Genomic DNA, 57,047 nt, shown 5'->3' with positions numbered 1-57,047 from the left:
TGGACAATTGACGCAGCTCTTGTTGCAGAATATGCGAACTTAGCAGCAGCTACTATCGTAGTACTACTTTTCATTTTATTAGTCATGAATTCCATTGCAGTAATTATTCGAAATAAATTCCAAAGAAGATTTTAATCCTAGGAGGAATCATCTATGCAAATTACGGTGCCTGAACGTGAAACGAAGAACAATTCTTCTAAAACAATAACTCCAAAAGACAAAAGCATTGTGTACCATACAAAAGATTTGAACTTATGGTACGGCGAAAATTTAGCTTTGAAAAACATCAACTTGCCGATCTATGAAAACGAGGTTACGGCAATCATCGGACCTTCCGGTTGCGGAAAGTCCACTTATATTAAGACATTGAACCGTATGGTTGAATTAGTCCCAAGTGTTAAAGTTTCTGGTGATATTCTTTATCGTGAAAAGAATATTTTAAGTAAGTCTTATAAAGTGGAAGAACTAAGAACAAATGTAGGAATGGTATTCCAAAAACCTAATCCGTTCCCAAAATCCATTTATGACAATATTGCTTATGGACCAAGAATTCATGGAATCCGTAATAAAAAAGTCCTTGATGAAATTGTGGAAAAAAGCTTACGTGGAGCTGCAATCTGGGATGAAGTCAAAGACCGTCTAAAAGAAAATGCTTACGGTCTATCTGGTGGACAACAGCAGCGTTTATGTATTGCTCGTTGTTTGGCTATTGAGCCGGACGTTATCTTAATGGATGAACCAACATCTGCTCTTGACCCTATCTCTACTCTTAAAGTGGAAGAACTCGTTCAAGAACTAAAGAAAGACTACAGTATCGTCATTGTTACGCATAATATGCAACAAGCTGCACGTATATCGGACAGAACAGCTTTCTTCTTAAATGGGGAAGTGGTAGAATATTCTGAAACAGATAAATTGTTCTCCAATCCGTCAGATAAGCGTACAGAAGACTATATTACTGGTCGTTTCGGATAATAAAGGTTGAGAAAGGAAGAGGTAGATGGTATTGCGTCAATTTCATGTGGATTTAGAAACGTTAAGAGATAAATTATTGGAACTTGGTAGTTTGGCTGAAATTGCAATGGGAAAATCCATTGACGCCTTAACAAACCAAAACGTGGACCTTGCGCTTCAGATTATTGAAGAAGATAACAAGGCAGACCGTTTAGATGAAGAGATTAATGACTTTGCCATTCTTCTAATTGCCAAACAGCAACCAGTGGCAATTGATTTACGTAGAATTTTCGTAGCAATTAAAATCTCCACGGATGTAGAACGTATCGCAGATTTTGCTGTAAATATTGCAAAATCTACGATAAGAATCGGGAAAAACACTCAACCAATCATTCAGCTTGAGAAGATTGAGAAAATGCATAGCATTGCGACTGAAATGTTATCACTTGCATTGAAAGCTTATTATGATGAGGATGTAGTCTTGGCGAAGAAGGTAGCGGACATGGATGATCAAGTGGACGAGCTATACGGTCAAAACATCCGTGAGCTACTTCAGTTGACCAAAGACCACCCGGATTTGATACCTGAAATTACCCAATTGAGCTTCATCTGCCGATATATTGAGCGTATGGCCGATCATACCACCAATATATCAGAAAATATATTCTACCTTGTAAAGGGTAGCCATTACGAATTGAATGACTAAAAAGGAGAGCTTTGTTCTTAATGAACAGAGCTTTCTTTATTGTTCCATTGTCTATATTTTTACAGATATACAAAAACGATAGATAAATAGAGGAAACGGAAGAAATGAAGAGATAAACTCGCATGTTCCCGTTTTCATACTGATTTTCAGCGCAGAAAATATGTGGTATGATTCTTTCTGTTGCAAACGGACCCGACTTTCTTGAGAGTAGAAAGTCACAAAACTAAATAATATAGAAAGAGGTGTGCTATGAACGTAGCAAACTTAAAACAAGAATGGTTTGGCAACGTGCGTGGTGACGTACTTGCCGGTATGACCGTAGCATTAGCCCTCATTCCTGAAGCAATTGCATTTTCAATCATCGCGGGTGTTGACCCGATGGTAGGTCTTTATGCATCCTTCTGTATTGCCGTGGTTATTGCCTTCACTGGTGGACGACCAGGGATGATTTCAGCTGCAACTGGGGCCATGGCATTATTGATGATTACATTGGTTTCAGATCATGGAATCGAGTATCTATTCGCAGCTACTGTGTTAACAGGTATAATACAAATCATAATGGGTGTATTTAAGCTTGGGAAGTTTATTTCTTTTCTCCCTCAGGCAGTAATTATTGGATTTGTTAATGCTTTAGCAATCTTAATTTTCACCGCACAATTAGTGCATTTTACTCCTGAAAAAGGTGGATCCTGGATAATGGTTGGCTTTGTCATTGCGACACTTGCTATCATATACTTGCTTCCGAGAGTCACCAAAGCATTACCATCTGCCTTAGTTGCAATTGTTGTTATTACAGCGATCACCCTATTTGGTGGAGGGTTTGGTCTAAGTACAGTTGGAGATCAAGGTGAGATTTCTAGAACCTTACCTTTCTTCCATATCCCAATGGTGGATTTGTCTTGGGAAACATTTATGATTATTCTACCGTATGCATTCACACTTGCTATTGTAGGTAACTTAGAATCCCTTTTAACAGCGACAATTGTGGACGAAATGACAGATACAAAGAGTAATAAAAACCGAGAAATGAAGGGACAAGGTATTGCAAACGTCGTAACTGGTTTCTTCGGTGGTATGGCTGGTTGTGCCATGATTGGACAATCTGTAATTAATGTTAAATCAGGTGGACGGGGAAGGCTTTCTGCATTAGTAGCAGGTACATTCCTTTTATTCCTGATCATGGTCCTTGGAGATGTTGTCGTTCAAATTCCAATGGCTGCCCTTGTTGGAGTAATGATTATGGTTTCCATCGGGACATTTGATTGGCAGTCGATTCGAGAACTTCATAAGATACCTCGTGCAGATGCAGTAGTAATGGTTGTAACGGTTGCTATTGTTGTTTACACACATGACCTTGCAAAAGGTGTAGGAGCAGGGGTTGTGTTAAGTGCATTAATTTTCGGCTGGAAGATGGCGAAGATAAAAGCTACTATGACGTTAAAAGAAGACGTCATGCATTATCAAATCTCTGGACAAATGTTCTTTGGAACGATGAGTCATTTTGTGGATTTATTCGATTATAATAATGATCCCAAAGAGATTGTCATTGATTTTAGTAACACGCACATTTGGGATCAATCTGCTGTTACCGCAATCTCAAAAACGGTGCAAAAATATCAAAGATTAGGTAAGAACGTTAAAATTATAGGCCTCAATGATGAAAGTAAAACACTAATTGACAGAGTAGGTTTATCTGCTACTTCAGGTCATTAATATATAGTTAATTAACGGGACAATTCATTTTGTCCCGTTTTCTTTGTAAAAAAAGACATAATAAAAAGGAGCATGTAAGCTCCTTATGATGTGTGATGAAAAAAGGAAAAGAACGAGGCTATGGAAGCCAACATTGATTTCGATTTTCTAATTTTTTGTTTTAGATCCATTTTTGCTTCTTCTTGTTCCACATGTAGGTTTTGAAAAGCTCGTCGTCTGTACTGATAGTCCATCATAACACAGCATCACCTTTCCCACTCATATGTTTTTTGGAAGCGCTTTCTTAAATATATTATACCAATTAACTGATAGTTCTACAATTTTTCTTCACAATTTCTTTACAAAAGAAAGGTTGAAACAAACATATAAGTATTTTATTATATAAGAGGATTGTTATATAAGTGTTTGATTATATTACTTATTTTTACCAAAGGCAGGTGTACGTATGCAACAAGTATTGAAGATGGAAGAAGCGGCTGTCACGCTGAAGATTTTAGGCGATAAAACGAGGCTTTCCATGTTGGCTCTTCTACAAGATCACGATTGCTGTGTATGTGAGTTTGTCGAGATTTTTCAAATGAGTCAACCTTCGATCAGCCAACATGTGAAGAAGCTTAAAGAGGTAGGTCTTGTAAAAGAATCAAGGAAGGGCCAGTGGATTATGTATTCGATTAATACAGAACATCCACACTATGCATTAATTACTTCCATATTAGTGTATGTTCCTTCACTAGAAGAAAAGCTAAAAGAACTCGAAGAAAAAGGACTTAGAATTACTTGTTGTTAAGGGAGGGAATATATTGCTGGATATAATTTTGGCATCTGTGATTTTTTTACTTACATTAGTTTTTGTTATCTGGCAACCTAGGGGATTATCCATAGGCTGGTCAGCTTGCGGGGGAGCGCTTCTTGCATTACTCTTCGGTGTTGTTACCTTTACCGATGTGATCGATGTAACAAGCATTGTTTGGAATGCAACATTGACGTTTGTGGCTTTAATCATCATCTCCCTCATTTTAGATGAAGTAGGATTCTTTGAATGGTCGGCTTTGCACATGGCTCGATTCGCAAAAGGAAGCGGCGTAAGGATGTTCATCTACATTACATTGCTTGGGGCAGTGGTAGCGGCATTCTTCGCGAATGACGGAGCGGCACTTATCTTGACCCCAATTGTTTTGGCAATGGTAAGAAATCTGAAGTTTAAAGAGAAAATGATATTGCCGTTTATTATGGCAAGCGGATTTATTGCAGATACTACCTCACTACCATTAGTTGTAAGTAACTTGGTAAACATCGTATCAGCTGATTTCTTTGAAATAGGATTTGTGGAATATGCATCAAGAATGATTGTTCCAAACTTCTTTGCACTTGGGGCAAGTATCGTGGTGCTTTACTTGTTCTTCCGTAAAAGTATCCCAGAAAATTATGATATGTCCGTATTGAAGGCACCAAGAGAAGCGATTAAAGACATGAAGCTTTTCAACTTGTCATGGATTGTACTTGCGGTACTTCTTATAGGTTACTTTGCTAGTGAATTTGCCGGTATTCCTGTTTCGTTCGTTGCAGCTACCGTTGCTATCATCTTTCTTTTAATAAGCAGAAACAGCCAGGTAATTCACACGAAACAGATTTTGAAAAGCGCACCATGGGCGATCGTATTCTTTTCCATTGGGATGTATGTTGTGGTATATGGTTTAAGAAATGTAGGATTGACAAACCTTCTGACAGATGTGATTCAAATGGCAGCGGATGAAGGACTATTCGTTGCAACCATCTCCATGGGGTTCATTGCAGCTATCCTTTCATCCTTCATGAATAACATGCCTACTGTCATGATTGATGCATTAGCAATCAAAGACACAGCCACAACCGGAACAATTAGGGAAGCGTTAATCTATGCCAATGTTATCGGATCTGATCTTGGTCCGAAAATCACACCAATCGGTTCTTTGGCAACATTACTATGGCTACACGTTTTAAGCCTTAAAGGAGTAAAGATAAGTTGGGGATACTACTTCAAAGTAGGTATCATCCTAACCATCCCAACCCTGTTCATCACGCTATTAGGTTTATATTTCTGGCTACTCATTATTGGTTAAGACACATCCTGTTAATTGTAGTGCAGGGTATGAGACTCCAGCGAAGCCATTTGCGGAAATCAACAGCGGTGTATAACCAAAACATAAAATCAAATTACAAAAAAGGAGTTTTTCATCATGACTAAAAAAACAATCTATTTCCTATGCACAGGTAACTCTTGCCGCAGCCAAATGGCAGAAGGCTGGGGGAAAAAATATCTTAGTGACGAGTGGGACGTATACTCTGCAGGAATCGAAGCACACGGTGTAAACCCAAACGCAGTAAAAGCAATGAAAGAAGTGGATGTTGATATCACGAACCAAACTTCCGATACAATCGACCCTGAAATCTTGAAAAAAGCAGACCTAGTCGTAACACTTTGTGGTCATGCAGCAGATGTTTGCCCAGCAACACCACCAAACAAAGAGAGAGTACACTGGGGCTTTGATGATCCTGCCAAAGCAGAAGGAACGGACGAAGAAAAATGGCAGTTCTTCCAACGCGTACGTGACGAAATCGGCGACAGAATCAAAACGTTTGCTGAGACTGGAAAATAATAAAAATGGCCGAGCGAAATATCTCGGCTATTTTTTCTATATTTGAAAGGGGAAATGAGAAATGGCTAAAATTGAAATTTTTGATCCTGCAATGTGCTGTGCAACTGGCGTATGTGGACCTAGTGTGGACCCGGAACTAACAAGAGTGGCAAGTGCTATATTTTCCTTGCAGCAAAAAGGAATCGAAATCACTCGCTTCAATTTAGGATCAGAGCCTGAACCGTTTGTAACAAACCAAAAGGTGAATGAATTGCTAATGGAAAATGGACCGGAATGTCTTCCAGTTACTCTAGTAGATGGCGAAGTTGCAAAGGTGGCAGATTACCCTACAAACGTGGAATTTGCTGAATGGACCGGTGTGAAAGTAGAGGAACTTGTTCACGAAAGACCCAAAAAGAAACTCAATATTACTCTAAACTCAATCAACTAGGAGGGCGGCTATATGCTCCCAACATTCCAACCCAAAACAATGGTACAAGCACCATACTTATTTTTCACCGGTAAAGGCGGTGTTGGTAAAACGTCCACAGCATGTGCTACATCCATCGCGCTTGCCGAAGAAGGAAAGAGGGTATTGATTGTCAGTACCGATCCAGCCTCCAACCTGCAGGATGTTTTTCAAACGGAATTGACCAATGGCATTTCTCAAGTGCCAGGTGTGGAAGGTCTTTTTGCCTGTAATCTTGATCCTGAGGAAGCGGCGAGAGATTACCGGGAAAGTGTGATTGGTCCTTATAAAGGAAAACTCCCGGAATCAGTATTGGCTACCATGGAAGAGCAGTTATCAGGAGCATGTACGGTTGAGATTGCAGCCTTTGACCAATTCTCCACGTTATTAACACAAAAAGAGGTAACAGGGCAATATGATGTGATTGTGTTTGATACTGCTCCAACAGGCCATACACTTAGGCTGCTTTCCCTGCCGACTGCGTGGAACAATTTTCTGGAGGAGAGTACGCACGGAGCTTCCTGTTTAGGACCACTTTCCGGGCTTGGGGCCAAAAAGGAACTGTATGAACAAACGGTGCAGGCATTGTCAGATCCCTCCCAAACTCAGTTGCTTTTGGTAACAAGGCCTGATGAATCGCCAATCATGGAAGCTGCGCGTGCCTCTGAGGAGTTGCGTGAAATTGGCCTTCATAATCAGCAGCTAATAATAAATGGATTAATGGAAAAGCCAGTCATAGACGATGAGGTGTCCTTGGTATTTTTCAATAAGCAACAGAAAGCCATGGAAAATGCCATGAGTACATTTGATGATATTCCAATGACGTACCTTCCTTATATTTCGTATTCATTAACTGGTATCCACTCGTTAAAAGTTTGGTTAAATGGGGAAACGATACAAATGGAGGAAACTGGTCAGGTGAATCCTGAAATACTTACAGAACTTGCTGATTTTGATCAAGTGGTAGGAGATGTTATAAACCATAACTATCGTGTAGTATTTACGATGGGGAAGGGTGGCGTTGGTAAAACGACACTTGCAGCCAAACTAGCAATTAAGCTTGTAGAAAAAGATGTGAAAGTCCATCTCACGACAACGGATCCTGCTGCGCATTTGGAGCATGCGTTAAAAAATAAAACAAGGAAAGAGCATTTAACAATCAGTAAAGTTGACCCTAAGGCAGAAGTAGAATCATATAAAAAGCATGTTCTGGAACAAGCGGGAGAGGAGCTGAGCGAGGAGCAACTTGCATACCTTGAGGAAGATCTAAACTCACCTTGTACCGAAGAGATAGCGGTATTCCAGAAGTTTGCCAAGATAGTTGGTCAGGCGGATAAAGAAGTGGTCATCATTGATACTGCACCAACAGGTCATACATTGCTACTGCTTGAAGCAGCCCAATCGTATCAAAAGGAATTGTTGCGTTCAACGGGTGAGGTGCCAAAAGAAGTGCTAAACCTGCTTCCACGCCTTCGTAATGCCGAAGAAACAGCAGTACTTATCGTTACCTTGCCGGAAGCAACCCCTGTACTGGAGGCTGAAAGATTACATGCTGACCTTGAGCGTGCTTCCATAACACCGCGTTGGTGGATCATCAATCAAAGTTTTGCTAATACAGATACAACAGACCAATTACTATCAGGCAGAGGGAAACATGAATTACCCTGGATACAAAGAGTAAAGTCCACAAAAGAAAAATGCGCCATCCTGCCATGGGAAAAAGAGAATCTGTTGTAAGGAGTGAATGAATATGACAAACGAAAAAAACTATCAATCATTAATGGAAAATGTCTTTATTGGAGGTGCAGATCAAGCGAGAGAAGCACATTCAAACGAAGGACTGGATGTTATCATAGACTTGCGGGCGGAAACGGATAACTTGGGAGACAACCTTCCTCGAATCCATATGCCAATCGTAGATGATGCAGCCAAACAGGATGAATCGGTGAAAGCAGCTATTGAATATGTCGTACAAGCTCAACAAGAAGGAAAGAAAGTGTACTTCCATTGCTCCGGAGGCCGTAATAGAACAGGAACGGTTGCCATGGGTACCCTTCTTCACTTGGGGAAAGCTAGTACAGTTGAAGAAGCGGAAAGGCTTGCAACTTCCATACGTCCTGTTATAAATGTGAAGCCGGAGTTAAAAGAAGTGCTTCAAAACATGTACGAAAAAACTAAGAATTAAACGAGCGTTTAGTAAAAATAATAAGAAGGCAGGTGACTGGCCGTGAAGGTTTCAAACGAAGCAAAAGACGTACTCACTGATATCCTGCGTGAAAACGGGGCAAGCAACATACGTGTTTACTTTGCAGGCTGGGGCTGAGGAAGCCCACAATTAGGATTGTCTCTGGATGAGGCAAAAGCAGAAGATAAAGTGGAAACATTAAATACAATAAAAGTGGCAATCGATCCGAAAATTGAAAGCATGACAACCGACCTTGTCCTGGATGTCCAGGAAACACCACAAGGCAAAGGGCTTGTGTTGTTGGGTATGAAAGATAGTGATTGTTGTTAAGTTAATAGGAAGAGTAAGCGTGAAATTGAGCTTGCTCTTTTTTCGTAAATAAAAAAATAGGTTAATACTATAAATGAAGATAAATGAAAATGAAAGGTGTTGTCTATATGAAGTCGGTCCAAGTAACCGGATATGGAGATGTTGATATGTTGGAATTAGTAGACATACCAATACCTAATCCAAAAGAAAATGAAGTGCTTGTAAAGGTGAAAGCCTGTGCGATAAATAATACGGAAATCTGGATGAGAGAAGGTGCATACAGTACTGGTTCTAAGTCAGGTTGGAAACCAGAGGGAGTACAATTCCCACGTACACCTGGTTCTGACATAACGGGTACAATAGTGAAAATCGGTAATCAGGTAGAAGAGTCTATGATTGGAAGAGATGTTGTTTTATTCCCTTTTACGTCTAGTGGGGAAGAAGGTAAGGAACATATTTCAGAAGATATGTCCTTTATAGGATCTGAATACGACGGTGGTTATGCGGAATACGTGGTGTGGCCTGCTGACCTATGTTTCGATATGCCCCTGCCTAGCTATTCGGATAGTGCTGTATTTACAGTAAGTGGATTAACAGCTTGGCATATGGTCCAACAGATTCAAATTCAACCTGGGCAAACGGTCATGGTAACAGGCGCTAATGGCGGGGTGGGGTCACTAAATGTTCAAATTGCCTCTAAAGTCTTTGGTGCAAAGGTAATTGCAATTGTAGGGGACCTAAACGGTAAAGAAAGACTGAAGGAATTAGGGGCGGATCATGTTTTATCTTACAAGTCCGAAAATCTATCTCAAGAAATCCTAAATGTGAATGATGGGCCGATAGACTCGGTGTTAGATGTAGTAGGAGATGCTTTATTTTCCATATCTCTTCAAGTCTTAAAGAACGGAGGAAAGTTTTGTATATCAGGATCAGCTGGTGGGCAGAAGACAAATCTGGATTTTAGAACGTTGTATCTTAAACACATTACAATGTATGGATCCGTCTTGGGGACGAGAGAAGAGTTTAAAGATATGCTTCAGGCAATAGCGGATGGTAAAATAAAGCCTGTCATTGATAGAACATTTCCTTTAGACAAAGCGAGGGAAGCCCAGACTTACTTTAAGGAGAAAGGGAAGTTAGGGAAAATATTGTTGTTGCCAGAATGAAAGTAACCGTTTCTGTCAGCGTTAATTTTAGACAATTGGCGCTGATAAGGAAATTTAATTTAGAAATTAGTTGCAAAATGCAAATATTAAACTATAATAAAAATAAGAGGTGAAAATAATGGAAGACGTTAGAGCGATTCTTCAAATTACGATGCGAAGGTTTGGTATGTTGAACAAAAATTGCTGCTCGGTAGAAGATTTTGAAATTTCCCAAGTGCAAAGCCATATTTTATATGAACTGGCAAGATCGAAAGGACCTTCCATGCAACAGGTAGCGGAAACAATCGGCATGGATATCACCACATTTAGCAGACAAATTCAAACACTTGTGAGACTGGAGCTGGTGGAAAAAAGACAATCAGCTGAAGACAAAAGAATGTATCACTTATACCTAACTGATAAAGGGGAAGAATTGGAAAGTGCTATCAATCAACAGATGCTTCATTATTTAGGGAATGTTTTTTCTAATTTAAGTGAAAAAGAGAGCGCTGATGTAGTAGAATCTTTAACAATATTGAATGCAGCGATGAGCAAAAGTAACATGTGCTGTAAGCCGTTTTATTAAGCAAGTTATGATACTTGCTTTTTTACAAAGTTAATACTTGCAAAATGCAAATAAAATAAAGGAGTGTTTTTTATGTGGAAAGAAGTAATTACAAGTTTTTTGTACATCGCTTTGGAATTAACGGTCCTGTTTGTTCTCATTACGTTTTTGGTTTCCATCATTCAATCTTTTGTACCATTTCAAAAAATGGAGAAGTGGCTAAATGCCGGTAATATTCTCCTAAGCTCTCTATTCGCTGTCTTGTTCGCATTTATTACCCCATTTTGTTCCTGTTCCACCATACCAATGGTGGTCACATTATTAAGAAGAAAGGTACCTTTTGGGATTGTGATGGTATTCCTTTTTGCTTCACCTGTTTTGGATCCGACCATCCTGACTATTATGACAGCATTGCTAGGCTGGAAGGTAGCTTTAATATATACCCTAACCACAACGACTCTTTCTATAATGATTGGACTACTATTGGGTAGATTAGGTTTTGAAAAGCAATTAAAAAATGTGTTGTTGAAGAACTATCAACCGAAAACCAAACGGTTCGACATCAAACGTTCTTGGAAAGAAACACTTACACTAATGAAAACTGTTTATCCGTTTTTATTGATTGGCGCAGCCATTGGAGCCTTCATTCATGGCGCTGTTCCAACTTCAATGATTACACAATATCTTGGAGGAGAAAATTGGTGGCTTGTTCCGATTGCGGCAATAATAGGTATACCTCTATATATCCGACTTTCTACAATGATTCCCATATCGCAGATAATGATAGCTAAAGGAATGGCCTTGGGACCTGTCATGGCTTTGCTGATCAGTTCAGCTGGTGCGAGTCTGCCTGAAGTCGCGTTATTAAATAGCATCTTTAAGAAAAAACTAGTGGTAGCGTTTGTCATTTCTGTCATAACTATGTCTACGATTTCAGGGTTCTTGTTTTACCTCATTTGATTTTAGGTGATTGTATTGACTATTTTAGCTATGTTGGCATATACTAATATTCAAATGAATGTTTGAATATAGAGGGGGACTTTTTATGTCAACAAAGTCTAGTTCAGAAGTTTTGACAACACCGCAGTGTCAAGAAGAATGTGCAAATGAAACAAAAGTAAAAAATGTGAAGAAACAAATAGATGAAACAATAACAAATGATGTGGCAAAAATATACCGGGCTTTATCTGATCCAACCAGGTTAAAAATAGCGCAGGCACTCAATTTAGCAGAAGAACTCTGTGTGCATGATGTTGCAACGATTACTGAGTCTACAGTCGCAACAGCATCTCATCACCTGAGGCTACTAAGAGATCTCGGATTGGCAAAGTTCAGGAAGGAAGGAAAGCTCGTATATTACTCCTTGGATGATAATCATGTTAGACAATTAATTGATATCGCCTTTACCCATCAAAAAGAGGTGAAGACACGTGAAAAATAACGAAGAGCAAATATATAGAATTCAAGGATTATCATGTGCAAACTGCGCCCGAAAGTTCGAGAGTAATGTTAAAAAGATAGAAGGAGTCACGGATGCAAAGGTAAATTTCGGTGCATCCAAGGTTTCTGTAACTGGTGCTGCAAGTTTAAGTGAGATTGAGAAAGCCGGTGCGTTTGACAAACTAAAAGTGTCTCCTGAACAAGAGGAAATGCCGGAAGACCCTGCTGTACCGTTTTACAAAAAGCATGCTACCGTCCTCCTCTCATTTCTTTTTCTTGTTACGGGCTGGGTGGCATTTTTTCAGCAGGGCGAAGGTCACCTTTCTACAACTATTCTTTTTGCTGCATCCATCTTAATAGGTGGATACAGATTGTTTTTTACAGGATTAAATAATTTGGTTAGGCTTCAATTTGACATGAAGACATTAATGACCATTGCCATCATAGGTGCTGCGATTATCGGTGAATGGGGAGAGGGTGCCACAGTCGTCATTCTTTTTGCCATAAGTGAAGCTTTGGAATCTTATTCGATGGAAAAGGCACGAGCTTCGATAAGATCGCTTATGAATGTTTCTCCTAAACAGGCGACTATATTAATAGAAGGAACTGAAAAACAGGTATCTGTAAAAGATATTAAGATTGGCGACCGGATGCTCGTAAAGCCTGGTCAAAAAATTGCAATGGATGGCGTCATTGTGAAAGGAGGAGCATCCATCAGTGAAGCTGCGATTACAGGGGAGAGTATTCCTGTATCTAAAGGCGTGAATGATGAGGTATTTGCTGGAACCTTTAATGAAGATGGGCTTTTAGAAGTGGAGGTTACAAAAAGAGTAGAGGACACCACGATTGCTAAAATCATTCATCTTGTAGAGGAAGCCCAGGCAGAAAGAGCGCCTTCTCAGGCATTTGTGGATAAGTTTGCGAAATACTATACACCACTTATTATCGTGATTGCTTTCCTAGTAGCAATAGTTCCACCATTGTTCCTAGGGGCTGATTGGAACACTTGGATATATCAAGGGCTTGCGGTTCTTGTGGTTGGATGTCCATGTGCCCTCGTTATATCTACCCCTATTGCTATTGTGACAGCTATTGGGAATGCTGCGAAAAATGGAGTCCTTATTAAGGGTGGGGTTTTCCTTGAAGAAGTGGGTCGAATAAAGGCAATTGCTTTTGATAAGACGGGGACGCTTACCCGAGGGGCACCAGAAGTGACAGATGTTCAGGCCTTTCATATAACAGAGGAAGAGCTGCTAAGAATTATTGCGACACTAGAAAGTGGTTCGACCCATCCTTTAGCTTCAGCTATCCTCCAGAAGGCGGAAGAGATTGGAGTAGCTGATACGGATCATACTATGGAGAATTTTGAATCTGTTGCGGGTAAAGGGATAAAGGGGTCCATTAACGGTGTCCTTTATCAAGCAGGAAGTCCGAATTGGTTCTTGGGTCAAAAGCATCCCGAAGTGGAGGGGCTTGCAGAAAATATCCATCTATTACAAAATGCAGGAAAAACAGTAATAGTAGTCGGGACTTCTGACAAGATCTTTGGTGTTCTTGGGATCCGAGATGAGATAAGAGGAAGTAGTGCTTCCAGTGTGAAAAATTTGAAGGAAATAGGTATTCCTCACTTATACATGCTGACAGGTGATAACAATAGGACTGCCGAAGCAATTGGACACGAGGTGGAGATAGACCATGTTAAATCAGGTCTGCTTCCGGAAGATAAGCTTCGTTATATCAAAGAATTGAGAGAAAAGCACGGTAGCATGATGATGGTGGGGGACGGAATTAACGATGCACCTGCGCTTGCAGCTTCGTCAGTGGGAGTGGCAATGGGAGGAGCGGGAACTGATACCGCGCTGGAAACAGCAGATGTAGCATTGATGGGTGATGACCTCAGTAAGCTTCCATTCACCATCAGACTGAGCCGGAAAGCATTAACCATTATAAAGCAGAACATTTCGTTTTCATTAGGATTAAAGGTTTTAGCGTTATTGTTGGTGATTCCAGGCTGGCTTACCTTGTGGATTGCAATCTTTGCCGATATGGGAGCAACACTGCTTGTTACGTTAAATAGCTTGAGGCTTCTGAAGGTAAAAGATAAAGGTTAATGAAGAATTTTGGAGATAGTAGCAGTTTTCTTTAACCGATGGACATCGGGCATGGGAGACTGCTACTTTTATTATTGGAGTTAGTTTCAGTGGGCCTAGAAAAATTTTGAAAAAGTCCGTTTATATGGAATCGCCCGATTTTATAAATTATCGCCCGTAAAGTCGGATATTTCGCCCGTAAATCTGAATAATCGCCCGTAACTTTCTATTATCGCCCGATTCCTAAAAAAATCGCCCGTATTTTCATATTATCGCCCGATTCGATTCAGGGGCTCAATTTTAGTTAACAGTTTGTTCGTCTGATGGAGCGGTCCTACCGTTATCCTGCCAGAAGCTGTAGGCAAACTTCCCTTAGTTTCATACAAAAAGCACCTCCTATGTCAGCGAGGTGCCTCTTCATGAATAAGACTATTTAATTAAAACGTCTGCAGCTTCTTCATAGCTCATGCCCTTTTTCATGGTGAACGTTCCAGAACGTACCTTGGTAGCAATGTTTTTGTCTTCGAGGTAAGTGTCAAACTTCTTGTCATCCTCGATGATTCCTTCGCGTGCTAATAACGCGGTGATCTCGTAAGTTGCCATGCCGTCTGGTATCACGATTTCGAAAGGTTCATTCTCTTCTTCTTTTTCTTCAACTTCTTCTTTCTCTTCTTCTGTTGCAGCTTGGCTGCTGTTACTCTCTTTTTTCACTTCTTCTTTTTGTTCCGTTTTTGTTTCTTTTACCGGTTCCACTTCAGGCAATAACTCGTCGTACTCTTCTTTTGATAGCACGTGAAGGTCGTTTTCAGCGGCATACGCCTGAATACTTTTTTCATTTAATGTGGTTGCCCCTGCACTTACAATAGAATAAGCAACTCCCATTACTCCTGTTGCGAAGAGGATGCCAATTGCGAATGCTCTAAGATTAGTTCTCATTGGCTACGTTTCCTTTTAGGTTGGCAGATTGAAGGATCTGTTCCACTTTGTCCATGGAAGTGGAAGTGAATTGAGAAATTTGAGAAGGAGTGTATCCTTTTTGGTAAAGAGAAATAGCAACATCTTCTTCACTTACATTTTGGTGGCTTGCTTGTCTTTTTGTTTTTACCTTATGTATAGGAGTAGTTCCACCCAATAGTTCTTCTTCTAATACTTTCATTTTTCTTTCCAACTTATATTTGTCCTGAACAACATCAAAGGATAACTGTTCCATTTCTTTTTCCAGATCAGCAAATTTGTCATCCACAAAGAAGGAAATTACAATCACAGCGACTGCAATAATGATTAAACTTATGCTTGCAATTAACATTTTTTCACCTCAGATAAAAGTTTCTCTCTTTTTTATATCATAGGAGTAGAGATGGAAAAATAGTCTTTCGACAAATTCCTCAGAAACATATGACGGTTTTGTGAACGTTTTTTGTCAACGGACATAAAAAATTTACGTTATAACACAAAAGACGACAAAAACCGGCTGTTGTGGAAAAGAAAATTCACGTGATAAGATGATAGAAAAGATAGATTCGTGGGGGAAGAGGTTTGGACCATGAGCTACATTAGATCGGATAAGGAATTTATTAAGTTGATGTTGAATGATGCTGGAGAACCAAAAGCTGAATGGACCGTGGATCAATGGAGGACAGATTTTGTTAAGGCCTATCAGTCATTAGGGGAGGAAGGTTTGGTTATCAGGCTGATTGGTTGGAAAGGAAGCTCACAGGTTAGTAGAACTAATGTCTTCTTTTTAGATATACTAACCAAAATGAATAGTGGAAGTATAACTCTTCCAGAAATCAACGAATTCCATTTCATTCGAGCGGAAATTGGGGTAGGAAAAGCGGACGGATTTTTCCCTTTTTTTCAAAGCGACAAGTTAAAAATGGAGAGCAGCATTAAGGCGCCTTTAGAAAACGCAGCTATATGGACACCTTTAAATATGATTGATAAAAGAAAATGGCAACAGTTGAATGCTGCATATACTTTTTATGAAAAACCCTCATTTGAACTTCAAAAAGCACGTCAGTTAAATTCTGGAACATTTCAAGAAACTGTTACTTCTGAAGTATTCTATTCTGTTCACTCATCACATAATCATTTGTTACAAGAAGAAATAAAAAATACCTATCATATTGTCATGTTATCCTGGGAGTTTCCCCCTGCTATGTTAGGAGGACTTGGGCAGCATGTTTGGCAATTGTCCAGACAGCTGGTTAAAGCAGGCCATCGTGTGTCGCTTGTGACCCCACATTGCCTTGGAGCACCCAAGGCGGAGTCAGTGGAGGGGATAAAAGTTTATAGGGCAAAAGAAGTGGAATGTTCTTATGATAATTTTCATCTTTTTGTCGCGCAAACTAATATGAATCTAGTTGAACAGGTGCAGAACGTAGCTAGTCAGCAACAAATTACTATCATTCATGCCCATGATTGGCTTGTGGGATTTGCTGCAAGGGCACTGAAAGAAAGTATGAGACTTCCTATAGTGTCAACCATTCATGCACTTGAAGAAGGTAGAAGCAATCTTGATACTAAAATGCAGCAGCAAACTGCTAAATGGGAAAAGTTATTGATTCTACATTCTGAAACATTGATTGTTTGTAGCGAATATATGAAGAAAAAAGTGGAGAAATACATTAACGGGAAAAGGGAAATTTATGTTATCCCTAATGGTGTTGCCCTTTCCGTTGAGGGAAGTGACAGCGTCCAGGAATTTATAAACCGAAGATCATTTTCACACCTAATTCTCTTTTTGGGCAGAATGGTGCCTGAAAAAGGAATAATGACTTTAATAGATGCTGCAAAAAAAATAAATGAATCTTATCCTGAATGTCTTTTTATACTGGCTGGCAAAGGGCCATATCTGTCGGATTATAAAGCATTAGTTAGGCAGGCTGGGTTGGAGAAACACGTGCTGTTCATTGGATATGTAAATGAATATGAAAAAGCTACCTTGCTAGAGCGATGCGACATGCTTATTGTACCAAGCGTTTATGAGCCGTTTGGGATAGTGGCTATAGAAGGAATGGCAGCTGGTAAACCTGTTATAGCGGCTAAGACTGGAGGACTTACTTCTATCATTAAAGATGGAGAAAACGGTCTGTTGTTTGAGCCTGGTAATGGCATAGATCTTTGTGGAAAAATATATTCTTTAATCGAGAACCCAACGTTATGTTCAAAACTCCGTGAAAAAGCATTTAACGAAGTGAACCAAAAATACAACTGGGAAGATGTAAGAGATCAGACAGAGGCGGTTTATGAGACAACAGTTACTACTTCTTCCGTCCAGTAGGAGGGATTTAGCATATGAAAGCAGTCATATTGGCTGGGGGAAAGGGTACCCGGCTGTTGCCGTTAACACAAAAGCTCCCAAAACCATTGGTGCCACTACTGAATAAACCTGTCATGGAATACAGCATTGAACTCTTAAAAGAGCATGGAATTACAGATATCATCATCACCCTTCAATATTTAAGCGATAAAATTAGAAATTACTTTGGGGATGGATCGCAATGGGGCGTAAAAATAACCTATCTCCAGGAAACGGTTCCTTTAGGTACTGCTGGAAGCGTGAAAAATGCCGAGCACCTTCTTGATGAACCTTTTCTAGTTATAAGCGGGGATGCTTTAACCGATTTTAACTTAATGGCAGGGGTGCACTATCATGTGCAAAAACATTCTTTACTTACTATTTTTACAAAGGAAGTCAAAAAGCCGAATAAGTTCGGTGTTGTTGATACCGATGAAGAAGGTCATATCAGGAGGTTTGTGGAAAAACCACTGAAAGACGAGGAATTCAGTAAAATTGTAAATACCGGTATTTATGTGGTAGATCCGTTTGTATTATGTATGATGGAAAAGGGAAAAGCGTATGATTTCAGCAAGGACATTTTCCCAAGGCTTATTAAAAACGGCATGAGCTTATATGGTTACCATGCAAATGGATATTGGAAGGATATTGGTAGTCATGAGGATTACCGGCAGGCCCAATACGATATGCTGGATAAAAAAGTCCGAGTCAATATAGCTGCTGAAGAGGTATTGCCAAACCTATGGGTGGGATCTAATGTAAAAATGGAAGACAATGTGACCATTAATCGGCCGGCATATATCGGCAACGACTCTTATTTGGGAGACCATGTGGTTATTGGTAAATACACCATCATTGGTAAAAGCTCCAAAATAACAAAGGATTGTGAGTTGAGCAGGAGTATTGTCTGGGATGATGTAACCATTGAGCACACCTCTCCATCATCCATAAGGAATGTAACAATTGCTCCAAGGTACCAGATTAGCGAGGGATATAAAGCGGGTACTTCTGTGAAGGTTAAAAATAAAAAGAATATTAGCCCTGTAGAAGCAGGTTAATGGGCAAAAAAAATAAGCAGACAGGAAAATCCTGCTGCTTATTTTGTTTCACGGTGTACAGTTACTTTTTTCAATCTTGGGCTGTATTTTTTAAGCTCAAGACGATCTGGGTTGTTACGTTTATTTTTAGTAGTGATATAGTTACGATCACCAGTTTCAGTACAAGCTAAAGTTACGTTTACGCGCATCGTTATCCCTCCAAACATATAGTGCATTCAATTCAGACCTTACTATAATATCATTATTTTTTTTATAATGCCAGTTTTTTTTCGGGATGGGGAAAATAAAGTTCGGTGGAGTTATAATGACGCCCTGTTTCCTTTCGTTATGGGGGTTCGCTTTCTGCGGGGCGTGTGCTTGAGCCTCCTCGCAACGCTTCAGGGGTCTCAAGCTACCGCTACCTCCCGCAGGAGTCTCACCCCCTCCACTTCAGTCAACAGGGAAGATTAGCTTGGACATACTAGATTGCTTTAACGCTCTGTTTCTTTCGTTATGGGTGTAGGTTTAAATAAATTTTGGTATGGTAAGAGTAAGAGTGTTTTAGGAGGCAAGGTATGAAAGAGAAAAATGTGTTAAGGGAAGAGATGAAGAAAATACTAGGGAACATGGAACGTTTAAGCCATGCAGCAAAAAGCAAGGCAATTCACGAAAAGCTGTTTGCTACAAAAGAATGGCAGTATGCACAAACAATTGCTGTGACCATTTCACGTTTTCCTGAAGTGGATACAGAAGCCATTATCATGCGCGCGTGGGAAGAAGGAAAGAAAGTGGCCGTTCCGAAGTGCTTTCCAAAGAATAAAAGCATGGAGTTTTATTTTCTAGAAAACTTCAATCAACTGGAAACCGTCTACTTTGGATTAAAAGAGCCCATTGTCACAGAAGTGGAAATATGCCATAAAGACAAGCTCCATTTCATTCTGGTTCCTGGTCTGATTTTTGATGAGGAAGGATATAGAATAGGCTTCGGCGGTGGATATTACGACCGCTACCTGGTTGATTACACGGGATCTAAAGTATCATTGGCATTTACTGAACAGTTGGTTAAAAAAGTTCCAACAGATCAATTCGATATACCCGTACATAAAATTGTAACAAATGAGGGCGTGTATGACTGCACTATTAGAAAATGAGATTTTATTGTTAATAGGTATTGCTGCGTTAGTTTTTGGAGGATATAAGCTAAAGGCATTAGCTGCTTCCGGAGCGGTTGGAACCTTACTAGTAGGGATTTTAATTGCACTAGGTTTTAAAGGGTATGGTCTCCTGTTGATTGGACTGTTCTTTGTTACTTCTAGTTACTGGAGTAAATATAATCGTAAGCAGAAGGAAAGCATTACAGATATGCACGAAAAAGGTTCGCAACGTGATATTATGCAAGTTTTCGCTAATGGCGGAGTGCCTGCGCTATTAGGGGTGTTGGCATATCTGTTTCCTGCTGATTATTGGATTTACGGCTTTGTAGCTGCCATTGCCGTCGCAAACTCAGATACTTGGGCATCGGAAATAGGTTCACTGAGTAAGAAACGACCGTTCTCCATCATACAGATGAAAACAGTGGATCCAGGAACGTCCGGGGCAATCTCTTTACTAGGAACACTAGCGTCAGTTGCAGGTTCTGCTTTAATAAGTGTCGTTTCCTACTTTTTCTGGAGTGAAATTAATCTCACGATAACCCTTCTGCTTACCGCAATGGGGGTGATGGGCTGTTTTATTGATACATTTTTAGGAGCGACTGTGCAATCAGCCTACAGATGTAAAGTGTGCGGAAAACTAGTGGAAAAAACAGAACACTGTCTTCAGCCTACTCAATTAGTAAAAGGCAATTCGTGGGTGAACAATGATGTGGTCAATATCTCCTCCATTTTAATAGCAAGTGTCATCACTATCCTGATATTAATGTAACGAAATAGTTATATTTTGCTCAGTATTTCACAATCTTTTTTGATATAATATATTTGTAAAGTAACCTAGGTGAAAAGAGGAGATACCATGAGAAACGGAATTAGTCGTGTTGCTTTAATAGGAACTGGGTTCGTCGGTTCAAGTTATGCATTTGCCTTATTGAATCAAGGCGTGACAGAAGAGCTTGTATTGATTGATCTGAACAAGGAGAAATCAGAAGGCGATGCAATGGACTTAAATCATGGAATAGCATTTGCGCCAACACCAACGAAAATCTGGTATGGTGATTATAAGGATTGTCAGGATGCAGACATTGTGGTGATATGTGCCGGTGCCAATCAGAAACCAGGTGAAACGAGATTAGATCTTGTCGAAAAGAATACGAAAATATTTAAAAGTATCGTGGATGAAGTAATGGGAAATGGATTTGATGGCATCTTCCTCGTTGCAACAAATCCAGTTGATATTTTAACTTACGCTACTTGGAAGTTTTCAGGCCTGCCAAAAGAGAGGGTGATCGGCTCTGGAACCATTCTGGATACTGCTAGGTTCCGCTATGTTCTCGGTGATTATTTTCAAGTAGATGCCCGCAATGTGCATGCTTATATCATTGGTGAACATGGAGATACGGAACTGCCGGTATGGAGTAAAGCTGATATTGGTGGAAAACCAATCTTAGAGCTGATGGCAAAACAAGAAAAGTACAAAGAAGAAGATCTGAATAATCTGTTTGTCAGTGTAAGAGATGCAGCCTATCAAATTATAGAGAGAAAGGGTGCAACCTATTATGGAATTGCCATGGGGCTTGTCAGGCTGACAAAGGCAATCCTTCAAAATGAGAATTCCATATTGACCGTTTCAGCCTATTTGGATGGAGAGTATGAAAGTGAGGACATTTACATTGGAGTTCCCGCTATCGTCAACAGAAACGGAATTAGAGAAATTCTTCAACTTGACTTAAGTGAAAAAGAGACAGAGCAATTTCAGCACTCTGTTCAAGTACTTTCAGAAATAAAAGATAAAGTATTCTAAAACATGCCTATTCTTGGGCATGTTTTTTTCATTTTTAAGCAAGATATAGATAGGAGGGATGACAATGGGATTCTTACTAAGAATTTTTCTAATAGGCGTGGGTACATATGCCATTTACCAAAGTCGTTATAAAATCCTAAATTATATTTTGGGAATCGGTAGCATCAGGAGATTTGTTGTTGCATTCGGAATGGATATTCCTTTTGTACGCGACCGCTTTTTACAAACCGTATTTCGAGGATAAACTGCCAGTAGTTGCTGGTGGTTTTTCTTTTGTTATGGCTCTTTTAAAGCATACTGTTGATTTTTGCAGCAACCTAGCTGTTGATTGGAGCAAATGGCGAAGACTCTTGCGGTGGAGTAGCGACAATGTTGAGACCCCGCAGGGCGCAGCCCGAGGAGGCTCAAGGTCGCCACGCAAAAAGCGAAGCCATTTGAGGAAATCAACAGCGGTGTTTAAGAGAGCCTTTGTTATAAAAATTACATAAAATTAACATTATATTAATATTCTTCCTCTATAATTTATTTTATTAGACGAATAGGAGTTACAGGGGGATCAACTGGATGAAACAACTAGTAAAATATAAAAAGAGAACGGAAGAGAAATTTCAACATTACATTGGAAAAATAAATCTAGGAACAAGACTATTCCTGCTCTTTATAACATTGATGTTAGCGTCTATATCGGCAGTCGGGCTAGTTTCTTACATCAAATCAAAAGAAATGACCGTCACTAGTATAGAAAACCGTCTTGTTAGAGAAGTAGAGCTGATGGGTTACATTGCAGAAAACTTAAAGTTTACATACATAAGTGATGATGCATATTTTATGCAGCAGTTAGAGGTGAACATACGCTCTCAGAGGGATACACTGATGGAGGATGGAATCTTTTCGGAGTTTTTTTACATAACCAATAATGAAACACAGCCATTCAAGGTAAGTGAAGGTAATCTTCCTAATATGACAGATTCCATGGTGGTATCAATGGTCACCAGCAAAAATGGCATTATAAAAGAAAAGATTAATGGGGTGGAATATACTATCTCCTTTAGGGAGATGAAGGAGTTGGGTGGAATTTATGGTTTAATTATCCCAACTAGTTCATATTTAAGTCCTGTCCATGATATGGGCATTTTCACACTTATCGTTATCATGGGTAGTATCGTTCTTTTCACTTGCATTACAATTATTTTTGTTCGAACTTTAACAAAGCCATTATCTGTTCTTCGGGAAGCAATGAGAGAAGGGAGAGAAGGGAATCTTCGGCCGGCTAAAAACATTAAGACATCTATTCCTGAAATTGTGTCTCTAAACAAGAGCTATAATTCTATGATTCATAACATGACACAAGTATTAAAAGAGATAAAGCAAACGACTAAAGAATTAGAAGAGACAGGTACCCACCTTGGACTTTCATCAGAAGATTCTATGGTTTCCACACATCAATTGATAAGTTCAATCAATATGGTAAAAGAAGGGGCTATGCAAACTGCTTCTAGTTCTGAGACCAGTGTCCAAACGATTAAAGAAATGAAGGACATTATTGAAGAAATGCAAAAAAATATGTCCCGTGTTTTTTCTAGTTCTAACCGCATGGATGACTCTGCCGAGATTGGGAAAAAACACATGAACACGCTTATCACAACTATTATGAAATTTGAACAGGATTTTGAAGAATTATCCAACACCGTAAAAAATGTAAAAGACTACTCAGTCTCTATTACTGGATTAGTTGGGTTAATTAAAGGGATGGCGGAACAAACAAAGCTATTGGCACTGAATGCAACCATTGAAGCTGCCCGAGCAGGAGATGCAGGGAGGGGATTTGCTGTTGTAGCTAATGAAGTAAGGAATCTAGCAGAACAATCGACTTCTGCCGCCGAGGAAATCACAAATTCCATTGGGCATATGGAAAATGTAACAGCAAATGCTGTAAATGAATTTGAAAACATGCATATTAAAATTAAAGATAACTTACACATGGCAAACCTATCAAAAGTTACATTTGATGAGCTCATGTCTGAAATGGAAGAAGTGAGCGAGAATCTAACAGTCATTAATGGAGACTTGAAGGGTTGGAAAGATTTTTTACCCAACTTAGAGTTTGCAGCTGACGGTTTGCTCTCTGTCTCGCAAGAAACCTCAGCAAGTTCAGAGGAAATGCTATCAGCAAGTGAAAATCAGGTCGAGCAGATGGAGTACACAAATGAAATAGGCAAAAAATTAAATGCCCTGTCTAAATCTCTTTCTGTTATTGCTGCAAGGTTTGAAATCGATAATTGAACTTCCTAGAAACGACATTAGTATAGTTATATTTTTACTTTTCTCCTTGGACCATTTAAAATAAAGGGTACGAGGAGGCGGGCAATTGAAACAAGATATCTTATTTTGGCAGCTCATTCAACATTTTGTTGTAATGAAAGAATATCGAATTTTACATATCTCTCCAGATCAAAACGAACTTTGGTTAGAAAACCTTACCCATAAAAAAGCACCGATCATCAGAATTTATCGACATGATCTTGATTGGAGCACGTGGCTTCAACGTGATATTGAAAATGCATCGAGACACGTTGTTAATTTCAAGCAGCAACTGCGAAAGCGTCGTTTACAGGCTTTCAATATATATGTATCTTCATACCCTCCTGTCGATGATTGGGAGTTCAGGGTGGAAGAACCTTTTGTAAATGAAAAAACGGAACTTCATTCTATCGTGTTGCATGAAGGCAATACACAAAAAGCATTAAACAGGATTTCTCATGTAACTGGGGATGAGGTAACCATAAAGGAACAGGACGCATTAGATGATCTCGGACTATATCATCTCAAGCAAAGTGTCCTATACGCATCCTCACAAAGAGATAAAAAGGAAAGGTCCTTGTTTCAACATGGAAAACCCCTTTTCACCTATTTTTTTATCTTTTTACACCTAGTAATGTTTTATTTACTTGAGACAAATGGGGGAAGTCAGGATCCTGAAACATTGGTTAAATATGGTGCAAAATATAACCCATCCATTTTGGAAGGGGAGTGGTGGCGTTTCTTTACCCCTATCGTTCTCCATATTGGATTTCTTCATCTAATACTGAACACGATGGCGATATTTTACCTAGGCACTGCGGTTGAAAGGATATATGGGAACATCCGCTTTCTAGCCATTTATTTGTTTGCAGGATTTGCTGGTTCTTTAGCTAGTTTTGTTTTTACCTCATCGTTGTCTGCAGGTGCTTCGGGGGCGATTTTTGGTTGCTTTGGTGCGCTCCTGTTTGTTGGAATAACCCATCCTAAGTTATTTTTCCGGACAATGGGTACGAACATTCTCGTATTAATAGGAATAAATCTAGCGATCGGATTCACCATTCCAGGTATTGATAATGCAGGTCATATTGGCGGCTTGATTGGTGGTTTTTTAGCATCAGCTATAGTGCATTTACCGAATCACAAAAAATTGATTCAAAGAATTCTTGGTTTAGCGGCAGCTTCTATTTTAACTTTCTTTCTCTTACAAGAAGGGTACAATGCTGAGAATCCAACTGCCCTTATTAAACAGGCAGAAACATTAATTCAACAAGCAGAATATGAAGAAGCATATACTCTACTTATTGATTTAGAAGAAAGGGCGGAGGAATTCCCTGAGGTCCTCTTTTATCTTTCCTACATTGATATTCAAGAAGGTAAAATAGAGGATGCGAAAAATCGATTAGAAAGACTTACTACTCTTCAGCCTAGTTTTCATGAAGCGCATTATAATTTAGCATTAGTTTATTTGGAGCTGGATGACGCTGAAAAGGCATCAAGTTCCATTAACAAAGCCATTGAACTTGATTCTAATGTGGAAGCATATACTAGCCTTCGCACAGAAATAGATGGGTTGATAGAGGGAGAATAAATTCTTTAAAACAGTAGGGGCTACCATTCCTTTGAAATGGGAGTTCCTGCTGTTTTTTTGTATGATTTTGTATTTTTTCTTTTGGATTAGCAGAAAATGAAAAGATGATAAGTACTTCAAACCTAATACATGAAGAATTAGGAGGAAATCATTTTGACTTGGCAAAAACCAACGAGAAAAATGTCGGGAAACTTCGATGAAGATGTTGGATATTTAAAAGAAAGAATGGCAGTTGATAAAAGTTTTGATTTAATTTTTCTGGATCTCCATTATGCGGGTAGAAAAATAGGTATGTTCTTAGTGGACGGTTTCGGTAAAGATGATATCATGCTCTTTTTAATGAAATTTCTATCCGACCTATTGCCAGAAGATCTTGATGAAGAACCTCTGGACAAGTTATTAAAGACCTACATACCTTATGTCGAAATCGGTAAAACCGACGATCTGGAAACAGTTGTAGATCAGGTCCTTGCAGGTCCAACAGTTATAATTGTAGAAGGACTTGAGGAAGCAATCATTATTGACTCGAGAACCTATCCTGTTAGAGGTCCGGAAGAACCTGATATGGAAAGAGTGGTTCGCGGTTCTAGGGATGGTTTCGTCGAAACAATGATTTTCAACTGTGCATTAATCCGCAGAAGGATAAGAGACAGTTCACTCAGGATGGAATATTTACAGGTTGGAAGAAGATCAAAGACTGATATAAGTATCTGTTATATGGATGAAATGGCAGATCCTGATCTGGTAGAAAAAATTAAAGATTCATTGAACAACATTGACACAGATGGTCTGCCAATGGCTGAAAAGACACTAGAGGAATTTGTAGGAGGAAGACACTGGAATCCTTATCCTACAGTCAGATACACAGAAAGGCCAGATACAGCAGCAGCTCATTTATATGAAGGACATGTATTAGTCATAGTAGACGGTTCTCCAAGTGTCATCATTACGCCGGCTACATTTTGGCATCATCTCCAACATGCTGAAGAGTACAGAAACAAACCGGTTGTTGGGGCGTACTTAAGGCTGGTTAGATTTCTTGCAGTCTGGGCTTCCATATTTATTCTGCCCTTATGGTACTTACTAGCAACGAATACACAGTTACTGCCTGAACAACTATCTTATATCGGGCCGACTGAAACGGGTGAAGTTCCTTTAATTGCCCAAATACTTATTATTGAAATTGGAATGGACATGCTCAGAATGGCAGCCATTCATACGCCGACTTCTTTAGGTACCGCCCTTGGATTAGTGGCGGCAATTCTCATAGGAGATGTTGCAGTAAAAGTAGGTCTTTTTGTACCAGAAATAATTTTATACCTAGCCATTGCTGCTATAGGAACATTTTCAACTCCAAGTTATGAGCTCAGCTTGGCAAACAGATTATTTCGGATTGTGCTCCTTTTATTGACTTACATGTTTGGAGTAATTGGCTTTATGATCGGGCTTGTCATTCTCATTCTATTCCTGATGATGATGAAGTCCTACAACGTTCCTTACCTTTGGCCATTTATCCCATTCAACTACAGAGGGTTTCGAGATGTAATAATACGATCACCGATTCCGTTGAAAAACAGAAGGCCAACAATCCTACATCCGAAAGATCCGGATAGATAAAAAGAAATTAATAAAGGAAAACGGATGGCCCTCAATCCATCCGTTTTTTTATGAAGATTAAGAAAGCATATAATAGGTTGATTTCCGTTCCAGGCGCTTCGCTTGCCTGCGGCCGGTCCGTGAGCGTCCTCAGGCTTCGAATTCCGGGGTCTCACCTGTCCCTTCACTCCCGCGGGCGTCTACGCGCCTTCCACTATTAGCAAGGTTACTTCATTCAAAAAAAGGAATTGTTTAAGTTTTAAAATAACATCATTAACCTTTATGTGATTCCTAGCTGTGGATTGGAGCAAATGGCGAAGACTCCAGCGGGGGAGAAACGGTTGGTTGAGACCCCGCAACGAAGTGAGGAGGCTCAAGCACCGTCCCGCGGAAAGCGAAGCCAATTGCGGAAAGGAACAGCGGAGGTTAACCATCCAACTTAAGCTTTTCAGAATTAAAAGGACTGGCATGGTTTTCTCGGTTTTTCTTATGTTTTCTTGCTTGACGCCACAAGTGAATCCTTTATACTAAAAATGGAGCGTAAACCCTTTCAGCTAGTAAAGAAGAAAAGGTGAAGTCATGAAAACAATTTTTGACATAAGGCAACTATTAAAAAGTTTTGGAGCCTTTATTTATACTGGTGACAAAATTGCAGATTTAGAGCTTATGGAAGATGAAATAAGGGAGCTCTATCGCTCAGGAGTATTGGACGCAAGTGTGTTCCAGTCCGCCATGATCATCCTGCGACAAGAATTATCCAAATTAAGATAAAGAAAAGGTGAAACAAATGGAAAACAAATGGTTAGTGGGTGTCGACTTAGGTGGCACAACGATAAAAATGGCGTTTATTACACAATACGGTGAAATCGCTCACAAATGGGAGATTGTAACGGATATAAGTGAAAAAGGCAAAAATATCACAACAGATATTGCAAAAGCTATAGATAGTAAATTAGAGGAACTTGGCGAGTCAAAATCGAAATTGAAAGCATTGGGAATGGGTGCGCCAGGCCCAGTCAATATGGCAACAGGTTTAATATATGAAGCAGTTAACTTAGGCTGGGAAAACTACCCACTTAAAGATTTATTAGAAGTAGAAACTGGGTTGCCTGTAGTAGTCGATAATGACGCGAATCTTGCTGCTATCGGGGAAATGTGGAAGGGTGCCGGTGAAGGATCTAAGGATCTCATTTGTGTTACTCTCGGTACGGGAGTTGGCGGAGGTATCATTACCAATGGAGAAATTGTCCATGGCATAAACGGTGCTGGCGGAGAAATAGGGCATATTACCGTAATCACAGAAGGGGGAGCACCTTGCAACTGTGGAAAAACAGGGTGTCTGGAAACGATTGCATCTGCTACTGGGATTGTCCGTCTTGCTAAAGAGGCAATGGAAGAAAAACCAGGTAGTAAGCTGGAAGAATTAGCACAACAAGAAGGATTGACAGCAAAGTTAATATTTGAGCAGGCAGATGCTAAAGAAGAAATTTCTCAATATGTTGTCAATAAAGTCTCTGCTTATTTAGGACTCGCACTTGCGAATTTGGCAAACGCCATGAATCCAGAAAAAATCGTTATTGGTGGGGGAGTATCAAAAGCAGGAGATAAATTATTAGGTCCTGTTCATCATCATTTTGTAAAATACTTATTTCCAAGAACCAAGGTTGGCGTGAAAATTGCTGAAGCAACCCTAGGAAACGATGCTGGGGTAATCGGAGCGGCTTACCTTGCAAAAACAAAATTGTAAAAAAGTGTATAGTTTATTCTTTCTTTCTCTTGGGTAAAAAAGATAGAAAGAAGCGAGAATAGCGCGTAGTGGAGGCTTCTTAATAGAAGCCTCCATTTTGTTTGACTATTTAGAATAAAAAAACATCTTTGTTTTATGAAACTTTTCGGCTTGTACCGCGTCTATTATATATAGTTGCAAACAGCGCCAAGACTATTATTCTAGCTCTTTAATATAAATACAGTATTAATTATCCATTGATTTTTTGTAAAAAAAGTTTTAAGATATGTCGTAGCCAAATTTTTTGAGTGATGAAAAGTTGGTCATGGATACATCTAAAAAGTTTTTTAAACAATAATAATAAATACCGAAACTAATAAAGAGCTTCCCTGTCTTTGCTATAAGGAGGTAAAAAAAAGATGAAGCAAGCCTTTAAATCAAAAGTGCCTTTTATCCTAATTGCAGTTGTCCTGCTCTGGATAAAAACATATATCGTATATAAAACAAGTTTTAACATTACAATTGAATCCCTAAAACAAGAATTCATTTTATTTATTAACCCATTAAGCTTTATCCTGCTTATTGCCGGTTTTGCCCTCTTCTTTAAAGAAAAGGGAATGAAGCGATACCTAATTGTTACAAGTTTTATCGTTTCGTTTGTACTTTATGCAAATGCAGTCTATTACCGTTTCTTTAATGATTTCATCACGATTCCGTTACTTTTCCAATCAGGTAACATGAGTGATCTAGGTGGTAGTATTACAGAACTAATGACACCAGTGGACTTACTAATGTTCATTGATGTAATTATCCTGATTGCCATTGCAAAGTGGACTCCTTCATTTGTGAGCATGAGCACGTGGAGACCGAAAGTTCGCAAGATGTATTTCTTATCTATTGTAGGTATTTTTCTCTTCAACTTAGGTTTGGCTGAAACAGAAAGACCTCAATTATTGACTCGTACATTTGATCGTGAAATCCTTGTGAAAAACTTGGGTACGTACAACTATCATGTGTATGATGCTGTCATCCAGTCGAAAACTCGTGCACAACGTGCGATGGCGGATGGAAGCGAACTTGCTGAAATTCAAAACTATATTAATGCTAGCTATAAAGCACCAAATGACGATCTTTATGGTATTGCAAAAGGCAAGAATGTCATTGTGGTAAAATTAGAATCCATGCAGTCATTTGTTATTGATAAGGAAATCAACGGTGAGCCGATCACTCCGTTCTTAAATGAATTAAAAGACCAAAGTTATTACTTTAATAACTTCTTTCATCAAACAGGTCAAGGGAAAACGTCTGATTCTGAATTTTTATTAGATAATTCCTTATACCCTGTAGGACGCGGTGCCGTGTTCTTCACTCATGGAACAAATGATTTCCATACTGCAACGCCTAACGTAATTAAAGAAGAAGGTTATACACCTGTTACTTTCCACGCAAACAACAAAAGTTTCTGGAATCGCGATGTAATGTATAAATCACTTGGATATGACCAATTCTTCGATATAGAAAGTTATGATGTAAACGAAGAAAACTCTGTAGGTTGGGGTTTGAAGGATATTGAGTTTTTCCAACAATCAATTCCCTACATGCAGGATCTAGAAAAACCTTTCTATGCCAAATTTATTACGTTAACCAATCACTTCCCATTTGTCTTGGATGAAGAAGATAAATTTGTAGATGAATTTGATTCTAATAGTCGTACCTTGAACCGTTATTTCCCTACAGTAAGATATAGTGATGAATCAATTAAAGTCCTTTTTGATGAGTTAAAGAAATCAGGTCTTTATGAAGATTCCATCATCATCCTGTACGGTGATCATTATGGTATCTCTGAAAACCATAACGAAGCAATGAGCCAGTATTTAGGAAAAGAAATAACTCCTTTTGAAAGTGCTCAATTGCAGCGTGTGCCAATGTTTGTACACATCCCAGGTGTAACGGATAAAAATCCGAAAGAATTTGATACAGTTGGTGGACAGATTGACCTTAAACCTACTATCAAACACTTACTTGGAATGGAAACAAAAAATGATATTCAATTCGGTGCAGATCTTTTCTCCGAAGACAGAAATGATTTTGTTGTATTCCGTGACGGTAGCTTTGTTACAGACAAAGTGGTATATGCAAAAAACGCTTGCTATGATAAGGAAACGGAAGAAGAGACAGACCCATCTGCATGTGAGCCTTACATGGAAAAAGCGAAAAAAGAGCTTCAATATTCCGATGAAATTGTATACGGAGATTTGCTTCGTTTCTATGATGGAACATCCATACAAATGGACGAAAGTAAATTGGAAGATTAAATTCAAAACACCGAAGGCAGGTTAATTGCTTTCGGTGTTTTTTCTTTATACATCTACATATCGTTCTAAATTTTACCCTTTCACCATATGGATTAGTATAAATGCTAATGGTGGGCGGTGATTTAGAATGAAAGTCTTGGCAAGAAAAGGGGACTCCTTATGGTACTATGGCCAAATATTTGGGGTGTCATTAGATTTAATATTTGATTCCAACCCTGCTATACCATCTGAATCAGAACTCCTTAATACGGGCGAAGAAATAGCTATTCCGGGTTATGTACCTAAAGAGCATAGGATTCATAAATTGGAGACCATCCATACAATCGCTCAAAAACTAAATCTGTCACCAGATTGTTTGCTGTTGATAAATCAAGATAAAGATTTCGCTCGTTTAAAAGCTGGAGATGTTTTGAACGTCCCACAAAGAATGACACAAAATATTGTTAACCCTAAAAAGCTATACGATTATCAATCATTAGCAAATGATATTGAAAAGCTAAAGGACATCTACCCATTTATTCAATGCACTTCTATTGGACAATCTGTAATGGGAAAACCATTGCACCACATCCGATTAGGGAAAGGGAAAAATAAAATACATTGGAATGGCAGTTTTCATGCAAACGAATGGATTACTAGTGCGGTAATTATGAATTTACTCAATGATTACCTTAGATGTTTAACAAACTTTACCCCATTGAGAGGAATGTCTTGCACACCTCTATATGAACAATCAGAACTGTCAATTGTTCCAATGGTAAACCCTGACGGAGTAGATCTTGTACTAAATGGCCCTCCAGCTGAAACTCCATACAAGGAACTTGTGGAAAGCATTAATCAGGATCGTCCTGATTATTTAGGGTGGAAGGCAAACATCAGAGGGATAGACTTAAATAAACATTTTCCTGCCAATTGGAAAATTGAGAAGGTTAGAAAAGAGGAGAAAATTCCTTCCCCTCGAGATTATCCCGGTGACCTGCCATTGACTGAGCCTGAAGCAGTTGCAATGGCAAACCTGGCCGATAAAGAACACTTTAATAAAGTGATTGCAGTTCACACCCAAGGAGAAGAGTTCTACTGGGGATATGAAGGGCTGGAACCTATGGAGAGTGAAAGGATCGCTAAGGAGTTTGAAAGGGTCAGTACCTATAAAAGCGTCCGATATGTCGACAGTCATGCTGGATTTAAAGATTGGTTCATTCAGGAATATAAAAAGCCTGGCTTTACATTGGAACTTGGTAAAGGAATTAACCCACTTCCATTGTCCCAATACGACACTATTTATCAAAAAACCCTCGGCATCTTTTTAGCTTCCCTATATACTTAAACGGCAAAGCAGCCAGCTTGCCGTTTTTTAGGGGAAATTATTACTGTAGGAATATTAATTTTTTTAGCTTGTATTGAAACCTTTCCTGCCTCATAATCGTTATTAAGATAGGAAAAAAGGAGGGGTGCAATGAAAAAGAATTTTTGGGTAGTCTGTATCATAATTTGTATGTTGATAGGATGTCAATCTCCTTCTCACCCCAAGGAAGTTAGTAACGCACCTGCTCTCTCGAACGAGGAAAAACAAAAACCTTCTAAACCATTAATCTTTCATAATGAACCACCTAAAAAGCTCTCTATACCCTTTGATCAATTTAGTGCTGTTTCAGAATGGTTAAATGATGAAACCATATTATATATAGTTAACGATGGAACCGGTTCTATTGTTCACACCTTTAATTTGGTTTCCGGTGAAACAGATGTATTTTACAAATCTGAAGAAATGATAATGTCAGTAGAAGCAAATAAGACGTATGATATGTTTCTTGTTCGATCTGCGGTTTCCGCTACAGAAGGGAAGTTAAGTGTTCTATCTGATAAAGGAGAAGAACTTGCAGAATGGAAATTTGATAACTCTATAGATATTGTTTTTTCATGGAATGCCTTTTCTGGTCAACAGCTAGTTGTTTCCTCATTTAAGGAGGACTGGTCTTACGATAGCTTTCTGCTTGATATAAGGAACAAAAGTATGGTAAAAAAAGATGTGACAGATCCGTTTGTCCAATGGCTTTCAGATCAAGAAATAGCTTATATAGATTGGAATCATGATATGCCTTCCCTGGAAGCTCCGCTTAATGCAGTGAACTTAAATACGCAAGATAAGAAGCAGCTCAAGGAAAGCGTTGTAATGTTTCATACCTATGAAAGCCTACTATTAACCGTTGGGGCAGTGGATGATAATGGAATAGCGTCCTATTCATTTTCTTACTTCCCTGATTTGAGAGAAATTCAGTCCTATCAAGCGCCCTTACTCACGCTATATTCCAATTACTTTATTCCTTATTATGATTTTGTAGAGAACTCAAAAATGTTTTACACATTTGAGTCAAATCGTGCTGGGAATGCAGATGGATATACCGAAGGCTTTCAATTCATTTCATTCGACACCACAAATGGAAAGAAAAAGGTTCTCGCAAAAAATATGGAGAACAAGCCATTGAAATGCTCTCCAAACGGCATCTATTGTTTATACGGCTACCAATTAGAACAATTAATAATTCCTTCAACTAAGGAAATAGTAAATCTAGTGGAATTATCCTAAAAGAGGGGTGTGAAAAGAATGGCAATTGTTGATGTCACCGTTATTCCTATTGGAACCAATGGGCCGAGTGTAAGTGACTATGTTGCAGATATTCAAGACATATTAGAGGGGTTTAAAAAAGAAGGAAAAATCAACTATAAATTAACTCCGATGAGTACCATTATAGAGGGAGAGCTCCCGACATTATTGCATGTGGTACAAGTGATCCACGAAGCACCGTTCCAAAAAGGCCTTCATCGAGTAGCAACCAATATTAGGATAGATGATCGCAGAGACAAAAGTGTACAAATGGAAGATAAGCTGCGCGCGGTGGAGTCTAAACGCTCCATATAAATAATAAATAAAATGCCAGGCACCTTTATTTGAGTGTACTGGCATTTTTTTGTTCTATCTAATTAAATATAGAAACTTTTTGTTAAGCGGCCTTGTCCTTTACACTTGTTACATTTCTTGTAGAAGGGCAGTATGAAGAGCTTCTTTCTCCCTGTCCCACTGCAACTACCGCACAATGTTCTTAATGCCAACCATATCACCCTCCTGCAAATTTTATATTTATAGTCTTTCCTTATATCCCTAAATATAGTATATTCACCAATTTGATTTTGGTTTGAATATTTCTCTGAACGAAAAAAAGAGCATCCTTCCCAATACGGGTGGATACTCTTTTTCTTGTCTTAAGTAAATTAATGTGCTACCGGGTAACCATGTTGAATGACAGTCATTACCGTAAACCAACCAAAAACTGCAACTGTTCCAAAAGCGAAAAGAACTGCTAAGAAGTTTTTTTCTTTAAGGGAACGGACAAGTGCAAATACGCATAAAAGTGTTACAAGTCCAAAAATAATAACTAATGGCAAGGTTAACGCCCCTTTCAGAGATCATTTCCATTTCTATTTAAAAGAAATTCCATAAAATAAGTATGTAATGGAACATTACACTACACTCCATTTACATTTTAAATGTTTTCTCACTATTTGTCGAGGTCAAAAATTGACACTTCTATGTCATATGCTCGAGCTACTTTCAGCATAAATTCTTTATTTTCTTTATCGATGATATAGGATTTCTTATATTGTTCCTCTATAGCAATAATTGATTCCTCTAATTGAATGAGAAACATATCAATATTAACTTGTTTACCACTTTCAATTCTAAATATGGATATCATATCTTGATACAGATAATGATTGTTTTTTTCCGAAACAAAACCATAATCAGTGAAAAGGCTTGTGGCAATTGGATTTTCTATAAGGGAAAGCGAATACGTTTCCTCAAGTATACTTCGGTCCATCAACATGTTTTTTACGACTTTTGCTTCCATGGCAGAATCGGTAATAAGCATGCTGTCATCAGAATCAAAAATACTGGCAATTTGTTTAAGCTGCAAGAGAAGGTTTTGAAAGTATTGCGGTTTATCCTCTGCACATTGTATTTCCAAACCGAACATTGACTTCATAGGCAATTTCCTTTCGTTTCTCAAGTTCTACTTCTTAGTGTAAAATAGATGGATAGATACTTCAAGGAAAGGTGTGGAAAGAAATGAAATGGAAACAGCTACCACTAGGCCCGCTGCAAACGAATGCGTACCTTCTCATAAATGAAAGAAAAGAATGCATCATTTTCGACCCGGGAAGTGAAGGGCAAGCATTCAATTCCTACTTGGAAGAAACTACGCTTAAACCGTTAGCTATATTATTGACTCATGCACATTTTGATCACATAGGTGCAGTAGATGCAGTACGCAAGCACTGGGACATACCAGTATATGTACATAAAAAAGAAAAGAATTGGCTTGGTGATCCAAGTCTTAATGGCTCTCAGTTTTTTCAACTTGGGCCCATAACGGCTATGCCTGCAGACCATCTTATTCAATCGGAAGAAAAATTGGTCATTTCTAATTTCGAACTAGAAATATTGTTTACGCCAGGCCACTCACCGGGCAGTGTGAGCTTTTATCATGAACCGAGCAAAGTGGTTTTTGCAGGAGATGCTCTTTTTGCCGGCAGTATAGGAAGGACAGATCTCCCAGGTGGCAATCACGAACAGCTTATACAAAGCATACACAACAAGCTGTTGACGCTTCCAGAAGAAACTACCGTTTTATCTGGCCATGGAATGACTACAACCATCGAGAAGGAAATGGATAGCAACCCATTTCTTAATGGGTTTTAAGGAATGATTCCAACATTTCTTCAAGAAAAAATAGAGAAGGCCCCGGGACAAAGACTGGATTATTCTGAATATATGATGGCTGCACTCTATCACCCTTGTGAAGGCTATTATATGAAACCAAAGAATAAGGTGGGTACAAAAGGGGATTTTATCACAAGTAGCAATGTCCACAACGTTTACGGGAAACTATTTGCAAAACTGATGGTAAAGTATTTTAGTGATACTGATATTCCGCCAGTCATCATTGAGGTAGGCGGCGGAAATGGGAGGTTTGCTAAGCATCTATTGGAAGAAGTAATGCTACTTGATGCTCCTCTCTATGATCGCTTGAAATACGTGATGGTGGAAACAAGCTCCTATCATATCAAATTGCAGCAAACCATAATTTCAGACACGGCACCTGTGAGCTACTTTACTTCTTTAGAGGAAGTCCCCGATCAACTTAGAAAGGGTGTTCTGTTTTCCAATGAACTTTTCGACGCATTACCTGTTCATGTTTTGGAATACACAGATGGATCTTTAAAGGAAGTTTTCGTAACGATAAAAGAAGATGGTAGACTAGTGGAGAAAAGCGCTCCCCTTCGTAATGCGGCTATCCTTGCTTATATTACTAGAAATAAAATAATCTTTTCCGAAGGGCAGCGGATGGAAATTCCCTTAGCGATGATGGACTTTGCGAAAATACTTGGAGAGTGGTTGCTTAAAGGCACCATTATAACGGTTGATTATGGATACCGTTTCTCTGAACTATCCAGTCAGGATTTAATAAAGGGCAGTCTTCGTGGTTATTACCAGCATCAACTGATAAAGGATCCTTTAAAATATCCTGCTGACATGGATTTAACCTCCCATATACATTTGGATGCTTTAGAAGAGTGTTTAAATGAGTTGGGGTTCTCTCATGCAGGAACCATGAGGCAGGGGGAATTTCTTGTGGCTGCAGGAGTACTTGATTACCTTCAAGATAATCAGGATCCAAATCCCTTCTCAGAGAAAAGTAAGCAAAACAGAGCGATAAGGACCCTGATTATGGACGGCAGCTGGAGTAACGCCTTCCATGTCCTTATTCATGAAAAAGGAACGAATAAATGGCACAAATTAATAAATCTGGAACCACATGAACCACAATAAAAAGCGATGACATAAGTCAATCGCTTTTTATTGTTTAGCTACGTATGTTTAATGACCACCAGATCCAGGCACCATCATAAATGTTGTCCAATACGAGAAGGCAACAAAGAAAATTGTTAAATATGCTCCGAAAATATAGATGTACATACGTTCAGATAGCTTAAGATAACTTAATAAAATGAAGAATACCGTTTGTCCGAAGAAAAGTAAAGACGTTTGAGTCATGTGGCCAAGATAAAACATAACCGCAAAAATCCCAGTCCAGAAACCCATTACACGGTACATACGATCCATATGTATCCCCTCCTTACGCACTAATCCTTATGCTTGTCACTTTCCTATTATAATGTACCAATACTTTACTTGTAAATAAGCGTTTGTTTCTAGTTTGTGACGATTACAAGATAAGTACATTTTTCTCCAGTTGCATAATGATTATGCAACTATTTTTCTATCATACCTATTTCCATTATAGTGCAAAGTTAAACAGAAAGCCTTCTTTTTTCATAAAGAAAAAATGTTGTCGCAATTTGTTCATAAAATAGTTATCATTTTACTGTACAAAAGTTATACAATTGGTATACAATGTGATTAACATAAAATATTGAAGAAACCGGGGAGGTAAGCATGATGAATGAAATCATTTTTTACAGTTACCCAAGTTGTACCTCATGTAGAAAGACTAAGAAATGGTTGAAAGGAAATAACATTCAATTCCAGGAGAAGCATATCTTTAGGGAAACTCCAAACAAAGATGAGATGATGAAGATCCTTTCGTTAACGACAGAGGGAATAGATGAAATCCTAGCTACTAGAAGCCAAACGTTTAAGGAACTTGGAATTGATGTGAATGAATTATCTCTTTCCCAGTTAATTGAGTTAATTATTGAAGAGCCTAAGCTGCTTAGGAGACCAATTATCACTAGCGGTAAAAAGTTGATTGTCGGTTATAATGAATCTGCGTTGCAGAAGCTTTCCAGACAAAAATCCAAACTTGATTTAAAGCAATCCGTTTCATAATTCAAAAACAGCCATTCCATTTACCACTTGGTAGAAGGGATGGTTTTTTTGGGATTAAGTAAGTATATAATCCGGTTGATTTCCGTTCCATGCGCTTCTCTTGAGCCAAGGCCAATGAAAAAGTCTTTGATTTTTAGTAGTTTGTTTAGACACCGCTGTTGATTTCCGCAAATAGCGGAGACTCCAGCGGGGGAGTAACGGTAGGTTGAGACCCCTGAAGCGTTGGGAGGAGGCTCAAAAACTGTCCCGCGGAAAACGCAGCCATTTGCGTAAAGGAACAGCGGCGGTAAATCAGACAACTAAAAGTATCTAACATAAGAAGGACCGGGCGGTTATGCTCGGTTTTTCTTATCTTTTATTAGAAAGTTTTAAAACGTTCACTACTTTTCTCCTTTACCTATTTATATAGAAGGTGAAAGGGGGTGAGAGCATGGCAGAATACGCAGTGGAAAATGTCCAACTTCGCCTGATGTATGAATTAGGAGAAGATGAAAAAGGGAACTTGTTGTACCGTTCGAAAAACTACAACAACATTAAAGTGGATGCAGAGGCGACAGCACTTCTACAAGCAGCTGGAGCAATCTCTGGCCTTCAGACAACACCTGTTTCTAATGTTAGACGTAGTGAGTTACACTTCCTAGGCTAATTAGTGCTTTTAAATCATAAAAGAAAGGAGGTGTGTACATGTTTACACTAGAATTATTTTTCCTTAATGAAGAGGGCTCTAAGGTGAAGGTATCCGTTGATGATCCTAAAGCAGGTTTAACACAGGTGGAAATCGAAGGGGCAATGGATACCATTATTGCCGCAAATGTTTTTACATCCAAAGGTGGAAACCTAGTCTCAAAGGATAGTGCAAGAATTGTTGAACGTAATGTAACCGAATTTGAAATAGCTTAACGATTTTAGGAAAGGTCTACTCTATATCGGTAGGCCTTTCCTGTTTGAACAGAAAGGGGGGAGTTCATGGATCACTGGTGGACATGGATAAGTGAAGTTGGTTTTCCTATTGTGATTACGTTTTACTTGTTGCATAGAATTGAACAAAAACTAGAAAATGTAACAAAAACGTTGCAGCAACTTCCATATCAATTATCCAGGGAAACATTGCCTTCAAGAAACATTAAATGAGTATAATACAGGCTATGGGACATGTAATATGGTTCCATAGCCTGTTTTACGAAATAGATCTATGTGGTAACGTCATTGTTGCATAAACTCTTTGCCTTTAACGCATATTTCGTTAATAATAAGAAGAAGAGAATGACATGAAGGATGTTGATACCATGACGAATAAAAAAATAGTTTTCACAGGCGGCGGCTCAGCAGGTCACGTCACACCTAACATTGCAATTATGAATAAGTTAAAAGCCACAGGGTGGGAAATTACATATATTGGTTCAAGAAAAGGGATTGAAGAGGATATTATCGGTAAAGAGGATATCCCTTTTCACGGAATTTCAAGTGGTAAGCTTCGACGCTATTTTGACTGGAAGAACTTTTCCGACCCGCTTAGAATCATTAAAGGGGCCATGGAAGCCTTAATGATATTACGGAAAGTGAAGCCAAAGGTCGTATTTTCTAAAGGGGGATTTGTAACAGTTCCTGTCGTGATGGCAGCGAAAATGTTGAAGATACCTGTTATCATTCATGAATCAGACATCACACCGGGCCTTGCTAATAAAATTGCAACCAAGTTTGCGACGAAAGTATTTGTCACATTTGACGAGACAATGAATCACTTTCCTTCGGATAAAGTTTTATTTACGGGTTCTCCTATTAGAGAAGAGCTATTCCAAGGCAAAGCTCAAGAAGGAAGAGCAAGGCTTGGATTTCACGAGAAAAAACCGATACTTACCATAATGGGAGGAAGTCTCGGAGCGAAAAAAATAAATGAAACCTTACGTCAAGTGCTATCACAATTAACCGAGCAATATCAAATTGTCCATCTATGCGGAAAAGGAAACATTGATCACTCCTTTGAAGGCGTAAAAGGGTATAAGCAATTTGAATATATCAATCAAGAATTACCAGATGTTTTAGCAGCATCTGATTTCATTATCTCAAGAGCGGGTGCCAATTCGATTTTTGAATTCTTGGCGTTACGTAAGCCGATGCTGTTAATCCCCCTTTCTAGGAATGCAAGCAGGGGAGACCAAATATTAAATGCCCAATCGTTTGAGAAAAAAGGGTTTGCAAAAGTTTTATTCGAAGAAGACCTTACAACAGAAACACTGTTAAACCAACTAGAGGCGCTTAAGCTTGAGAAAGATCAACTGCAAAAAAACATGTCCCAAGATAGCGCGCCGAACACCCTAGAAATCATCCTAAAACAAATCATAAACACAGCAAAATAAAGTTATATGGATTAACTGTAAATGCTATTAAATTGAAGCAATCTATCATTAGGTTGCTTTTTGCTTTTTTAAAAAATATAGCAAAAAATAAGTAGGATTTTCCATTAGAGGGTAAACTAACAAGAACGAATTCCATTAACCAGAAAGAGGCCGATACCGATGAAAAAACAAACATTAAAACTATTCACCATCTCCCTCATAGGATTTGTCATCATCATATCCGTCCTTTTATATTTCTTTTCAGAACGATTTACCCGCTCATGGCTTCCAATCGATAATGGATTCGGGGAAACTGTCACCCTGTCTCCAGATGATGATTCAATCGTTTTTCCTTTTTTTCAAAGCGGGGATGGAGCGCTATATAAAGCAGATGTGGATGGCAGTAATGTCAAGCAGCTGACTTACCCAAGGCAGGAAGAAAGCCATGTGCATCCTCGTTATTCTTCCAAAGGGGATAAGATCCTCTTTTTATCCCAAGAAAAACGCGAAACCACATTAACTAGATCACTTTACATCATGAACAGTGATGGTAATGATCTCGTTCGTTTATCACAAGATGATGAGCTAATAACAGATGCCATTTTTTCACAGGATGATCAATTCATCTACTATTTAGCAGCAAAGAAATATCAGGAAGGAAATGAAATGGAGGAAGGGGCAACTAACATTGATTTGTATTCCATTTCAATTACAGGTGATAAAAAGGAAAGACTCACCCATGATGAAAGTTTGAAAAAGCGAAGTCTCTCTCTTACAAGCGATGGAACAAAACTTGGCTATGTGGAATGGGGCAAAGATGAAGAGAGAGGCTTGTATTCTTCTTTTATTATGATAGATACTAAAACGATGGATAGGGAATATGTAAATCCTAGTTTTGAATTTGAATCCAATATTATCTATAGTGGCAAGCTCTCTCCTACTGGTGACATTATTGCGTTTTCTGCTGCTAGTGAAAATCCTCGTGAAAAATCGCAATATATTTATGAAATGTACACAATGAATGCGAGTGGGAAAGAAGTTCAGCCTATCACAAGCTTTCGTACATTAATTACAGAACCAGTATTTTTCCGTGACAAGGATAGGGTGTTATTTATTCAAGATCAGAGTTGGTTGAGGGGGAAACCGAATTACAAATTGTGGGCAGTGGATATCAATGGTGAAAAGATTCAATCCATTACCCTACAAATGCCTCAGTTTTCTGGGACCATTCTTTAATGATGAAAATATAATAAAGCCCAAGTCTGCCAAGACTTGGGCTTTGTTTGTTTATTGGAACATTGGTAGCAAATAACTGATTATGAACCAGATAATGCCGAAGAATATAATGAGGTAAGCAGTATATTTAATGAATGTGGATGCAACTAAACCACGATCTTCTTTGGTTTCCCTTTTATCAACTCTTACGTCTCTATCTTCCATATAAATTCCTCCCAGAAAGCTGTGTTTAGATAATATATACCCTGTTGGGACCAGGTTAAACCTTTTCTATTGATGTATAAAAGTACTATACTGCGAAAGTAACTAGAAATTACGGGGCAGGAAAGTGTATAATGACTTTTAGGTATAATTCGATGAATTTTTATCTGACTTTCCCAAGCGGGACTTTGTATCTATATTTCGGGTTAAAAGATATAATGAAATTATCAGATAAATATTGGCTATATATTAATGAAATGAAACTATTTTTAAAGACATAAGAGGTATTTTATGAAGAGGAATTGGCTAAAGTTTATACCTTTAATCTATCTGTTTTTTGGAATTGTATGGATTGGATTGACAGATTATTGGATATACGTACTAAAGCAAAACGACCATCACGTTATTTCAGAATATATTAACCTAATAAAAGGCTGGCTTTTTATACTCTTCACGACACTATTGTTATATCTGATGCTGAAAAAGCATGCGGCATTGAAGGAGCTCGAACAAAAGGAACAAGAGCTGTCTACACTAATAAACAATATGCCTGACTTCGTATGCTTCAAAGATGGTGAAGGTAGATGGCTGCAAACCAATGAATATGGTCTCGCACTTTATGATTTACAGAAGGTAGATTACAAAGGCAAGACTGATGTAGAATTAGGAGCCTATTCCCCACATTTTTTGGAAGCTTTTGAATACTGTATGCAAACAGACGAGCAGACCTGGAAGGAAGGCAAAATATCTCGTGCAGAGGAGTCGTTCTGCCTTGCAGATGGGGAAAGAAAGACGTTTGATGTGATTAAGGTGCCCTTGTTTCATGCGGATGGGCGGAGAAAAGCACTTGTCACGATAGGAAGGGACATATCATCTTTGAAAAAAACAGAACAATTGTTGGTAACCAAAGAGAAACTGTCGGTGGTTGGAGAACTTTCTGCGGGTATTGCCCATGAAATAAAAAATCCGCTAACCTCTATCAAGGGGTTTATTCAATTAATCCAAAGGTCCGGGAATGCAAACAAAAAGCATGTGGAAATGGTGTTATCTGAAATTGATAGAATAAATGATATTGTCTCGGAGCTGCTGGTTCTATCTAAACCTCAAACAAAGGAACTAAAGCTTATTCCTTTACTGGAAGTTCTCCAATATGTGATCAACTTAGTGGAGAATGAAGCTAATAATCATAATATTTCCTTTACCATTGAAAATTTGGGTCCTGAAACAATGGTAAGAGGGGACAAGAACAACCTCAAACAAGTATTTATCAATCTATTTAAGAACTCTATGGAAGCGATGCCTGGCGGAGGAACCATAACCATTAGGGGTTTGACGAATACAGAAGATGGTAGAAGTAGTATTCAAGTAAAGGATGATGGGATTGGAATCTCATCTTCCCATATGGATAATATTGGTGACCCGTTTTTCACTTCCAAGGAAAAAGGAATGGGACTTGGATTAACGATAACCAAAAAAATTATTGAAGAGCATCAAGGGAATATTCGTTTTGAAAGCAAGGAAGGAAACGGGACAACTGTCACGATTGACCTTCCAACACATTAAAAAATGTGCGTTTGATAAGAGATAGATGACCAAGCAGTTCATAGATTTATGCATAAAATATATCGTGTGCAGCTTGCTTCTCCTTTCGTACACGGGATTATTGGACAGAGACTAAGTCTCTGTCCCTTTTTTATTTACCCTAATAAAAATGAAGTATTTTTCTAAATACAGGGTATAAATAAGACATTCTAGTTAAAACGGGGGAGTCTCATGTCAATGAACAGAATATATGACTTAATTGGAATAGGAATAGGCCCTTTTAATCTGGGTTTGGCGGCATTAATAGAGCAGCAGCCTGATCTTACTTCCATCTTTTTTGATAAAGAAGAATGTTTCAACTGGCATCCAGGTATGCTTATTGAACAGTCCGATTTGCAAGTTCCATTTATAGCAGACTTGGTTACTTTTGCAGATCCGACAAGTCCTTACAGTTTCCTCAATTATGTACATAACCAGAACAGGCTATTTCAATTCTTCTTTTATCGTAGGTTTGATATTCCTAGAAGAGAATATAACCTTTATGCAAAATGGGTCTCAGAGCAACTTGAAAACTGTCAATTTCATTCAGAGGTAGTGGGAGTCTCCTTTAACGGGGATGGTTATAAGGTTGAGGTGAAAAAGGCAAATACAAATGAAGTCGAAACGTATTTTGCAAGGCATGTTGTAGTTGGGACAGGTAGTATCCCTTTCATCCCAGATAATATGGAAGAAAGTGAACATATGGTTCATACAAGTAAATACTTACAAGCTGCTAATGATATTAAGGGTTCCTCATCCGTTATTATAGTTGGATCCGGCCAGAGTGCTGCTGAGGTTTTCTACGAACTGCTTGAAGATCAAAAGCACCATAATTACGCTCTTACGTGGTACACTCGATCTTCCCACTTTGCTCAACTGGAAAGTGCAAAGCTTGGACAGGAGGTATTCTCTCCAGACTATGTTCAATACTTTCATTCTCTTCCTTATGAAAAGCGAAAGGAAGCACTGGAAAGATTGAATACGGTCCGTAACGGGGTGGACAAAGAAACATTAATTAAGATCTATGATCTCCTGTACAACCGTTCAGTGGAAGGGCGGGATAAAAAGATTACTATACAGCCCTTAACTGAAGTAAATGCCATTAAAGAAGAAAATAATTCCTTAATCGTCTCCTGTCATCAATGGGAGAAGGAAGAGGAATTTACGGTGCAAGCGGATAAGGTGGTCCTCGCAACGGGGTACAAACCTCACATCCCTAAGTGGATTTGGAATAATAAAGAAGAAATCCAATGGGAAAGTGAAAAGGAATTCAAGGTAGACAAGAAGTTTCGCTTGGTTTGGAAGAAAGACAGAGAGAATCATATGTATATGTCCACAAACCTCGAACATTCTCATGGTACAGCAGCTACCAATTTAAGTTTGGCAGTCATGCGAAACCAGATTATCATTAACGATGTGGCAGGTAAAGAGATTTATCCCATTCAGAAGGATTCCATTTTTCAGCAGTTTTTACCGGATGCGCAAGGAAAAGTTTAGTTTGATTGCTGGCGGGTACTTTATCTAATGTAACTAAGTGGCTCTGGATATATTGCAAAACGGACCATACTTGCAGCAGAGCAATCCTAACAAAAAGGAGTCGTTATATAATGAGTAAGAAAATTGCCGTATTACTAACCAATGAATTTGAAGACTCAGAGTACACAGAACCGGCCAAAGCTTTTGAAGAGGCTGGTCACAAGCTGACAGTTATTGAAAAATCCAAGGGAGAAACCGTGAAAGGAAAAACGGATGGAGTGGAGGTCACGACTGACGCAGGAATTGATGATGTAAGTCCTGAGGAATTTGACGCCCTTTTGTTACCGGGAGGTTTCTCACCGGATATTTTAAGGGCCGATGATCGCTTTGTTACCTTTACGAAAGCATTCATGGATGACCAAAAGCCGGTTTTTGCTATCTGCCATGGTCCGCAATTACTAATTACGGCAGAAGCCCTTAAAGGAAGAGATATCACGGGATATACTTCAATCAAAATTGATCTGCAAAACGCAGGTGCTCATTTCCATGACAAGGAAGTGGTCGTATGTCATGATCAGCTGGTTTCTAGTAGAACACCGGATGATATTCCTGCTTTCATTAGGGAATCGTTGAAGCTTCTAAATAAATAAAAAATGGAAGGATCCAGAAAAGGAGAAATACTCCGATCTGGATCTTTTTCTATGTAACAAAATGCCGAATTATTCTAAAAGCTTTTTGAAGTGTGTTTTATTAAAGCTCTTGAGCAGAAGAAGCAATGCGATTTGAGTACATGTATGAAATGGAATCCCATTATATTTCGATAACCATGTTTAGCTTCAAAACGAAGAGGTAAAAGGAATCGTTTGCATTAATACATCGAACTGAAATGGACAGATAAAGAATAACAGTCTATAAGTTTTTAAGAGGGGAAGGGTTATTTAAGTAGGGAATACATACTGATAAGTCATTACAATACATATACATAGCTTGATAGAAACTATATAGGTGAGGAGTTGCGAAACATGAAGCCACTGCGTTTGAAAAAAGGTGACACAGTAGGAGTCATCGCACCAGCAAGCCCCCCGAAACAAGAAAAATTGAAACTTGCATTACCTTTCTTGGAAGAGGAATTAGGATTGAAAATAAAGATGGGCAAGTACGTGGATGCCCCATACGGTTACCTTGCTTCAAGGGATGAGGAGAAGCTCGAGGATCTGCATGCAATGTTTCAAGACGAAGAAGTAAAGGCCATTTTTTGTGCGTGTGGTGGATTTGGAACGGCAAGGATCGCCTCCAACATAGATTATGACATTATTAAAAATAACCCTAAAATTTTCTGGGGGTACAGCGACATTACCTTTTTACATCAGGCATTTTACCAACAGGCCGGATTAACTTCCTTTCATGGTCCGATGCTAAGCTCTGATATCGGACTCGAGTGCATCCACCCTCTATCCAAAGCGTATTTTCAACAGCTTTTTGAACCAACGAAAATCGTGTATACAGAAAAACTTTCCCCGCTTGAAGTGATGAATGAGGGCGTTGCAACCGGAGAGTTGGTTGGCGGAAACCTAACCTTGCTTGTAAGTTCACTTGGAACTCCGTTTGAATTGCAGACCAAAGGAAAGATCCTTTTCTTTGAAGATATTGACGAACAACCATACAAAGTGGACAGAATGCTTAATCAGATGAAAATGGCCGGAAAATTTGCCGATGCCGAGGGAATTGTCATTGGCAATTTCCATAACTGTATACCAGATGAGGGAAAAGCATCCTTGACGCTAGAGGAGGTCATCACACAGCATGTACAGGATGCCAATAAACCGACTATGAGTGGATTCCAAATTGGACATTGCTCACCTAATATTGCGGTGCCTCATGGTGCGAAAGCGGAACTGAACACATACAACAAGACATTAACCATCCAAGCAGGAGTGGATTGAGAGGAGAGGAAATCATGAACATACAACAAATGGAAACTTTTCGAACGGCAGTTCCTCTTTCCAAACCATTCAAAACAGCGTTGCGAACGGTGTATGTTGCCCAAGCGGTGGTAGTGAAAATCACCTGTGATAACGGTTTAATCGGATGGGGGGAGGCACCTCCAACACATGTTATCACAGGTGACAGCCTTGATAGTGTGGAGTATGCCATTCAACAAATTCTAAAACCAAACCTATTAAACGAAAATATACTGAACTATGAACCGTTACTGCAAAAACTACATAAATCACTTGTCCGTAATTCAAGTGCAAAGGCTGCAGTGGATATGGCCATCTATGATTGCTTGGCCCAACACAGCAAGCTGCCTCTTTATCAATACTTGGGAGGGGCTAAAAAGGAACTTGAAACAGACTTCACCGTCAGCGTCAATTCCCCGAAGGAGATGGGTGAGGACGCCTTGCTTTATTTAGAAAGAGGTTTCCTTGTTCTCAAGGTAAAAGTAGGGAAAGACGATATGGCGACAGATATTTCCAGAATTAGAGAAATCAGAAGCCGTGTTGGAGATGCGGTGGAACTTCGTTTGGATGCAAACCAGGGCTGGACGGCAAAGGAAGCCATACGCGGTATTCGAAAAATGGAAGACCTGGGAATGAATATCGAGCTTGTGGAACAACCTGTCATAACCCACGATTTAAAAGGCTTAAAACAGGTTACCGATTCAGTGGAAACACTGATAATGGCAGATGAGAGTGTATTTACACCCGAACAGGCCCTTCAGGTGCTTCAAACTCGAAGTGCAGACCTGATTAATATTAAGCTTATGAAGTCGGGCGGAATTTTCCAGGCTGAGAAAATTAATAGTATCGCAGAAGCCTATGGAGTCGAGTGCATGGTTGGCAGCATGATTGAGACAAGGCTCGGCATCACTGCAGCGGCGCATTTTGCCGCCAGTAAAAGCAACATCACACGATTCGATTTCGATGCACCACTTATGCTGGCCGAGGATATTATTACAGGCGGTATCATCTATAACGGGCGAAAGATTAGTTTTCCAAATGCCAATGGATTAGGAATTACTGATGTGAATGTAAAAGGAGGAGTCAACGTTGAGTAAATATGTCATAAATGTACCGATTGCTACCATCTGGACTTCTTATGATTCACCAAGAAAACTGGATGAAAAAGTCACCTCCAATCCTACCGATATAAGAAGATGGCTGGATTCCCTTAACTTTGAAACAAGACTAGAACTATGTGATGCCAACCTCATCCAGTCCCAATTGCTTTTCGGTCAGGAAGTTCTCGTATTGGAAGAGAAGGAGAACTATTACCATATTATTGCTTTGACCCAAGGATCTTCAAAGGACGAAAGAGGATATCCAGGCTGGGTTCCTAAATGTCAGATTACCGAAGTTGGGGACTGGAAGCTTACAGAAGACCCTGTAGCAGTAGTTACAAGCAACCTTGCTCCCTTATTTTCAAAAACGGAGAAAGAGTTACTTGAGCTTAGTTTTCAAACCATTTTACCGGTAGTGGAAAAAGAAGAAGGGACAGTAAAGGTTCAACTTCCTGATGGTGAGGTTGGAATGCTAAGGGCGAATGATACTTCAGTTTATGAGGGGCTAGCTTCCATCCCTAAAGGCTCAGGAGCAGATATTGTACAGACGGGAGAGAGATTTCTCGGCCTCCCATATTTATGGGGTGGCATGAGTGGTTATGGCATGGATTGTTCCGGTTTCTGTTATACAATGTGTAAAGCAAACGGTTATACCATTCCACGTGATGCTCATGACCAGGCGAAAGAAGGGATGGAGGTTTCGCTTGATGCTTTGGAGCCGGGAGACCTATTGTTTTTCGCTCATGAAGAAGGAGAAGGAAAACTCCATCACGTTGGAATCTATCATGGAGACGGTAAACTCTTACACTCACCGAAAACAGGAAGAGATATTGAGATTCTTCCTATGGAAAATACTATCTATGAAAAAGAACTATGTGCAGCAAGAAGGTATTGGCAAAAGGACGGGAAGTAATCATGCAAAAGAAACTACTTCAAGTAAGAAATCTGCAGAAATATTTTTTCCTTGGAAAAATATTTATTAACACTTATGATACTAATTGAAAATCCTTCAGGAAAGCGAGCAATTCAGAAGATTTGCCGTATCCTAGAAGAATATTTAAGAGGTTCCTGTTCTTTTTAAAGAGAGGAACTTTTTTTTGAAGAAATTAAAAACATTGAAGGAATCTGTCATTTTTTGAAGAATAATATAAGGGCAATAAATTTTAGAGAAAGGAGTAATCCATCACTACCCATACTTAAATTCAATGAAAATTGAGGTGACAAATGAATATTGAAAAGAAATGTGAAGAAATTGTCCGTCAAGCAGTCCGCTTACAAGTTTCAGATATTCACATTAAACCCCTAGAAGCGTCTGCTAAAGTCCTTTTCCGACTCGATCACTACCTCTATGATCAAGAAGAGCTTCCGCTTGAAATCTATGAAAGAATGTTGTCCCACTTAAAATTCCAGGCCGAAATGGACATCGGAGAAACAAGAAAACCCCAGAACGGCGCCTTAAAGCTCTACGTTGACTCCAAACCGATAAACCTTCGACTCTCTACATTGCCGACAGTTAACCAGGAAAGCCTGGTTATCCGAATCCTGCCGCATGATGATAAACAATTCCCTTTAAAACACCTATCCCTTTTCCCGAACTCTACCAGAAAATTATTTTCCTTAATGAAGCATTCCCATGGACTTGTTTTGTTTACCGGCCCAACTGGATCTGGGAAAACCACTACACTGTATTCCATTCTTGAAGAATCAAAAAATTTGCTGCAACGCAATATCATTACGCTAGAAGATCCTGTTGAGCGAAAAAGCAGACATGTTCTGCAAGTGCAGGTAAATGAAAAGGCGGGTATTACCTATGCCTCTGGGTTAAAAGCAATTCTAAGGCATGACCCGGATATTATTATGGTTGGGGAAATTAGGGATGAGGAAACTGCCAAGATTGCGATAAGGGCTTCGTTGACAGGCCATTTAGTGTTAAGCACCTTGCATACGAGAGATGCAAAAGGAGCGGTTCATCGTCTGTTGGAGTTTGGAGTCACCCAACAGGAGCTGGAACAAACTTTAATAGCAATTTCGGCCCAAAGATTAGTGGAGTTGAAATGTCCTTATTGCCAAGGGGAATGTACTACTTTTTGCAAAAAATATAGAAATTACAGGTTAGCAAGTGTATATGAACTCTTGTATGGGCGGGAATTGTCAAAGGTGATGGAGGAGTGTAAAGGAACAAAAGTGCAACTATGTTATCCAACCTTGAAAGAAGTAATTAAAAAAGGAATAGCATTGGGCTTTATTCACCAGAGGGAATATGAAAGATGGGTAACAGATGGAAAAAACAAATAAGGGGTGGTCATTGAAAGTTCAAGAGGATTTCTTAAAAAGGATGGGAGAGCTATATTCTAATGGGTATTCTTTGTTAGAGGCTTTAGAGTTGATGAGCATTCACTTTGAAGCGGATAAAAAACGTAATTTACTAGAAGCAATACAGGAATTGCAAAAAGGATACAGTGTTCATCGGGTATTAGGGGGACTTCGTTTCCATCAGGATATATTGTCCTTACTGTTTTTCTCCCAGAAACACGGCAACCTAGGTCAGGCATTTAGGACAGGAGGAAATATGCTTGAGCGGAAAAGGCATTATCGTGAAAAAACCATTTCTATTCTCAAGTATCCAACTCTACTTATTTTTCTAGTTTTGATCATGCTCATTTTTGTTCAATTGATTTTACTTCCTCAGTTTCATTTGCTTTTCTCTCAAATGAATATCTCCTTAAGTCCAGTCATCTCCCTATTCTTCAACCTTGTAGTCCGCATTCCAATCGTTGTTTCAATTCTCGTGTTCGGTTTTCTTATAGCCTATATTTTTTTTAAGGTTTATGAAAAAAGAACTTCACCTTCCAAGAGGGTAAGCATATTAATGCGAATTCCCATTGTAAAAACCTTCCTCTCCCTTCATTATTCACATTATTTCACACAACAGCTTAGCACATTGCTATTAAGCGGATTGACCATTAATGAAGCCATCACTGTTTTTGAGCAGCAACGCTATCACCCTTTTTTCCATGTGAAAGCAAAAGAATTTCGGTACAGGCTGGTAGAAGGTGAAAAATTAGAAAAATTAGTGGAAAGTGAGAAAGTATTTGTTTCCGGGCTTTCCATCGTAATTGTTCACGGACAAAAGAATGGTAAATTGGGTGTAGAGCTCGAACAATATAGCAAGCTTTTACTAGTAAAGATGCAGGAGTTTAGTGAAAAGTTGTTGGGAAGAATACAACCTATTTTATTCCTTGTTGTAGGCGGGTTTGTTTTTGTTTTATATCTCTGTATTTTCATTCCAATGTTTCAATTATTAGGAGGTTTATGAATGGGAAGATATCTGAAGAATGATCGCGGGTTCACGTTGGTAGAGATGCTTTTGGTCATGCTTGTCATCACTGTGTTGTTGCTAATCATGATTCCAAACGTAACAAAGAATACAAGTGTGATCGGCGATAAGGGATGCGAGGCACTACTCAGCATGGTGGAAGCACAAATGCAAGCATATCGGTTGGATACGGGAAGTAATGTAACAACTATAGATGATCTGAATACTCCAGATTATCTTGGTGATCGTTTTGATGAGACAACAGCAACATTGAATTGTCCTAACGGAAGTGTCATTACAATTGTTGATAACAAGGCGATCGCAAGTAGTGCAGGACAGTAACTATAAGACTAATGGGGGCTACACACTCCTTGAGTCATTACTTGTCATTTCTATCATTTCTGTCATCCTTTCCGTGACAGTTCTTACAATAAGCTCCACACAGGAAAGCTATATAGGAGAGCATTTTAACGAACAACTAAGCAATGATCTCTTGTTCGCCCAACAATATGCGCTAAGCTCAAAGAACAGTGTTTATATCGTCTTTACCCCAAGCGAGAACTATTATCGAATATGGCAGGGAACCTTTCAAATAAATGAACTTGTGGTGAGGAAGTATCATTCATCCATTAGGATAGACACCCGAACGATGGGGCAAAGGATTACGTATCTCGGCAACGGCAGTATCAACAAATCCGGGGCAATTGCAATATATTTGGATGATAAAGAACTCTATCAATATGTCTTTACACTTGGAAAGGGACGTTTTTATGTGGAAAAGTCATAGAGGATTCACTTTGCTTGAGGTATTGGCAACGCTTGTTATTTGGATGGTGATCGCTTCTGTACTACTTCCCGGTCTTGTAAGAATGAATCAAGAACGAAAGGGATTTGTTTTAGAGCAACAGGCGCGATTTATTTTGACAATTGAATTGGAAAGCATTCGTTCCCAAGAAGGGGTGTTTCAGGAAAAAACCTTGAATAAAGATGGCACCATCTACACCGTTACATTAAAAGAAGGAACTATTCCTCCCACATTGTGTGTCTCCTATAGTGATTATCAGCTATTGGTGAAAGAAAGGTGTCTATATGTACGATATCAGTAAAGACAGAGGATTTACCCTATTGGAAGTGCTGATTTGCTTTACCGTCATATTAATTGTTACGGCTTTGTTTCCAATTTTGATTAAAAATATGGTTTTCTTGACAGAAAAGAAGGAAGGCATCCATCCATTTGAGCTAGAGGTTTTTATTCAACAGGCTACTCGGGAAGTAAGGACTGCCAAAAAGACTTCAGTGGAAGCAGGAGATTTTGTCATTATCAACCAAGGGGGACAAAGGGTGACATATGAATTCTTTCAACAAAAGATAAGGCGAAGAGTAGATGGTACGGGTCACGAACTACTCCTTCATCATGTTAAAAAAGTTGATTTTGCGGAACGTGCAAATGGAGCAATTTTCATCTTGGAAGGAAGTGATGATGCTACCTATGAATTCAGAGTTAGTGCTATACCAATCAAATGGCATCCAGAGTAAAAAGGATGCAGGATATATTTTTCCCGTTACGATATTTATGAGTATTCTATTGTCTGCTTTCTTGTTGCATCAAATTGAGAGTTTCCGGCTTGAGAAGTTATTTTACCACGAAACCAATCAGCAGATGGATTTAGAAGCTATGATGAAATACACATGGGATACGATTCGAGCTGAGTCATTAATGGTAGGTGACAACCCCTATCCCAATTATATTTTTCCAACGGGTGTAGCTTCTGTTACCTCAAAAGATGTGGATGAGAAAAAGGAAATTATGATTATTTGCTCCACAACGGAAGGAAGGGAATACAAGGCGACCATCATTTATGATATGGGTATTCATGAAGTTATTGCTTGGTATGAAACCAATTAAATTTAGTTCTGTTTCTTCACCTTATCACTGTTCTTTTCATATAGATGTACAGTGATAAAGGAGGTTTTCGCCTAATGCATCAAACGGACAATGGAATGCCCATTCAATATATGGTGGTAGAGCCATATGTGTACCATACTTTAAAGAGCATTGTCGGGACCGAAGTGGTAATTGAGACAACACGTGGTTCCATCAGAGGCAATTTGAAAGATGTAAAGCCTGATCATGTAGTTCTTATGGCAGGTGACTCCAGCTTTTTCATTCGGACTGCTGAAATAATTTGGATCATGCCGGATAATTAAAAATGAGTGATGAAAAAGTGCTTGCCGTTTCCAGCAAGTGCTTTTTCTCCTATAATGGTGATATGGTTCAGGTAGTTAGGAAAGAGAGGGATCGGCATGCAAAATATTTATCTTACAGGTTTTATGGGGGTAGGGAAAACCACTATTGGACAGGCAGTAGCACAAAAACTTGGCGTCTCTGTGATGGATACGGACTTCATGATTGAAAGTAACTCAAACATGCTAATAAAAGACATCTTTGAAAAGTATGGAGAGAATTATTTCCGCGACCTAGAGACAAAAATTTTAACAATGCTTCCTTCCGAGGATGTTATTGTAACAACTGGAGGAGGAATTGTAACGAGGCAAGAAAACATGGAATGGATGAAAGAAAACGGGTGCGTAATTTTTCTTTACGCAGATCCAGAAGTAATTTGGAATCGGTTAGAAAATGATACAACAAGACCTCTTATTCAACAAAGAAAAAAGGAAGAGGTTCTGGGGTTATTTAGAAATCGTCTCCCGTTATACAAGCAAGCCCATATTACATTGGATACAACAGACCTTTCTTTGAATGAAGCAGTTGAAGCTGTACATAAAGCGATTAAAACATGGCATAACCGTCAACACTAAAGGTAAAAGTATTTTCTTTTGGCGGTGATGATATTGAAGACAAATGATTATGTAAAATACGTGACACAACAATTGGTTACCTACATGGATCAACCGAAAGAAGTAAAACGAGAGCAAAGGCAAATTAGAAAGCAGGAGCGATCTCCAATCGCTTTCCAACTATTTGGCGTCATTCCATATGCCATCATGATGATATTCAAAAAGAAGAAGTAAGGCAAAAGTATTGCCAAACTTTTGTTTTTTATGCTACAATCTCATCGGACAGTTAAGAAGCGTTCAACTAAATGTTCATGCAAATGCTTTCAACATAGATAAGAACTTTACGTGTTACTGATACGATCAGGCATGAGTGAAGAGGTTTTGATCCATACTAAGGGGACGAGTGTACCCTTTTATAGAGACAAGCCCCTCACTCATGCCTTTTTCTATACTCTTTCCTACATATTCACCGCGGTTACTGGTGAAAGCTACAGGGTATAGGATTAGAGGGAAAGGTTCTTTTAGTTGAATAGCTTCTAAAAGTAAAAAATACACATATCTCAAAGGAGTTTGATTACAATGGCAGAAAAAACATTTAAAGTAACAGCAGATTCAGGAATTCACGCACGTCCGGCAACTCAATTGGTACAAACTGCAGGTAAATTTGATGCGGACGTAAACCTTGAGTACAACGGTAAATCTGTAAACTTGAAATCCATCATGGGTGTTATGTCTCTAGGAATTCCTCAAGGAGCGGAAATCAAGATTGTTGCAGAAGGTTCTGATGAGAGCGAGGCAATTTCTGCAATTGAAGAAACTTTGAAATCAGAAGGGTTAGGGGAATAATGTCAAACACGATTCAAGGTATACCTGCTTCTAGCGGGATTGCCATTGCGAAAGCATATCGTCTTGAAAACCCAGAGCTATCTGTGGACAAAAAGACGATCGACAATGCCCAAGCGGAAGTGGAAAGGTTTGAAAAAGCAGTAGAGATTTCAAAAAATGAATTGGAGAAAATCAAGGAGCACGCCCACAAGGAGCTTGGAGCAGACAAGGCGGAAATCTTTTCTGCACACCTTCTTGTATTAAGTGACCCTGAGCTATTAAATCCAATTAAAGATAAAATCAAAAGCGACAGTGTAAATGCTGAGTTTGCTTTGGATGAAACAGCAGGCATGTTCATCAACATGTTCGAACAAATGGACAATGAGTACATGAAAGAGCGTGCAGCGGATATCCGCGACGTGACAAAACGTGTACTAGCTCACCTTTTAGGTGTGTCAGTTTCCAATCCGGCACTTATTTCCGAAGAAGTTGTCATCATTGCGGAAGACTTGACTCCTTCTGACACTGCTCAACTTAACCGTCAGTATGTAAAAGCATTTACGACTGATATCGGTGGACGTACGTCTCACTCTGCCATCATGGCACGTTCTATGGAAATTCCAGCAGTAGTTGGAACAAAGAACGTCATGGAAACTATCCAAAATGACACAATAGTCATTATTGATGGTTTGGACGGTGCGGTGATTGTCGATCCGACAGAAGAAGAAATTGCTACTTACAAAAAAAAGCAAGAGAAGTATGAAGAGCAGAAAAAAGAGTGGGCTAAGCTTGTCAACGAAAAGAGTCTTTCTTCTGACGGACAAGAAGTCGAACTTGCTGCAAACATCGGTACTCCTAAAGATGTGAAGGGTGTTCTTGCCAATGGCGGAGAAGGTGTCGGCCTTTACCGTACAGAATTCCTTTACATGGGTAGAACCGAACTTCCGACAGAGGACGAGCAGTACAAAGCTTATAAAGAGGTTCTTGAAAACATGGAAGGCAAACCGGTTGTTGTCCGCACATTGGACATCGGTGGAGATAAGGAACTCCCTTACCTGAACCTTCCAAAAGAAATGAACCCATTCTTAGGCTTCCGTGCGATTCGCCTTTGCTTAGAGGAACAAGACATTTTCCGTACACAGCTTCGTGCTTTATTGCGTGCAAGCTCTTACGGAAACCTGAAGATCATGTTCCCGATGATTGCAACATTGGATGAGTTCCGCCAAGCAAAAGCCATTCTTTTAGAAGAAAAAGAAGCGCTTGTGAAGAACGGTACTACTGTAAACGAGAATATCGAGATCGGTATCATGGTGGAAATTCCATCAACAGCGGTTATGGCTGATATTTTCGCGAAGGAAGTAGACTTCTTCAGCATCGGAACAAACGACTTGATTCAATACACAATGGCAGCGGACCGTATGAACGAGCAGGTTTCCTACCTGTATCAACCATACAACCCGGCAATCTTGCGCCTAGTGGATAATGTCATCCAAGCTGCACACAAAAACGGCAAATGGGCCGGCATGTGTGGAGAAATGGCTGGCGACCCAATCGCAATTCCAATTCTTCTAGGACTCGGGCTTGACGAGTTCAGCATGAGCGCGACTTCGATCCTTCCAGCAAGAAGCCAATTGCGTGGCATCTCTAAAGAGGAAGCTGCTTCCTACCGAGAAGAGATTCTTAGCATGGGCACAGCAGAAGAAGTTGTGGAATTTGTAAAAGAAAAGTTTAATGTGTAAGCATGGAATAGAGCGAGGCCAACTTCCCTTTAATGGGGGAGTTGGTCTTTTTTGATGTTTAAGAAATTATAAAATTATGGAATGCTGGATTCGTTGGAATGAAGACCTCAGTGACGAGGGAAAAGGAGAAGAGAAGTCCTAATCGCCGTTATGAAGACCTCAGTGACGAGGGAAAAGGAGGAGAGGTGTCCTCATCGCCGTGATGAAGACCTCAATGGCGAGAAAAAAGGAGGAGAGGTGTCCTCATCGCCGTGATGAAGCCTCAATGACGAGAAAAAAGGAGAAGGGAAGTCCTCATCACCGTGATGAAGACCTCATTGACGAGGGAAAAGGAGGAGAGGTGTCCTCATCACCGCGATGAAGACGTCATGGAAGAGGGAAAAGGAGGAGAGGTGTCCTCATCACCGTGAGGAAGACTTCAATGACGAGGGAAAAGGATGAGAGGTGTCCTCATCGCTGCGGTGACGACCCCAGTGAAAAGGAAGACGGAGTCGAGAGCTCCTACTTCCCGTGATATATAACCCGCATAATTTGTAGAAGGCGAAAACAATTCCTCA

The 57,047-nt window shown here is 39.2% G+C and carries 64 protein-coding genes (1 of these 64 running past the window's edge); 57 read left to right on the top strand and 7 right to left on the bottom strand.

Annotation, left to right across the window (positions count from 1 at the left end):
- The 16 genes from pstA to HC179_RS09525 form a co-directional block, all read left to right on the top strand.
- Positions 1–135 carry the 3' end of a phosphate ABC transporter permease PstA gene (gene pstA / locus HC179_RS09600; protein WP_168864130.1) on the top strand. It extends 750 nt beyond the left edge of the window, so the window shows 135 of its 885 coding nt (coding positions 751–885); the start codon falls outside the window, past its left edge; it ends in the stop codon at positions 133–135.
- An 18-nt stretch (positions 136–153) separates the two neighbouring features.
- A complete protein-coding gene (pstB, locus tag HC179_RS09595; protein WP_168864129.1) occupies positions 154–975 on the top strand; it encodes a phosphate ABC transporter ATP-binding protein PstB in 822 nt (273 codons plus the stop codon).
- A 25-nt stretch (positions 976–1,000) separates the two neighbouring features.
- The gene (gene phoU / locus HC179_RS09590; protein WP_168864128.1) at positions 1,001–1,660 is read left to right on the top strand and encodes a phosphate signaling complex protein PhoU; all 660 of its coding nucleotides are present in this window, start codon (positions 1,001–1,003) and stop codon (positions 1,658–1,660) included.
- A gap of 249 nt (positions 1,661–1,909) precedes the next feature.
- Entirely contained in the window at positions 1,910–3,373 is a 1,464-nt protein-coding gene (locus tag HC179_RS09585; protein WP_168864127.1) for a SulP family inorganic anion transporter, read from the top strand.
- Between the two features lie 445 nt (positions 3,374–3,818).
- Positions 3,819–4,160 (top strand): ArsR/SmtB family transcription factor, encoded by a 342-nt coding sequence (locus tag HC179_RS09580; protein WP_168864126.1) that lies wholly within the window; start codon positions 3,819–3,821, stop codon positions 4,158–4,160.
- A 13-nt stretch (positions 4,161–4,173) separates the two neighbouring features.
- Positions 4,174–5,472 carry an arsenic transporter gene (locus HC179_RS09575; protein WP_168864125.1) on the top strand — a complete coding sequence of 433 codons (1,299 nt, stop codon included), beginning with the start codon at positions 4,174–4,176 and terminating at the stop codon, positions 5,470–5,472.
- 117 nt (positions 5,473–5,589) lie between these two features.
- Positions 5,590–6,009 (top strand): arsenate reductase (thioredoxin), encoded by a 420-nt coding sequence (gene arsC, locus HC179_RS09570; protein WP_168864124.1) that lies wholly within the window; start codon positions 5,590–5,592, stop codon positions 6,007–6,009.
- 61 nt (positions 6,010–6,070) lie between these two features.
- Positions 6,071–6,439 (top strand): arsenite efflux transporter metallochaperone ArsD, encoded by a 369-nt coding sequence (gene arsD, locus HC179_RS09565; RefSeq protein ID WP_168864123.1) that lies wholly within the window; start codon positions 6,071–6,073, stop codon positions 6,437–6,439.
- 12 nt (positions 6,440–6,451) lie between these two features.
- Positions 6,452–8,194: an arsenical pump-driving ATPase gene (gene arsA / locus HC179_RS09560; protein ID WP_168864122.1), complete on the top strand. Its 1,743-nt coding sequence runs from the start codon at positions 6,452–6,454 to the stop codon at positions 8,192–8,194.
- 13 nt (positions 8,195–8,207) lie between these two features.
- Complete coding sequence (locus HC179_RS09555) at positions 8,208–8,642, top strand: protein-tyrosine phosphatase family protein (RefSeq protein WP_168864121.1); 435 nt, start codon at positions 8,208–8,210, stop codon at positions 8,640–8,642.
- A gap of 156 nt (positions 8,643–8,798) precedes the next feature.
- Positions 8,799–8,972 carry a hypothetical protein gene (locus HC179_RS09550; RefSeq protein WP_047969328.1) on the top strand — a complete coding sequence of 58 codons (174 nt, stop codon included), beginning with the start codon at positions 8,799–8,801 and terminating at the stop codon, positions 8,970–8,972.
- Between the two features lie 107 nt (positions 8,973–9,079).
- A complete protein-coding gene (locus HC179_RS09545) occupies positions 9,080–10,117 on the top strand; it encodes a zinc-binding dehydrogenase (protein ID WP_168864120.1) in 1,038 nt (345 codons plus the stop codon).
- A gap of 118 nt (positions 10,118–10,235) precedes the next feature.
- On the top strand, positions 10,236–10,682 hold the full coding sequence (locus tag HC179_RS09540; protein WP_168864119.1) for a MarR family winged helix-turn-helix transcriptional regulator: 447 nt from the start codon (positions 10,236–10,238) through the stop codon (positions 10,680–10,682).
- Positions 10,683–10,754: 72 nt separating this feature from the next.
- Positions 10,755–11,621 (top strand): permease, encoded by an 867-nt coding sequence (locus HC179_RS09535; RefSeq protein ID WP_168864118.1) that lies wholly within the window; start codon positions 10,755–10,757, stop codon positions 11,619–11,621.
- A gap of 85 nt (positions 11,622–11,706) precedes the next feature.
- Positions 11,707–12,102 (top strand): ArsR/SmtB family transcription factor, encoded by a 396-nt coding sequence (locus tag HC179_RS09530; RefSeq protein WP_168864117.1) that lies wholly within the window; start codon positions 11,707–11,709, stop codon positions 12,100–12,102.
- Positions 12,092–14,212: a heavy metal translocating P-type ATPase gene (locus tag HC179_RS09525; RefSeq protein WP_168864116.1), complete on the top strand. Its 2,121-nt coding sequence runs from the start codon at positions 12,092–12,094 to the stop codon at positions 14,210–14,212. Before HC179_RS09530 ends, HC179_RS09525 begins: the two co-directional genes overlap by 11 nt.
- A gap of 408 nt (positions 14,213–14,620) precedes the next feature.
- Here HC179_RS09525 and HC179_RS09520 read toward each other — a convergent pair whose 3' ends face one another.
- A complete protein-coding gene (locus HC179_RS09520; protein ID WP_168864115.1) occupies positions 14,621–15,127 on the bottom strand; it encodes an endolytic transglycosylase MltG in 507 nt (168 codons plus the stop codon).
- On the bottom strand, positions 15,117–15,497 hold the full coding sequence (locus tag HC179_RS09515; protein WP_168864076.1) for a hypothetical protein: 381 nt from the start codon (positions 15,495–15,497) through the stop codon (positions 15,117–15,119). Before HC179_RS09515 ends, HC179_RS09520 begins: the two co-directional genes overlap by 11 nt.
- A gap of 237 nt (positions 15,498–15,734) precedes the next feature.
- Between HC179_RS09515 and HC179_RS09510 the strand changes: the two genes are divergently transcribed.
- Complete coding sequence (locus HC179_RS09510; protein WP_168864114.1) at positions 15,735–17,474, top strand: glycosyltransferase family 4 protein; 1,740 nt, start codon at positions 15,735–15,737, stop codon at positions 17,472–17,474.
- 14 nt (positions 17,475–17,488) lie between these two features.
- Positions 17,489–18,550, top strand: a complete 1,062-nt coding sequence (locus HC179_RS09505; RefSeq protein WP_168864113.1) for a nucleotidyltransferase family protein — start codon at positions 17,489–17,491, stop codon at positions 18,548–18,550.
- Between the two features lie 38 nt (positions 18,551–18,588).
- Here HC179_RS09505 and rpmG read toward each other — a convergent pair whose 3' ends face one another.
- Positions 18,589–18,738: a 50S ribosomal protein L33 gene (gene rpmG, locus HC179_RS09500; RefSeq protein WP_010194590.1), complete on the bottom strand. Its 150-nt coding sequence runs from the start codon at positions 18,736–18,738 to the stop codon at positions 18,589–18,591.
- A 366-nt stretch (positions 18,739–19,104) separates the two neighbouring features.
- Here rpmG and HC179_RS09495 point away from each other — a divergent pair, with 366 nt between their 5' ends.
- The 13 genes from HC179_RS09495 (at position 19,105) to HC179_RS09435 (ending at position 33,930) form a co-directional block, all read left to right on the top strand.
- Complete coding sequence (locus HC179_RS09495; protein ID WP_168864112.1) at positions 19,105–19,680, top strand: 5-formyltetrahydrofolate cyclo-ligase; 576 nt, start codon at positions 19,105–19,107, stop codon at positions 19,678–19,680.
- Positions 19,658–20,452 carry a DUF92 domain-containing protein gene (locus HC179_RS09490; RefSeq protein ID WP_168864111.1) on the top strand — a complete coding sequence of 265 codons (795 nt, stop codon included), beginning with the start codon at positions 19,658–19,660 and terminating at the stop codon, positions 20,450–20,452. The genes HC179_RS09495 and HC179_RS09490 overlap by 23 nt, the downstream gene beginning before the upstream one ends.
- A gap of 87 nt (positions 20,453–20,539) precedes the next feature.
- Positions 20,540–21,484: an L-lactate dehydrogenase gene (locus HC179_RS09485; RefSeq protein ID WP_168864110.1), complete on the top strand. Its 945-nt coding sequence runs from the start codon at positions 20,540–20,542 to the stop codon at positions 21,482–21,484.
- Between the two features lie 64 nt (positions 21,485–21,548).
- Positions 21,549–21,728, top strand: a complete 180-nt coding sequence (locus HC179_RS09480; protein WP_168864109.1) for a hypothetical protein — start codon at positions 21,549–21,551, stop codon at positions 21,726–21,728.
- A 320-nt stretch (positions 21,729–22,048) separates the two neighbouring features.
- Positions 22,049–23,767 (top strand): methyl-accepting chemotaxis protein, encoded by a 1,719-nt coding sequence (locus HC179_RS09475; RefSeq protein WP_168864108.1) that lies wholly within the window; start codon positions 22,049–22,051, stop codon positions 23,765–23,767.
- Positions 23,768–23,852: 85 nt separating this feature from the next.
- Complete coding sequence (locus HC179_RS09470; protein WP_168864107.1) at positions 23,853–25,373, top strand: rhomboid family protein; 1,521 nt, start codon at positions 23,853–23,855, stop codon at positions 25,371–25,373.
- A 180-nt stretch (positions 25,374–25,553) separates the two neighbouring features.
- The gene (locus HC179_RS09465) at positions 25,554–26,990 is read left to right on the top strand and encodes a spore germination protein (RefSeq protein WP_168864149.1); all 1,437 of its coding nucleotides are present in this window, start codon (positions 25,554–25,556) and stop codon (positions 26,988–26,990) included.
- 558 nt (positions 26,991–27,548) lie between these two features.
- A complete protein-coding gene (locus HC179_RS09460) occupies positions 27,549–27,740 on the top strand; it encodes a YqgQ family protein (RefSeq protein WP_168864106.1) in 192 nt (63 codons plus the stop codon).
- Positions 27,741–27,756: 16 nt separating this feature from the next.
- On the top strand, positions 27,757–28,716 hold the full coding sequence (locus HC179_RS09455; RefSeq protein WP_168864105.1) for an ROK family glucokinase: 960 nt from the start codon (positions 27,757–27,759) through the stop codon (positions 28,714–28,716).
- A gap of 398 nt (positions 28,717–29,114) precedes the next feature.
- Positions 29,115–31,010 carry an LTA synthase family protein gene (locus HC179_RS09450; protein WP_168864104.1) on the top strand — a complete coding sequence of 632 codons (1,896 nt, stop codon included), beginning with the start codon at positions 29,115–29,117 and terminating at the stop codon, positions 31,008–31,010.
- Positions 31,011–31,137: 127 nt separating this feature from the next.
- Positions 31,138–32,337 (top strand): M14 family zinc carboxypeptidase, encoded by a 1,200-nt coding sequence (locus HC179_RS09445; protein WP_168864103.1) that lies wholly within the window; start codon positions 31,138–31,140, stop codon positions 32,335–32,337.
- A gap of 129 nt (positions 32,338–32,466) precedes the next feature.
- Positions 32,467–33,597 carry a YqgU-like beta propeller domain-containing protein gene (locus HC179_RS09440; protein ID WP_168864102.1) on the top strand — a complete coding sequence of 377 codons (1,131 nt, stop codon included), beginning with the start codon at positions 32,467–32,469 and terminating at the stop codon, positions 33,595–33,597.
- 18 nt (positions 33,598–33,615) lie between these two features.
- Positions 33,616–33,930 (top strand): MTH1187 family thiamine-binding protein, encoded by a 315-nt coding sequence (locus HC179_RS09435; RefSeq protein ID WP_168864101.1) that lies wholly within the window; start codon positions 33,616–33,618, stop codon positions 33,928–33,930.
- A 350-nt stretch (positions 33,931–34,280) separates the two neighbouring features.
- On the opposite strand, the gene HC179_RS09430 is transcribed toward HC179_RS09435, so the two are convergent.
- The gene (locus tag HC179_RS09430) at positions 34,281–34,454 is read right to left on the bottom strand and encodes a DUF2759 domain-containing protein (RefSeq protein WP_168864100.1); all 174 of its coding nucleotides are present in this window, start codon (positions 34,452–34,454) and stop codon (positions 34,281–34,283) included.
- Positions 34,455–34,567: 113 nt separating this feature from the next.
- The gene (locus HC179_RS09425) at positions 34,568–35,053 is read right to left on the bottom strand and encodes a hypothetical protein (protein WP_168864099.1); all 486 of its coding nucleotides are present in this window, start codon (positions 35,051–35,053) and stop codon (positions 34,568–34,570) included.
- A gap of 83 nt (positions 35,054–35,136) precedes the next feature.
- Between HC179_RS09425 and HC179_RS09420 the strand changes: the two genes are divergently transcribed.
- Together HC179_RS09420 and HC179_RS09415 are read left to right on the top strand one after the other, a co-directional pair.
- The gene (locus HC179_RS09420) at positions 35,137–35,769 is read left to right on the top strand and encodes an MBL fold metallo-hydrolase (RefSeq protein ID WP_168864098.1); all 633 of its coding nucleotides are present in this window, start codon (positions 35,137–35,139) and stop codon (positions 35,767–35,769) included.
- A gap of 3 nt (positions 35,770–35,772) precedes the next feature.
- A complete protein-coding gene (locus HC179_RS09415) occupies positions 35,773–36,900 on the top strand; it encodes a class I SAM-dependent methyltransferase (RefSeq protein WP_168864097.1) in 1,128 nt (375 codons plus the stop codon).
- Positions 36,901–36,948: 48 nt separating this feature from the next.
- On the opposite strand, the gene HC179_RS09410 is transcribed toward HC179_RS09415, so the two are convergent.
- Positions 36,949–37,194: a DUF2626 domain-containing protein gene (locus HC179_RS09410; protein WP_010194612.1), complete on the bottom strand. Its 246-nt coding sequence runs from the start codon at positions 37,192–37,194 to the stop codon at positions 36,949–36,951.
- Between the two features lie 336 nt (positions 37,195–37,530).
- On the opposite strand from HC179_RS09410, the gene HC179_RS09405 reads away from it, so the two are divergent.
- From HC179_RS09405 to HC179_RS09380, 6 genes are all read left to right on the top strand, one after another.
- Entirely contained in the window at positions 37,531–37,920 is a 390-nt protein-coding gene (locus HC179_RS09405; RefSeq protein WP_277351316.1) for a Spx/MgsR family RNA polymerase-binding regulatory protein, read from the top strand.
- Positions 37,921–38,350: 430 nt separating this feature from the next.
- Complete coding sequence (locus tag HC179_RS09400; RefSeq protein ID WP_168864095.1) at positions 38,351–38,566, top strand: DUF1659 domain-containing protein; 216 nt, start codon at positions 38,351–38,353, stop codon at positions 38,564–38,566.
- A 38-nt stretch (positions 38,567–38,604) separates the two neighbouring features.
- Positions 38,605–38,820, top strand: coding sequence for a DUF2922 domain-containing protein (locus HC179_RS09395; protein WP_168864094.1), 216 nt, complete (start codon positions 38,605–38,607; stop codon positions 38,818–38,820).
- A 66-nt stretch (positions 38,821–38,886) separates the two neighbouring features.
- Positions 38,887–39,051, top strand: a complete 165-nt coding sequence (locus HC179_RS09390) for a YvrJ family protein (protein ID WP_168864093.1) — start codon at positions 38,887–38,889, stop codon at positions 39,049–39,051.
- Between the two features lie 155 nt (positions 39,052–39,206).
- Positions 39,207–40,277 (top strand): undecaprenyldiphospho-muramoylpentapeptide beta-N-acetylglucosaminyltransferase, encoded by a 1,071-nt coding sequence (locus tag HC179_RS09385; RefSeq protein ID WP_168864092.1) that lies wholly within the window; start codon positions 39,207–39,209, stop codon positions 40,275–40,277.
- Positions 40,278–40,436: 159 nt separating this feature from the next.
- Positions 40,437–41,492 (top strand): TolB-like translocation protein, encoded by a 1,056-nt coding sequence (locus tag HC179_RS09380; RefSeq protein ID WP_168864091.1) that lies wholly within the window; start codon positions 40,437–40,439, stop codon positions 41,490–41,492.
- Positions 41,493–41,543: 51 nt separating this feature from the next.
- Here HC179_RS09380 and HC179_RS09375 read toward each other — a convergent pair whose 3' ends face one another.
- Positions 41,544–41,696 (bottom strand): hypothetical protein, encoded by a 153-nt coding sequence (locus tag HC179_RS09375; RefSeq protein WP_010194621.1) that lies wholly within the window; start codon positions 41,694–41,696, stop codon positions 41,544–41,546.
- A 288-nt stretch (positions 41,697–41,984) separates the two neighbouring features.
- On the opposite strand from HC179_RS09375, the gene HC179_RS09370 reads away from it, so the two are divergent.
- The 18 genes from HC179_RS09370 (at position 41,985) to ptsP (ending at position 56,490) form a co-directional block, all read left to right on the top strand.
- Positions 41,985–43,256 carry an ATP-binding protein gene (locus HC179_RS09370; RefSeq protein ID WP_168864090.1) on the top strand — a complete coding sequence of 424 codons (1,272 nt, stop codon included), beginning with the start codon at positions 41,985–41,987 and terminating at the stop codon, positions 43,254–43,256.
- A gap of 216 nt (positions 43,257–43,472) precedes the next feature.
- On the top strand, positions 43,473–44,771 hold the full coding sequence (locus HC179_RS09365; RefSeq protein ID WP_346775135.1) for a lysine N(6)-hydroxylase/L-ornithine N(5)-oxygenase family protein: 1,299 nt from the start codon (positions 43,473–43,475) through the stop codon (positions 44,769–44,771).
- A 110-nt stretch (positions 44,772–44,881) separates the two neighbouring features.
- Positions 44,882–45,400 carry a type 1 glutamine amidotransferase domain-containing protein gene (locus HC179_RS09360; protein ID WP_168864088.1) on the top strand — a complete coding sequence of 173 codons (519 nt, stop codon included), beginning with the start codon at positions 44,882–44,884 and terminating at the stop codon, positions 45,398–45,400.
- A 372-nt stretch (positions 45,401–45,772) separates the two neighbouring features.
- Positions 45,773–46,693 (top strand): S66 peptidase family protein, encoded by a 921-nt coding sequence (locus tag HC179_RS09355; RefSeq protein WP_168864087.1) that lies wholly within the window; start codon positions 45,773–45,775, stop codon positions 46,691–46,693.
- Between the two features lie 14 nt (positions 46,694–46,707).
- Positions 46,708–47,808 (top strand): dipeptide epimerase, encoded by a 1,101-nt coding sequence (locus HC179_RS09350; RefSeq protein WP_168864086.1) that lies wholly within the window; start codon positions 46,708–46,710, stop codon positions 47,806–47,808.
- A complete protein-coding gene (locus HC179_RS09345; RefSeq protein ID WP_168864085.1) occupies positions 47,801–48,724 on the top strand; it encodes a C40 family peptidase in 924 nt (307 codons plus the stop codon). Before HC179_RS09350 ends, HC179_RS09345 begins: the two co-directional genes overlap by 8 nt.
- Positions 48,725–49,035: 311 nt before the next feature.
- Positions 49,036–50,106: a competence type IV pilus ATPase ComGA gene (gene comGA / locus HC179_RS09340; RefSeq protein WP_168864084.1), complete on the top strand. Its 1,071-nt coding sequence runs from the start codon at positions 49,036–49,038 to the stop codon at positions 50,104–50,106.
- On the top strand, positions 50,090–51,127 hold the full coding sequence (gene comGB, locus HC179_RS09335; RefSeq protein ID WP_168864083.1) for a competence type IV pilus assembly protein ComGB: 1,038 nt from the start codon (positions 50,090–50,092) through the stop codon (positions 51,125–51,127). The genes comGA and comGB overlap by 17 nt, the downstream gene beginning before the upstream one ends.
- Positions 51,128–51,469: a competence type IV pilus major pilin ComGC gene (comGC, locus tag HC179_RS09330; protein WP_168864082.1), complete on the top strand. Its 342-nt coding sequence runs from the start codon at positions 51,128–51,130 to the stop codon at positions 51,467–51,469.
- Positions 51,456–51,914, top strand: coding sequence for a competence type IV pilus minor pilin ComGD (comGD, locus tag HC179_RS09325; protein ID WP_168864081.1), 459 nt, complete (start codon positions 51,456–51,458; stop codon positions 51,912–51,914). Before comGC ends, comGD begins: the two co-directional genes overlap by 14 nt.
- Complete coding sequence (locus HC179_RS09320) at positions 51,898–52,233, top strand: type II secretion system protein (protein WP_168864080.1); 336 nt, start codon at positions 51,898–51,900, stop codon at positions 52,231–52,233. The genes comGD and HC179_RS09320 overlap by 17 nt, the downstream gene beginning before the upstream one ends.
- A complete protein-coding gene (comGF, locus tag HC179_RS09315) occupies positions 52,217–52,663 on the top strand; it encodes a competence type IV pilus minor pilin ComGF (protein ID WP_168864148.1) in 447 nt (148 codons plus the stop codon). Before HC179_RS09320 ends, comGF begins: the two co-directional genes overlap by 17 nt.
- Complete coding sequence (locus HC179_RS09310) at positions 52,617–53,033, top strand: competence type IV pilus minor pilin ComGG (RefSeq protein ID WP_168864079.1); 417 nt, start codon at positions 52,617–52,619, stop codon at positions 53,031–53,033. Before comGF ends, HC179_RS09310 begins: the two co-directional genes overlap by 47 nt.
- 74 nt (positions 53,034–53,107) lie before the next feature.
- Entirely contained in the window at positions 53,108–53,335 is a 228-nt protein-coding gene (locus HC179_RS09305) for a YuzF family protein (protein ID WP_240948503.1), read from the top strand.
- A gap of 96 nt (positions 53,336–53,431) precedes the next feature.
- Positions 53,432–53,947 carry a shikimate kinase gene (locus HC179_RS09300; protein WP_168864078.1) on the top strand — a complete coding sequence of 172 codons (516 nt, stop codon included), beginning with the start codon at positions 53,432–53,434 and terminating at the stop codon, positions 53,945–53,947.
- A 33-nt stretch (positions 53,948–53,980) separates the two neighbouring features.
- Complete coding sequence (locus tag HC179_RS09295) at positions 53,981–54,160, top strand: YqzE family protein (RefSeq protein ID WP_082380817.1); 180 nt, start codon at positions 53,981–53,983, stop codon at positions 54,158–54,160.
- 345 nt (positions 54,161–54,505) lie between these two features.
- Positions 54,506–54,772 carry a phosphocarrier protein HPr gene (locus HC179_RS09290; RefSeq protein WP_010194663.1) on the top strand — a complete coding sequence of 89 codons (267 nt, stop codon included), beginning with the start codon at positions 54,506–54,508 and terminating at the stop codon, positions 54,770–54,772.
- Positions 54,772–56,490 carry a phosphoenolpyruvate--protein phosphotransferase gene (ptsP, locus tag HC179_RS09285; protein WP_168864077.1) on the top strand — a complete coding sequence of 573 codons (1,719 nt, stop codon included), beginning with the start codon at positions 54,772–54,774 and terminating at the stop codon, positions 56,488–56,490. Before HC179_RS09290 ends, ptsP begins: the two co-directional genes overlap by 1 nt.
- Positions 56,491–57,047: the final 557 nt, after the last annotated feature.

Source organism: Bacillus sp. RO1, assembly GCF_012524115.1.
In the GTDB taxonomy this organism is placed as follows: domain Bacteria; phylum Bacillota; class Bacilli; order Bacillales; family Bacillaceae_I; genus Sutcliffiella_A.
Note: the sequence above shows the minus strand (reverse complement) of the source record. Positions and strands in the feature narration are given on the sequence as shown.

What these genes read in the sequence shown, in the direction of transcription:
- HC179_RS09385 (WP_168864092.1), top strand. Translation starts at nt 39,207, where the DNA reads ATGACGAATAAAAAAATAGTTTTCACAGGCGGCGGCTCAGCAGGTCAC.
- HC179_RS09515 (WP_168864076.1), bottom strand. Translation starts at nt 15,497, where the DNA reads ATGTTAATTGCAAGCATAAGTTTAATCATTATTGCAGTCGCTGTGATT.
- HC179_RS09480 (WP_168864109.1), top strand. Translation starts at nt 21,549, where the DNA reads ATGGGATTCTTACTAAGAATTTTTCTAATAGGCGTGGGTACATATGCC.
- HC179_RS09360 (WP_168864088.1), top strand. Translation starts at nt 44,882, where the DNA reads ATGAGTAAGAAAATTGCCGTATTACTAACCAATGAATTTGAAGACTCA.
- HC179_RS09400 (WP_168864095.1), top strand. Translation starts at nt 38,351, where the DNA reads ATGGCAGAATACGCAGTGGAAAATGTCCAACTTCGCCTGATGTATGAA.
- HC179_RS09555 (WP_168864121.1), top strand. Translation starts at nt 8,208, where the DNA reads ATGACAAACGAAAAAAACTATCAATCATTAATGGAAAATGTCTTTATT.
- HC179_RS09445 (WP_168864103.1), top strand. Translation starts at nt 31,138, where the DNA reads ATGAAAGTCTTGGCAAGAAAAGGGGACTCCTTATGGTACTATGGCCAA.
- HC179_RS09520 (WP_168864115.1), bottom strand. Translation starts at nt 15,127, where the DNA reads ATGAGAACTAATCTTAGAGCATTCGCAATTGGCATCCTCTTCGCAACA.
- HC179_RS09465 (WP_168864149.1), top strand. Translation starts at nt 25,554, where the DNA reads ATGTCGGGAAACTTCGATGAAGATGTTGGATATTTAAAAGAAAGAATG.
- arsC (WP_168864124.1), top strand. Translation starts at nt 5,590, where the DNA reads ATGACTAAAAAAACAATCTATTTCCTATGCACAGGTAACTCTTGCCGC.
- comGF (WP_168864148.1), top strand. Translation starts at nt 52,217, where the DNA reads ATGTACGATATCAGTAAAGACAGAGGATTTACCCTATTGGAAGTGCTG.
- HC179_RS09390 (WP_168864093.1), top strand. Translation starts at nt 38,887, where the DNA reads ATGGATCACTGGTGGACATGGATAAGTGAAGTTGGTTTTCCTATTGTG.
- HC179_RS09310 (WP_168864079.1), top strand. Translation starts at nt 52,617, where the DNA reads ATGAATTCAGAGTTAGTGCTATACCAATCAAATGGCATCCAGAGTAAA.
- comGA (WP_168864084.1), top strand. Translation starts at nt 49,036, where the DNA reads ATGAATATTGAAAAGAAATGTGAAGAAATTGTCCGTCAAGCAGTCCGC.
- arsD (WP_168864123.1), top strand. Translation starts at nt 6,071, where the DNA reads ATGGCTAAAATTGAAATTTTTGATCCTGCAATGTGCTGTGCAACTGGC.
- HC179_RS09490 (WP_168864111.1), top strand. Translation starts at nt 19,658, where the DNA reads ATGACTGCACTATTAGAAAATGAGATTTTATTGTTAATAGGTATTGCT.
- HC179_RS09290 (WP_010194663.1), top strand. Translation starts at nt 54,506, where the DNA reads ATGGCAGAAAAAACATTTAAAGTAACAGCAGATTCAGGAATTCACGCA.
- ptsP (WP_168864077.1), top strand. Translation starts at nt 54,772, where the DNA reads ATGTCAAACACGATTCAAGGTATACCTGCTTCTAGCGGGATTGCCATT.
- HC179_RS09300 (WP_168864078.1), top strand. Translation starts at nt 53,432, where the DNA reads ATGCAAAATATTTATCTTACAGGTTTTATGGGGGTAGGGAAAACCACT.
- HC179_RS09485 (WP_168864110.1), top strand. Translation starts at nt 20,540, where the DNA reads ATGAGAAACGGAATTAGTCGTGTTGCTTTAATAGGAACTGGGTTCGTC.
- HC179_RS09365 (WP_346775135.1), top strand. Translation starts at nt 43,473, where the DNA reads ATGAACAGAATATATGACTTAATTGGAATAGGAATAGGCCCTTTTAAT.
- HC179_RS09530 (WP_168864117.1), top strand. Translation starts at nt 11,707, where the DNA reads ATGTCAACAAAGTCTAGTTCAGAAGTTTTGACAACACCGCAGTGTCAA.
- pstB (WP_168864129.1), top strand. Translation starts at nt 154, where the DNA reads ATGCAAATTACGGTGCCTGAACGTGAAACGAAGAACAATTCTTCTAAA.
- HC179_RS09375 (WP_010194621.1), bottom strand. Translation starts at nt 41,696, where the DNA reads ATGGAAGATAGAGACGTAAGAGTTGATAAAAGGGAAACCAAAGAAGAT.
- HC179_RS09495 (WP_168864112.1), top strand. Translation starts at nt 19,105, where the DNA reads ATGAAAGAGAAAAATGTGTTAAGGGAAGAGATGAAGAAAATACTAGGG.
- HC179_RS09475 (WP_168864108.1), top strand. Translation starts at nt 22,049, where the DNA reads ATGAAACAACTAGTAAAATATAAAAAGAGAACGGAAGAGAAATTTCAA.
- HC179_RS09350 (WP_168864086.1), top strand. Translation starts at nt 46,708, where the DNA reads ATGAACATACAACAAATGGAAACTTTTCGAACGGCAGTTCCTCTTTCC.
- HC179_RS09455 (WP_168864105.1), top strand. Translation starts at nt 27,757, where the DNA reads ATGGAAAACAAATGGTTAGTGGGTGTCGACTTAGGTGGCACAACGATA.
- HC179_RS09305 (WP_240948503.1), top strand. Translation starts at nt 53,108, where the DNA reads ATGCATCAAACGGACAATGGAATGCCCATTCAATATATGGTGGTAGAG.
- HC179_RS09580 (WP_168864126.1), top strand. Translation starts at nt 3,819, where the DNA reads ATGCAACAAGTATTGAAGATGGAAGAAGCGGCTGTCACGCTGAAGATT.
- HC179_RS09505 (WP_168864113.1), top strand. Translation starts at nt 17,489, where the DNA reads ATGAAAGCAGTCATATTGGCTGGGGGAAAGGGTACCCGGCTGTTGCCG.
- HC179_RS09440 (WP_168864102.1), top strand. Translation starts at nt 32,467, where the DNA reads ATGAAAAAGAATTTTTGGGTAGTCTGTATCATAATTTGTATGTTGATA.
- comGC (WP_168864082.1), top strand. Translation starts at nt 51,128, where the DNA reads ATGGGAAGATATCTGAAGAATGATCGCGGGTTCACGTTGGTAGAGATG.
- HC179_RS09450 (WP_168864104.1), top strand. Translation starts at nt 29,115, where the DNA reads ATGAAGCAAGCCTTTAAATCAAAAGTGCCTTTTATCCTAATTGCAGTT.
- HC179_RS09320 (WP_168864080.1), top strand. Translation starts at nt 51,898, where the DNA reads ATGTGGAAAAGTCATAGAGGATTCACTTTGCTTGAGGTATTGGCAACG.
- HC179_RS09460 (WP_168864106.1), top strand. Translation starts at nt 27,549, where the DNA reads ATGAAAACAATTTTTGACATAAGGCAACTATTAAAAAGTTTTGGAGCC.
- arsA (WP_168864122.1), top strand. Translation starts at nt 6,452, where the DNA reads ATGCTCCCAACATTCCAACCCAAAACAATGGTACAAGCACCATACTTA.
- HC179_RS09435 (WP_168864101.1), top strand. Translation starts at nt 33,616, where the DNA reads ATGGCAATTGTTGATGTCACCGTTATTCCTATTGGAACCAATGGGCCG.
- HC179_RS09425 (WP_168864099.1), bottom strand. Translation starts at nt 35,053, where the DNA reads ATGAAGTCAATGTTCGGTTTGGAAATACAATGTGCAGAGGATAAACCG.
- HC179_RS09405 (WP_277351316.1), top strand. Translation starts at nt 37,531, where the DNA reads ATGAATGAAATCATTTTTTACAGTTACCCAAGTTGTACCTCATGTAGA.
- rpmG (WP_010194590.1), bottom strand. Translation starts at nt 18,738, where the DNA reads ATGCGCGTAAACGTAACTTTAGCTTGTACTGAAACTGGTGATCGTAAC.
- HC179_RS09370 (WP_168864090.1), top strand. Translation starts at nt 41,985, where the DNA reads ATGAAGAGGAATTGGCTAAAGTTTATACCTTTAATCTATCTGTTTTTT.
- HC179_RS09510 (WP_168864114.1), top strand. Translation starts at nt 15,735, where the DNA reads ATGAGCTACATTAGATCGGATAAGGAATTTATTAAGTTGATGTTGAAT.
- HC179_RS09380 (WP_168864091.1), top strand. Translation starts at nt 40,437, where the DNA reads ATGAAAAAACAAACATTAAAACTATTCACCATCTCCCTCATAGGATTT.
- HC179_RS09395 (WP_168864094.1), top strand. Translation starts at nt 38,605, where the DNA reads ATGTTTACACTAGAATTATTTTTCCTTAATGAAGAGGGCTCTAAGGTG.
- HC179_RS09410 (WP_010194612.1), bottom strand. Translation starts at nt 37,194, where the DNA reads ATGGATCGTATGTACCGTGTAATGGGTTTCTGGACTGGGATTTTTGCG.
- HC179_RS09545 (WP_168864120.1), top strand. Translation starts at nt 9,080, where the DNA reads ATGAAGTCGGTCCAAGTAACCGGATATGGAGATGTTGATATGTTGGAA.
- HC179_RS09420 (WP_168864098.1), top strand. Translation starts at nt 35,137, where the DNA reads ATGAAATGGAAACAGCTACCACTAGGCCCGCTGCAAACGAATGCGTAC.
- comGB (WP_168864083.1), top strand. Translation starts at nt 50,090, where the DNA reads ATGGAAAAAACAAATAAGGGGTGGTCATTGAAAGTTCAAGAGGATTTC.
- HC179_RS09585 (WP_168864127.1), top strand. Translation starts at nt 1,910, where the DNA reads ATGAACGTAGCAAACTTAAAACAAGAATGGTTTGGCAACGTGCGTGGT.
- HC179_RS09535 (WP_168864118.1), top strand. Translation starts at nt 10,755, where the DNA reads ATGTGGAAAGAAGTAATTACAAGTTTTTTGTACATCGCTTTGGAATTA.
- HC179_RS09540 (WP_168864119.1), top strand. Translation starts at nt 10,236, where the DNA reads ATGGAAGACGTTAGAGCGATTCTTCAAATTACGATGCGAAGGTTTGGT.
- HC179_RS09415 (WP_168864097.1), top strand. Translation starts at nt 35,773, where the DNA reads ATGATTCCAACATTTCTTCAAGAAAAAATAGAGAAGGCCCCGGGACAA.
- phoU (WP_168864128.1), top strand. Translation starts at nt 1,001, where the DNA reads ATGGTATTGCGTCAATTTCATGTGGATTTAGAAACGTTAAGAGATAAA.
- HC179_RS09355 (WP_168864087.1), top strand. Translation starts at nt 45,773, where the DNA reads ATGAAGCCACTGCGTTTGAAAAAAGGTGACACAGTAGGAGTCATCGCA.